General features: G+C 73.7%; 54 protein-coding genes (2 of these 54 cut by a window edge). 31 read left to right on the forward strand and 23 right to left on the reverse strand.

Annotated features, from left to right (window positions below):
- Positions 1–1149: the 5' portion of a polyprenyl synthetase family protein gene (locus JN535_RS05215; protein ID WP_205203299.1), read on the reverse strand. The gene continues 30 nt to the left of window position 1, outside the view; 1149 of the gene's 1179 nt are visible here — the first part of the coding sequence; its start codon is at positions 1147–1149; the stop codon falls past the left edge of the window.
- A gap of 55 nt (positions 1150–1204) precedes the next feature.
- Positions 1205–1777 carry a hypothetical protein gene (locus tag JN535_RS05220; RefSeq protein WP_205203301.1) on the reverse strand — a complete coding sequence of 191 codons (573 nt, stop codon included), beginning with the start codon at positions 1775–1777 and terminating at the stop codon, positions 1205–1207.
- A 151-nt stretch (positions 1778–1928) separates the two neighbouring features.
- On the opposite strand from JN535_RS05220, the gene JN535_RS05225 reads away from it, so the two are divergent.
- The 3 genes from JN535_RS05225 to JN535_RS05235 all read left to right on the forward strand — a co-directional run bounded on the left by JN535_RS05225 (position 1929) and on the right by JN535_RS05235 (position 5445).
- Positions 1929–3110: a DUF4192 domain-containing protein gene (locus tag JN535_RS05225; protein WP_205203303.1), complete on the forward strand. Its 1182-nt coding sequence runs from the start codon at positions 1929–1931 to the stop codon at positions 3108–3110.
- Between the two features lie 95 nt (positions 3111–3205).
- Complete coding sequence (locus JN535_RS05230) at positions 3206–3607, forward strand: universal stress protein (RefSeq protein ID WP_205203305.1); 402 nt, start codon at positions 3206–3208, stop codon at positions 3605–3607.
- A gap of 269 nt (positions 3608–3876) precedes the next feature.
- The gene (locus tag JN535_RS05235; protein WP_307868253.1) at positions 3877–5445 is read left to right on the forward strand and encodes an RNA polymerase sigma factor; all 1569 of its coding nucleotides are present in this window, start codon (positions 3877–3879) and stop codon (positions 5443–5445) included.
- A gap of 180 nt (positions 5446–5625) precedes the next feature.
- Here the strand turns inward: JN535_RS05235 and JN535_RS05240 are convergent, their stop codons facing one another.
- Positions 5626–5838 carry a DUF7455 domain-containing protein gene (locus JN535_RS05240; protein WP_021479923.1) on the reverse strand — a complete coding sequence of 71 codons (213 nt, stop codon included), beginning with the start codon at positions 5836–5838 and terminating at the stop codon, positions 5626–5628.
- 170 nt (positions 5839–6008) lie between these two features.
- On the opposite strand from JN535_RS05240, the gene JN535_RS05245 reads away from it, so the two are divergent.
- The 5 genes from JN535_RS05245 (at position 6009) to JN535_RS05265 (ending at position 10348) form a co-directional block, all read left to right on the forward strand.
- On the forward strand, positions 6009–8138 hold the full coding sequence (locus JN535_RS05245; RefSeq protein WP_205203307.1) for a DNA gyrase/topoisomerase IV subunit B: 2130 nt from the start codon (positions 6009–6011) through the stop codon (positions 8136–8138).
- A gap of 255 nt (positions 8139–8393) precedes the next feature.
- Positions 8394–8789, forward strand: a complete 396-nt coding sequence (locus JN535_RS20600) for a cation transporter (protein ID WP_240200663.1) — start codon at positions 8394–8396, stop codon at positions 8787–8789.
- Positions 8790–8853: 64 nt separating this feature from the next.
- On the forward strand, positions 8854–9321 hold the full coding sequence (locus JN535_RS21180) for a DUF4430 domain-containing protein (RefSeq protein ID WP_205203309.1): 468 nt from the start codon (positions 8854–8856) through the stop codon (positions 9319–9321).
- Positions 9318–9896, forward strand: a complete 579-nt coding sequence (locus tag JN535_RS05260) for a DUF6580 family putative transport protein (RefSeq protein WP_205203311.1) — start codon at positions 9318–9320, stop codon at positions 9894–9896. The genes JN535_RS21180 and JN535_RS05260 overlap by 4 nt, the downstream gene beginning before the upstream one ends.
- 83 nt (positions 9897–9979) lie before the next feature.
- A complete protein-coding gene (locus tag JN535_RS05265) occupies positions 9980–10348 on the forward strand; it encodes a DUF2200 domain-containing protein (protein WP_205203318.1) in 369 nt (122 codons plus the stop codon).
- A gap of 13 nt (positions 10349–10361) precedes the next feature.
- Here the strand turns inward: JN535_RS05265 and JN535_RS05270 are convergent, their stop codons facing one another.
- Positions 10362–10802, reverse strand: coding sequence for a VOC family protein (locus JN535_RS05270; protein WP_205203320.1), 441 nt, complete (start codon positions 10800–10802; stop codon positions 10362–10364).
- Between the two features lie 80 nt (positions 10803–10882).
- The gene (locus tag JN535_RS05275; protein WP_205203322.1) at positions 10883–11530 is read right to left on the reverse strand and encodes a dihydrofolate reductase family protein; all 648 of its coding nucleotides are present in this window, start codon (positions 11528–11530) and stop codon (positions 10883–10885) included.
- 345 nt (positions 11531–11875) lie between these two features.
- Here JN535_RS05275 and JN535_RS05280 point away from each other — a divergent pair, with 345 nt between their 5' ends.
- The 4 genes from JN535_RS05280 (at position 11876) to JN535_RS05295 (ending at position 17769) form a co-directional block, all read left to right on the forward strand.
- Positions 11876–12898 (forward strand): 3-oxoacyl-ACP synthase III, encoded by a 1023-nt coding sequence (locus JN535_RS05280; RefSeq protein ID WP_205203331.1) that lies wholly within the window; start codon positions 11876–11878, stop codon positions 12896–12898.
- A gap of 14 nt (positions 12899–12912) precedes the next feature.
- Entirely contained in the window at positions 12913–15555 is a 2643-nt protein-coding gene (locus JN535_RS05285) for an alpha/beta fold hydrolase (RefSeq protein ID WP_205204587.1), read from the forward strand.
- Positions 15552–16556, forward strand: a complete 1005-nt coding sequence (locus JN535_RS05290) for an NAD-dependent epimerase/dehydratase family protein (protein ID WP_205203342.1) — start codon at positions 15552–15554, stop codon at positions 16554–16556. The genes JN535_RS05285 and JN535_RS05290 overlap by 4 nt, the downstream gene beginning before the upstream one ends.
- A 757-nt stretch (positions 16557–17313) precedes the next feature.
- Entirely contained in the window at positions 17314–17769 is a 456-nt protein-coding gene (locus JN535_RS05295) for a hypothetical protein (protein WP_205203344.1), read from the forward strand.
- 38 nt (positions 17770–17807) lie between these two features.
- On the opposite strand, the gene metH is transcribed toward JN535_RS05295, so the two are convergent.
- Positions 17808–21401, reverse strand: coding sequence for a methionine synthase (metH, locus tag JN535_RS05300; RefSeq protein ID WP_205203352.1), 3594 nt, complete (start codon positions 21399–21401; stop codon positions 17808–17810).
- Positions 21402–21523: 122 nt separating this feature from the next.
- Here metH and JN535_RS05305 point away from each other — a divergent pair, with 122 nt between their 5' ends.
- Positions 21524–22660: a GNAT family N-acetyltransferase gene (locus tag JN535_RS05305; RefSeq protein WP_205203353.1), complete on the forward strand. Its 1137-nt coding sequence runs from the start codon at positions 21524–21526 to the stop codon at positions 22658–22660.
- Positions 22661–22716: 56 nt separating this feature from the next.
- Here the strand turns inward: JN535_RS05305 and JN535_RS05310 are convergent, their stop codons facing one another.
- The 4 genes from JN535_RS05310 to JN535_RS05325 are packed head-to-tail and all read right to left on the reverse strand — an operon-like array spanning position 22717 to position 25250.
- A complete protein-coding gene (locus JN535_RS05310; protein WP_205203355.1) occupies positions 22717–23367 on the reverse strand; it encodes a hypothetical protein in 651 nt (216 codons plus the stop codon).
- The gene (ypfJ, locus tag JN535_RS05315; protein WP_205203357.1) at positions 23364–24269 is read right to left on the reverse strand and encodes a KPN_02809 family neutral zinc metallopeptidase; all 906 of its coding nucleotides are present in this window, start codon (positions 24267–24269) and stop codon (positions 23364–23366) included. The genes JN535_RS05310 and ypfJ overlap by 4 nt, the downstream gene beginning before the upstream one ends.
- Before the next feature lie 39 nt (positions 24270–24308).
- The gene (locus JN535_RS05320) at positions 24309–24827 is read right to left on the reverse strand and encodes a hypothetical protein (RefSeq protein ID WP_205203359.1); all 519 of its coding nucleotides are present in this window, start codon (positions 24825–24827) and stop codon (positions 24309–24311) included.
- A gap of 54 nt (positions 24828–24881) precedes the next feature.
- Positions 24882–25250 (reverse strand): hypothetical protein, encoded by a 369-nt coding sequence (locus tag JN535_RS05325; protein WP_205203361.1) that lies wholly within the window; start codon positions 25248–25250, stop codon positions 24882–24884.
- Positions 25251–25562: 312 nt separating this feature from the next.
- On the opposite strand from JN535_RS05325, the gene JN535_RS05330 reads away from it, so the two are divergent.
- Positions 25563–27161: an ABC-F family ATP-binding cassette domain-containing protein gene (locus JN535_RS05330; protein WP_205203363.1), complete on the forward strand. Its 1599-nt coding sequence runs from the start codon at positions 25563–25565 to the stop codon at positions 27159–27161.
- Positions 27162–27185: 24 nt separating this feature from the next.
- On the opposite strand, the gene JN535_RS05335 is transcribed toward JN535_RS05330, so the two are convergent.
- From JN535_RS05335 to JN535_RS05345, 3 genes are read right to left on the reverse strand one after another with little or no spacing between them, the layout of a single operon-like run.
- On the reverse strand, positions 27186–28187 hold the full coding sequence (locus JN535_RS05335; protein ID WP_205203365.1) for an SURF1 family cytochrome oxidase biogenesis protein: 1002 nt from the start codon (positions 28185–28187) through the stop codon (positions 27186–27188).
- Positions 28184–28432, reverse strand: coding sequence for a hypothetical protein (locus tag JN535_RS05340; RefSeq protein ID WP_205203368.1), 249 nt, complete (start codon positions 28430–28432; stop codon positions 28184–28186). The genes JN535_RS05335 and JN535_RS05340 overlap by 4 nt, the downstream gene beginning before the upstream one ends.
- Positions 28429–28797 carry a DUF3099 domain-containing protein gene (locus JN535_RS05345; RefSeq protein WP_205203371.1) on the reverse strand — a complete coding sequence of 123 codons (369 nt, stop codon included), beginning with the start codon at positions 28795–28797 and terminating at the stop codon, positions 28429–28431. Before JN535_RS05345 ends, JN535_RS05340 begins: the two co-directional genes overlap by 4 nt.
- A gap of 200 nt (positions 28798–28997) precedes the next feature.
- Between JN535_RS05345 and fabG the strand changes: the two genes are divergently transcribed.
- From fabG to JN535_RS05360, 3 genes are all read left to right on the forward strand, one after another.
- Positions 28998–29723, forward strand: a complete 726-nt coding sequence (gene fabG / locus JN535_RS05350; RefSeq protein ID WP_205203373.1) for a 3-oxoacyl-ACP reductase FabG — start codon at positions 28998–29000, stop codon at positions 29721–29723.
- A 131-nt stretch (positions 29724–29854) separates the two neighbouring features.
- Positions 29855–30622, forward strand: coding sequence for an enoyl-ACP reductase FabI (gene fabI / locus JN535_RS05355; protein ID WP_205203375.1), 768 nt, complete (start codon positions 29855–29857; stop codon positions 30620–30622).
- A 14-nt stretch (positions 30623–30636) separates the two neighbouring features.
- Positions 30637–31173, forward strand: a complete 537-nt coding sequence (locus tag JN535_RS05360) for a SixA phosphatase family protein (RefSeq protein WP_205203378.1) — start codon at positions 30637–30639, stop codon at positions 31171–31173.
- A 73-nt stretch (positions 31174–31246) separates the two neighbouring features.
- On the opposite strand, the gene serB is transcribed toward JN535_RS05360, so the two are convergent.
- Both serB and glgC read right to left on the reverse strand, forming a co-directional pair.
- Positions 31247–31915, reverse strand: coding sequence for a phosphoserine phosphatase SerB (serB, locus tag JN535_RS05365; RefSeq protein ID WP_307868396.1), 669 nt, complete (start codon positions 31913–31915; stop codon positions 31247–31249).
- A gap of 116 nt (positions 31916–32031) precedes the next feature.
- Positions 32032–33273, reverse strand: a complete 1242-nt coding sequence (gene glgC / locus JN535_RS05370) for a glucose-1-phosphate adenylyltransferase (protein WP_047233139.1) — start codon at positions 33271–33273, stop codon at positions 32032–32034.
- 129 nt (positions 33274–33402) lie between these two features.
- On the opposite strand from glgC, the gene glgA reads away from it, so the two are divergent.
- Complete coding sequence (glgA, locus tag JN535_RS05375; protein ID WP_205203388.1) at positions 33403–34614, forward strand: glycogen synthase; 1212 nt, start codon at positions 33403–33405, stop codon at positions 34612–34614.
- A gap of 195 nt (positions 34615–34809) precedes the next feature.
- Here glgA and JN535_RS05380 read toward each other — a convergent pair whose 3' ends face one another.
- On the reverse strand, positions 34810–35634 hold the full coding sequence (locus tag JN535_RS05380) for a hypothetical protein (RefSeq protein ID WP_307868258.1): 825 nt from the start codon (positions 35632–35634) through the stop codon (positions 34810–34812).
- Positions 35635–35661: 27 nt separating this feature from the next.
- On the opposite strand from JN535_RS05380, the gene JN535_RS05385 reads away from it, so the two are divergent.
- The 6 genes from JN535_RS05385 (at position 35662) to JN535_RS05410 (ending at position 43341) form a co-directional block, all read left to right on the forward strand.
- A complete protein-coding gene (locus tag JN535_RS05385) occupies positions 35662–36450 on the forward strand; it encodes an ABC transporter ATP-binding protein (RefSeq protein ID WP_205203391.1) in 789 nt (262 codons plus the stop codon).
- 79 nt (positions 36451–36529) lie between these two features.
- Positions 36530–37000: an NfeD family protein gene (locus tag JN535_RS05390; protein ID WP_307868259.1), complete on the forward strand. Its 471-nt coding sequence runs from the start codon at positions 36530–36532 to the stop codon at positions 36998–37000.
- Between the two features lie 65 nt (positions 37001–37065).
- Entirely contained in the window at positions 37066–38379 is a 1314-nt protein-coding gene (locus tag JN535_RS05395) for an SPFH domain-containing protein (protein WP_205203393.1), read from the forward strand.
- A 217-nt stretch (positions 38380–38596) separates the two neighbouring features.
- On the forward strand, positions 38597–39364 hold the full coding sequence (locus tag JN535_RS20610) for a TetR/AcrR family transcriptional regulator (RefSeq protein ID WP_307868260.1): 768 nt from the start codon (positions 38597–38599) through the stop codon (positions 39362–39364).
- A 123-nt stretch (positions 39365–39487) separates the two neighbouring features.
- Complete coding sequence (locus tag JN535_RS05405) at positions 39488–41221, forward strand: ABC transporter ATP-binding protein (RefSeq protein ID WP_205203395.1); 1734 nt, start codon at positions 39488–39490, stop codon at positions 41219–41221.
- The gene (locus tag JN535_RS05410; RefSeq protein WP_205203397.1) at positions 41218–43341 is read left to right on the forward strand and encodes an ABC transporter ATP-binding protein; all 2124 of its coding nucleotides are present in this window, start codon (positions 41218–41220) and stop codon (positions 43339–43341) included. The genes JN535_RS05405 and JN535_RS05410 overlap by 4 nt, the downstream gene beginning before the upstream one ends.
- A gap of 212 nt (positions 43342–43553) precedes the next feature.
- On the opposite strand, the gene JN535_RS05415 is transcribed toward JN535_RS05410, so the two are convergent.
- The 3 genes from JN535_RS05415 to JN535_RS05425 all read right to left on the reverse strand — a co-directional run bounded on the left by JN535_RS05415 (position 43554) and on the right by JN535_RS05425 (position 47113).
- The gene (locus tag JN535_RS05415; RefSeq protein ID WP_205203400.1) at positions 43554–46379 is read right to left on the reverse strand and encodes a cation-translocating P-type ATPase; all 2826 of its coding nucleotides are present in this window, start codon (positions 46377–46379) and stop codon (positions 43554–43556) included.
- A gap of 72 nt (positions 46380–46451) precedes the next feature.
- Complete coding sequence (locus JN535_RS05420) at positions 46452–46865, reverse strand: type II toxin-antitoxin system VapC family toxin (RefSeq protein WP_205203403.1); 414 nt, start codon at positions 46863–46865, stop codon at positions 46452–46454.
- On the reverse strand, positions 46862–47113 hold the full coding sequence (locus JN535_RS05425) for a type II toxin-antitoxin system Phd/YefM family antitoxin (protein WP_205203405.1): 252 nt from the start codon (positions 47111–47113) through the stop codon (positions 46862–46864). Before JN535_RS05425 ends, JN535_RS05420 begins: the two co-directional genes overlap by 4 nt.
- A 90-nt stretch (positions 47114–47203) precedes the next feature.
- Here JN535_RS05425 and JN535_RS05430 point away from each other — a divergent pair, with 90 nt between their 5' ends.
- From JN535_RS05430 to JN535_RS05440, 3 genes are all read left to right on the forward strand, one after another.
- Positions 47204–48085, forward strand: coding sequence for a TrmH family RNA methyltransferase (locus JN535_RS05430; protein WP_205203407.1), 882 nt, complete (start codon positions 47204–47206; stop codon positions 48083–48085).
- Positions 48086–48313: 228 nt separating this feature from the next.
- Positions 48314–49654 (forward strand): UvrD-helicase domain-containing protein, encoded by a 1341-nt coding sequence (locus JN535_RS05435; RefSeq protein WP_205203410.1) that lies wholly within the window; start codon positions 48314–48316, stop codon positions 49652–49654.
- Positions 49563–50342 (forward strand): ATP-binding domain-containing protein, encoded by a 780-nt coding sequence (locus tag JN535_RS05440; RefSeq protein WP_205203419.1) that lies wholly within the window; start codon positions 49563–49565, stop codon positions 50340–50342. Before JN535_RS05435 ends, JN535_RS05440 begins: the two co-directional genes overlap by 92 nt.
- Before the next feature lie 9 nt (positions 50343–50351).
- Here the strand turns inward: JN535_RS05440 and JN535_RS05445 are convergent, their stop codons facing one another.
- The 4 genes from JN535_RS05445 to JN535_RS05460 form a co-directional block, all read right to left on the reverse strand.
- Positions 50352–51056 (reverse strand): esterase/lipase family protein, encoded by a 705-nt coding sequence (locus tag JN535_RS05445; RefSeq protein ID WP_205203421.1) that lies wholly within the window; start codon positions 51054–51056, stop codon positions 50352–50354.
- Positions 51053–51865 carry an alpha/beta fold hydrolase gene (locus tag JN535_RS05450; RefSeq protein WP_205203423.1) on the reverse strand — a complete coding sequence of 271 codons (813 nt, stop codon included), beginning with the start codon at positions 51863–51865 and terminating at the stop codon, positions 51053–51055. The genes JN535_RS05445 and JN535_RS05450 overlap by 4 nt, the downstream gene beginning before the upstream one ends.
- Before the next feature lie 122 nt (positions 51866–51987).
- Positions 51988–52437 (reverse strand): SRPBCC family protein, encoded by a 450-nt coding sequence (locus JN535_RS05455; RefSeq protein WP_205203426.1) that lies wholly within the window; start codon positions 52435–52437, stop codon positions 51988–51990.
- A gap of 82 nt (positions 52438–52519) precedes the next feature.
- Positions 52520–53152, reverse strand: a complete 633-nt coding sequence (locus JN535_RS05460) for a nucleotidyltransferase family protein (protein WP_205203428.1) — start codon at positions 53150–53152, stop codon at positions 52520–52522.
- 130 nt (positions 53153–53282) lie between these two features.
- Between JN535_RS05460 and JN535_RS05465 the strand changes: the two genes are divergently transcribed.
- From JN535_RS05465 to JN535_RS05480, 4 genes are all read left to right on the forward strand, one after another.
- The gene (locus JN535_RS05465) at positions 53283–54167 is read left to right on the forward strand and encodes an endonuclease/exonuclease/phosphatase family protein (RefSeq protein WP_205203438.1); all 885 of its coding nucleotides are present in this window, start codon (positions 53283–53285) and stop codon (positions 54165–54167) included.
- An 82-nt stretch (positions 54168–54249) separates the two neighbouring features.
- Positions 54250–55110 (forward strand): ABC transporter ATP-binding protein, encoded by an 861-nt coding sequence (locus tag JN535_RS05470; RefSeq protein ID WP_205203440.1) that lies wholly within the window; start codon positions 54250–54252, stop codon positions 55108–55110.
- Positions 55111–55257: 147 nt separating this feature from the next.
- Positions 55258–56256, forward strand: coding sequence for an ABC transporter substrate-binding protein (locus JN535_RS05475; RefSeq protein WP_205203442.1), 999 nt, complete (start codon positions 55258–55260; stop codon positions 56254–56256).
- Between the two features lie 211 nt (positions 56257–56467).
- Positions 56468–57671, forward strand: the 5' portion of a protein-coding gene (locus JN535_RS05480; protein WP_374100485.1) for an iron ABC transporter permease. Its footprint extends 869 nt past the window's final position; the window shows 1204 of its 2073 coding nt (coding positions 1–1204); it begins with the start codon at positions 56468–56470; its stop codon lies off the right edge, out of view.

The raw sequence follows: 57671 nt of genomic DNA on the forward strand, positions 1-57671 counted from the left end.
GAGCAGCCCGAGCATCGCGGACCCGGGCTCGGCGAGCCCGGCGCGGGTGAGCGCCGCCGACGCGCGGTCGGTGAGCTCGGCGATGAGCGCCTCCACCGCGTCGCGCGCCCCGGTCTCGACGAGCACGGCGCGCAGCTGCTCGACCGTGCGTGCGTCGAGGTCGGGGTCGCCCAGGTGCGTGAGCAGGAGGTCGCGCTGCGCGGGCGTCGCCGCGGCGAGCGCGCGCACGACGAGCACCGTGCGCTTGCCCTCGCGCAGGTCGTCGCCGGCGGGCTTGCCGGTGACCTGCGCGTCGCCGAACACGCCGAGCACGTCGTCACGCAGCTGGAACGCCTCGCCCACGGGCAGCCCGAACGCGCTCGTCGCGGCGACCGCGGCGTCGTCCGCCCCGGCGAGCGCGGCCCCGAGCGCGATGGGGTGCTCGACGCTGTAGCGCGCGGACTTCGACCGGATCACGGCCCGCGCGCGCTCCTCGTCGGCCGCGGGGTCGTCGCCCCACGGCAGCACCTGCGCCTGCACGTCGAGGTACTGGCCGACGATCACCTCGGTCTGCATGCGCCCGAACACGACGCGCGACCGCGTCGCGACGTCGGCGGGAAGGGCGTCGAGCGCCTCGCCCAGCTCACGGTGGCTCGCGATGAGCGCGAGATCGCCGAGCAGGATCGCCGTGTTCTCGCCGTACCGGTCGGCGTCGCCCGACCAGCCGAGCGCGCGGTGCCGCGCGCCGAACGCACGGTGCGCGGTCGGGTGCCCGCGCCGCGTGTCGGAGGAGTCCATGACGTCGTCGTGGAAGAGCGCCGCGGCCTGGAACAGCTCGAGCGCCGCACCCGCGCGGAGCACGACGTCCCGGTGCGGCCCGTCCGGGTCGCCGCCGTGCGCACGCCAGGACCAGTAGCAGAACGCGGCGCGCAGGCGCTTGCCCCCGGCGACCAGCTCGTCCGTCGCGTCGGCGAGCGGGTCGGCGTCGGGGTGCGTGGCGGAGAGCTCGTCACGCAGCGCGGCGGTCGAGACGTGCAGGGCCTCGTCGACCCCGGCGCGTACGCCCTCCCGGTCGACGAGCGCGCCCGGGCTCGGGTCGGTGGCGCTCCGGGCGGCCTGCGGGTCGAGGGGCTCGGGCGAGGAGGAGGTCGGCGGCGACGGGTTCGGCACGGGGGCAGCCTATGCGGTGCGGCCGCCCCGGGGCGTCGTACCACGGTCGGACGGCTCAGCCGGCCGCGACCTGCCCGCTGATCGTCACCAGCCGCTCGGTCTCGTCGTCGAACACGCCGACGGCCAGCGACTCGGTGGGGGACTCGGGGGCCGGCGTCCGCACGAACGTCGTGAGGGACGTGAGCGCGCTCGGGACGCTCGAGGGCGACACCTCGAACCCGGCGGCGCCGAGCGTGTCGGTGTAGTAGGTGGTGAGAGCGTCCACGGGCTCGTCCGAGCGCAGGTTGAGGGTGACGTCGACGAGCGTGCCGTCCTCGGACGGTCGGGCCGAGCTCGCGAGCACCTGGGCGCCCGGGGGGACCGTGACGAGCTCCGCCGGGAAGCCCTCCACGAGGTCGCCGACCGCCGACGCGGCGTCGTAGTCGGGCAGCGGCGTGCTCGGGGCTCCGGCCGCCTCCGCCGTGGGGGATCCCTGCGCGCCTCGGGGGCCGGCCGCCCCCTGGACGTCGTCCGGGTCGGACCGGCAGCCCGCGAGCGTCGTGCCGACCAGCGCCACGACGAGGACGAGGGCGGCAGCGTGGGCGGACGGGTCCGCTCGCCGCGCGCGGGCTCGGGTTCGGGGTGGCACGCGCACACCGTAGTCATCGAGACGTCCGCGAGCCACCACCGGCCCCGACGGTGGACCACAGGGCGCGTTCCGGGGCGGCGCCCGACGCGGGGCGTCCACAGACGTCCGCCCGCTCTCCCCGCGCGACCCCCGGACGGGCTGGGATGGGCGCATGACCACCCTGATACGGGCCCAGGGCCCGCGCGAGCTGCTCGCCTACGTCCCCTACAGGCTCGGCTACCGGCCGCAGGACAGCGTCGTCCTCGTCGGGCTGCGCCCGCCGCGCGGTCGGATCGGCCTCGTCGTCCGGGTCGACGTCCCCGACGTCGCGGACCTCGAGCACGGTCCGCAGCTCGCGCGGTCCGTCGTCGGGCACCTCGCCGCGGACGGCGCCGAACGTGTCGTCCTCGTGGTCTACACCGACGCCCCGCTGCGGTCCGGCGGCGTCGGGGCCGCGGTCGCGAGGGCTGCCGTCGAGCACTGCCGGGAGGCCGTCGAGCCGCACCACGGCCCGGTGGAGGTCTGGGTGGTCGCGCCGAGCGGCTGGTACGCGCTCGACTGCGCCGAGGACGAGTGCTGCCCGCCGGGCGGGCGCCCGCTACGCGAGCTGGAGTCGAGCGAGGTGGGAGCGCACATGGTCCTCGCGGGGGCCGCGCTCGCGGACTCACGCGAGGAGGCCCTACGGATACCGCGCGCGAGTGCGGACGAACGCCGTCGCGCGGCGCGCGCCGCGCGGCGGGTACGCGACCGCGCCCGCGGGGGTGGCGCGGCCGACCGCCGGGCCGACCCGGAGGCCGTCGCCGTCGCGTGCCGGATCGAGAGCCTGGCCGAATGGCGCACGGCGGTCGCCCGAGTGGCCCAGGACGAGCGGGACCGCACGGGGGACGAGGCGCTCGACGCGCGGACCGCGGCGCGCCTGCCTCCGGCCACGGTCCTGGGCCGGCTCGCGGCCGGGCTCGAGGCGGTCCCGGTGCGCGACGCCGTGCTCGTCTCGCTCGTGCCCGGGACGGGCGACCTCCCGGACCGCACGGTGCGCGGCGGTGACGTCGACGCGGGGACGGCGCGCGCGATCGCGTCGATCGTCGACCCGGCGGCGGGACTGGCGCCCGACCCGGTCGTCACGGGTCCGGCCCGCACCGTGCTGGAGGCGGTCGTGGCACACGCGCCGCGCGGGAGCACCGCGCCGGCGCTCACGCTCCTGGCGCTGGTCGCGTGGTGGCACGGGGACGGCGGCCGGGCGGGACGCCGCCTCGACGAGGCGCTCGCGGAGGACCCGACGTACCGGCTCGCGCTCCTCCTGTCGAGCGCGCTCGATGCCGGGGTGCCGCCGGGCTGGATCCGCGCCGACGTGTGAGCCGTGGCGTGCGGGTTCGGGTAGGTTCGACGGCAACACGACCTGCGGTCGCCGCCCACGGCCGGCCGCGCCCACGAGCTGTTCCCGGAGGACACATGAGCGTCGTCGTCGCGCACCTGAGCACGCCCGAGGGTCGCGAGGCTCTCGACAGCGCGGCCACCGAGGCCGTCCGCCGCGGCACCGAGCTCGTGGTCGTGGTCACGGAGGGCTCGACGTCGACGCCCGAGCTGGTCGCCGCGCACGAGGACGACCTGCGCCGGGTCGAGGAGCGGCTCGAGGGGACGGGGACGACGCTGCGGCGCGAGCAGGGGACGTCCGACCTCGCCGACGACCTCGTGAGCGCGGCCGAGCGCGCCTCGGCGGACCTCATCGTCATCGGTCTGCGCCGCCGCAGCCCGGTGGGCAAGCTCATCCTCGGGTCGAACGCGCAGCGCATCCTGCTCGACGCGCCCTGCCCGGTGCTCGCCGTCAAGCCCGAGCGCCCCGCGGGGGCCTGAGCAGGGAATCTTCGCGGGTGCCCGGCCGTTGTACAGGCCAGGACCCGGTGACGGACGTCGCCGAGACTGGTGTGCGGGACCGCCGAGCGGCGGTCCGGTCCGACATCACCTCGTGTCGCGGCGTCCGGTGCACGGATCGCCGGTACAATATAGGTATCCGCTAGAGCCCGACGACTCACCGTGAGAGTCCACGAGAAGCCCGCACTTCACGGTTCACGTCCCCGCTCCGGCGGCCCTACCGCCCCCCATGATTGCCGAAAGGTCGGTTTGTGGCGCCCTCAACCCCGATTTCCGCACTCCCGCGAGAGTTCGAGCACCCCGCCCTGCAGGAGCTCCTGCGGCGCGGCAGCGCGAACGGTCGCGTCGACGCCGAGAGCTTCCGCACCGCGTGCGAGCAGGCCGCCGTCAACGACGCCAAGCGGCTGAAGGCGGTCTTCCGCGCGCTCGCGGGCGCCGGCGTCGAGGTCGACATCCCGACCACGACGAAGGTCGCGGCGGCGGCGTCGCCGCGCAGCACGACGACGGCGCGCACCAAGACCGCGGCGGCCAAGACGACGTCGACGACGAAGCGCACGACCACGAAGGCCGCTCCCGCGCCCGAGAGCGACCCGGCCGAGGCGTCGCCGTCCACGGGTCCCGCGAAGCCCGCTGCCCGCAAGACCGCGGCGAAGGCCCCGGCCAAGGCGAAGGCGGCCCCGGCGCGTGCCAAGAAGAAGGACGACGACGAGGACGACGCCGAGGTCGAGATCGAGGACCTCGAGATCGACGTGACCGAGGACGAGCCGGAGGACGACGCGGCCGCGGAGGCGGGCGCCAAGAAGTCCGCTGCCGGTGCCGCGGCCACCGACGAGCCCGAGGAGACGGGCTTCGTCGTGTCGGACGCCGACGAGGACGACGCTCCGGTGCAGCAGGTCGTGACCGCGGGCGCGACGGCCGACCCGGTCAAGGACTATCTCAAGCAGATCGGCAAGGTCGCGCTGCTGAACGCGGAGCAGGAGGTCGAGCTCGCGAAGCGGATCGAGGCCGGTCTGTTCGCGGAGGAGAAGCTCGCGGCCGAGGGCGACGACCTGGACCGCAAGCTCAAGCGTGAGCTGCAGTGGATCGCGCACGACGGCAAGCGGGCGAAGAACCACCTGCTGGAGGCGAACCTGCGTCTGGTGGTGTCGCTGGCCAAGCGGTACACGGGTCGCGGCATGCTGTTCCTGGACCTCATCCAGGAGGGCAACCTCGGTCTGATCCGTGCGGTCGAGAAGTTCGACTACACCAAGGGCTACAAGTTCTCGACGTACGCGACGTGGTGGATCCGTCAGGCGATCACGCGCGCGATGGCCGACCAGGCGCGCACCATCCGTATCCCGGTGCACATGGTCGAGGTCATCAACAAGCTCGCGCGCGTGCAGCGCCAGATGCTGCAGGACCTGGGTCGTGAGCCCACCCCGGAGGAGCTCGCCAAGGAGCTCGACATGACCCCGGAGAAGGTCGTCGAGGTCCAGAAGTACGGCCGCGAGCCCATCTCGCTGCACACGCCCCTCGGCGAGGACGGCGACAGCGAGTTCGGCGACCTCATCGAGGACTCCGAGGCGATCGTCCCGGCCGACGCGGTGAGCTTCACCCTCCTCCAGGAGCAGCTGCACCAGGTGCTCGACACGCTCAGCGAGCGCGAGGCGGGCGTCGTCTCGATGCGGTTCGGCCTGTCCGACGGGCAGCCGAAGACGCTCGACGAGATCGGCAAGGTCTACGGCGTGACGCGCGAGCGCATCCGGCAGATCGAGTCGAAGACCATGTCGAAGCTGCGCCACCCGAGCCGCTCGCAGGTCCTGCGCGACTACCTGGACTGACGCGGAGGGCGGGCGTCCACGGAGCGCCCGCCCCGTCCCGCGACGTCGGCCACGACGCACGAAGGCCCCGAGGAGATCTCCTCGGGGCCTTCGTCGTGTCCTGGTCGGTTCTGCCGCCGTTCCGGGCGGTGGAGCCGGTCCGGCGGTCTCGCGCCCTGGGGCGCGTGGGCGGGCGGCGCGTCAGCGCGCGCCGTGCTCCGCGAGCAGCTTGTCGGTCTCGTCCTGGATGGACGTCGCGAGGTCGGTGTAGGCATCCGCGTGCGCCCGCGCGTGGTGGCCGCAGAACAGCAGCTCGCCGCTCGGCAGGACCACACGGACGTACGCCTGGGCCCCGCAGCGGTCGCAGCGGTCGGCCGCGGTCAGCGGTTCGGTGGTGGTCGTCGTAGCAGTCACGTGAACATCAAACCACCTGCTCCCCAGGATTCGTCCCGCGGGGGCCGCGGGTTCGCTACCCGCGAAGCGCCGCGAGCCGGTGCCGGCGCGTGCCGGGCTCGCTCCGGGGCCGGCGCCGCCCGCGGCGGGGGAGCGCAACGGTGTGGGCGCGCTCGTCTAGGCTTGCCGCCGTGACGACCACCTCCGCTGAGTCCAGCTACACCGCTCGGCACCTGTCCGTGCTCGAGGGCCTCGAGGCCGTGCGCAAGCGCCCGGGCATGTACATCGGGACCACCGACTCGCGCGGCCTCATGCACTGCCTGTGGGAGATCATCGACAACGCCGTCGACGAGGCGCTCGCCGGGAACTGCTCGAGGATCCGCGTCGTGCTGCACGCCGACTCGTCCGTGACGGTCGAGGACGACGGGCGTGGCATCCCCGTGGACATCGAGCCCAAGACCGGTCTCTCCGGCGTCGAGGTCGTCTTCACCAAGCTGCACGCGGGCGGCAAGTTCGGCGGCGGGTCGTACACCGCGTCGGGCGGCCTGCACGGCGTCGGAGCGTCCGTCGTCAACGCGCTGTCCTCGCGCCTCGACGTCGAGGTCGACCGCGGCGGCAAGACGCACCGCATGACCTTCCACCGCGGCGAGCCCGGCGTCTTCACGGACCCGAAGACGGGCCCGACGCCGGACGCCCCGTTCGAGCCGTTCGTGTCCGGGTCGGAGCTCGCGGTCGTGGGGAAGACGAAGCGCGGCGTGACCGGCACCCGGGTCCGCTACTGGGCGGACCGCCAGATCTTCCTCAAGACCGCCGTGTTCTCCTACGACGAGCTCGTGACGCGCGTGCGCCAGACGACGTTCCTCGTCCCCGGCCTCGAGATCACGGTGCGCGACGAGCGCGGCGTGCCCGGGACGCCGGGGGAGTCCGGGCCGCACGAGGAGACCTTCGTGCACACGGGCGGGTCGGTCGACTTCGTCGACTTCCTCGCCCCGGACACGCCCGTCACCGCGACGTGGCACCTCACCGGCTCCGGGTCGTTCACGGAGACCGTCCCGGTGCTCGACGAGCGCGGCCACATGACCCCGCAGGCCGTGCAGCGCGACTGCGAGGTGGACGTCGCGCTGCGCTGGGGCACGGGGTACGAGACCGAGGTCCGCAGCTTCGTCAACATCATCGCCACACCCAAGGGCGGATCCCACCTCAGCGGGTTCGAGCAGGGCCTGCTCAAGGTGCTGCGCAAGGCCGTCGAGACGAACGCGCGCCGCCTCAAGGTCTCGACCAAGGACGCGTCCGAGCGCATCGAGAAGGACGACGTCCTGGCGGGCCTCACCGCCGTCGTCACCGTCCGCCTCGCCGAGCCGCAGTTCGAGGGCCAGACCAAGGAGGTCCTCGGCACCGCACCCGTGCGTGGCATCGTGTCGCGCGTGGTGGAGAAGGAGCTGAACGCGCTCCTCACGTCGACCAAGCGCGACGAGAAGACGCAGGCCGCGCTGCTGCTCGACAAGGTCGTGGCGGAGATGCGGGCGCGCATCACCGCGCGCAAGCAGAAGGAGATCTCGCGCCGCAAGAACGCGCTCGAGACGTCGTCCCTGCCGGCCAAGCTCGTCGACTGCCGCAGCGACGACGTCGAGCGCAGCGAGCTGTTCATCGTCGAGGGCGACAGCGCGCTCGGCACCGCGCGCCTCGCGCGCAGCTCCGACTTCCAGGCGCTCCTGCCCATCCGCGGCAAGATCCTCAACGTGCAGAAGGCGTCCGTGAGCGACATGCTCCGCAACGCCGAGTGCACCGCGATCATCCAGGTGCTCGGCGCCGGGTCCGGGCGATCGTTCGACCTCGAGGCCGCGCGCTACGGCAAGATCGTGCTCATGACGGACGCCGACGTCGACGGCGCCCACATCCGCACCCTGCTGCTCACGCTCTTCTACCGGTACATGAAGCCTCTCGTCGAGGCCGGGCGTGTGTTCGCCGCCGTGCCGCCGCTGCACCGCATCGAGGTCATCGGCTCGGGCCGCCGCAAGAACGAGTACATCTACACGTACTCCGAGGCCGAGCTCGCGGCGACGCTCAAGAAGCTCGACAAGGCCGGGCGCCGCTACAAGGACGACATCCAGCGGTACAAGGGCCTGGGCGAGATGGACGCCGACCAGCTCGCCGAGACGACGATGGACCCACGACACCGCACCCTGCGCCGCGTCACGGCCGAGCACGCCGAGGCGGCGGAGCGCGTGTTCGAGCTGCTCATGGGCAGCGACGTCGCGCCGCGCAAGGAGTTCATCGTCGCAGGCGCGGCCGAGCTGGACCACGCACGCATCGACGTCTGACGGTGACCACCGGCCAGGACGCGGAAGGGCCCGCCGAGGCGGACGTCGCGCGCCGTCTGCGTCGTGTGGTCCTCGTCGTCGCGGCGCTCAACCTCGCGTACTTCGTCGTCGAGCTCTCCGTCGCGCTCGCGGCAGGGTCGGTGTCGCTGCTCGCCGGCAGCGTGGACTTCCTCGAGGACACGGCGATCAACCTGCTCATCGCGGTCGCCCGCCCTGGGTCTTCCGCTCGCGCGGCGCGCCGCGCTGGGCAAGGCGATGGCGCTGCTCATCCTCGGCCCCGCCCTGTTCGCGGCCTGGGAGGCCGTGCAGCGCTTCGGCGACCCGACGGCGCCCCAGGTCGTGCCGCTCGTCCTCGCCTCGCTCGGGGCGATCGTCGTCAACGGCGTGTGCGCGTGGCTCCTGGTGCGCGTGCGACACCACGGCGGGTCGCTGAGCCGGGCTGCGTTCCTGTCGGCCCGCAACGACGTCCTCGTGAACGTCGCCGTCATCGCGATGGGCCTCGTGACCGCGTGGACCGGGTCCGGCTGGCCGGACCTCGTCCTCGGGTGCGGGATCATCCTCCTCGCGTTCCACTCCGCCTACGAGGTCTGGGAGGTCAGCGAGGAGGAACGGCTCGCCGCCAAGGCCGTCGCCGGGGAGCAGATCGGGTGACGGCGCCTCGTCCGACAGGCGGGCGTCCGGGCGCGCCGCGGCGGGCGCTCCGTACGCTGGCGTCGTGACCCTCCGAACCTTCCGCGGCACCCCTGCGCGCCCGCTCACCGCCCTGACCGCCGTCCTGCTCGCCGCGGGCCTGCTGGCCGGGTGCTCGTCCACCGACGAGCCCGCCACCGACGCCACGTCGTCCACGTCGACCGCGAGCGAGGAGACCAGCGCCCCGGCCGACGACGCGACGGACGAGGCGTCCGACGAGTCCGGCGACGCCGAGGACGCTCCCGAGTTCTCGTACGAGGGACGTACCGGCACGACGGCGCTCGACCTCCTGCTCGAGGCGGACCCGTCCGCACAGGTGACCGGCGAGGGCGAGAACGCGTTCGTCACCGCGATCGACGGCGTCGCGGCCGACCCGGACAGCGAGTTCTGGGCGCTGTACGTCAACGGCGAGATGGCTACCGTGGGAGCAGGATCCCTCGAGACGAAGGACGGGGACGAGATCACGTGGAAGCTCGAGACATTCACCTCGTGACGGGCGCGCAGACCTCGCCGGCGACCCGCTGGTGGCGCCCGGCGCTCGTCGTGGCGCTCGCGGCGCTCGCCGTGGTCTGGCGCCTCGTGCGCGCCGACCTGGGGGCGCCCGCGAACCTGGAGCTCGTCACCGCCGCCACGTTCGCCGCGACGCTCCTGCTGCGCTCGCGCTGGGCGTTCGTCGTGCCGCTCGCCGTGACGGTCGTGTCGGACGTCGTGCTCGGCAACACCGCGATCGCGCTGTTCACGTGGAGCGCGTGGCTCGTCGTCGGGCTGGGCTCGCTGCTCGCGCGGAACACGACCGGCTGGCGCCGCGTCGGCGCGGGCGCGGCGTTCGGGGTCGCGGGCTCGCTGTGGTTCTTCGCGTGGACCAACTTCGGCGTCTGGCTCCAGGGTCGCGGCGTCTGGTACCCGGCGGGAGCGGAAGGTCTCGTCGCGAGCTACGCCGCGGGCCTGCCCTTCCTGCGCACCATGCTGGTGGGCAACCTCGTGCTCGTGCCGCTCGTCGCGGCGGGCACCCTCCTCGTCGACCGGCTCGAGGCGTCGCACGGGACGGTCGCCGCGCGTCCGGCGTGAGAGTCGCGCGGTAGCGTGATCCGTGCAGGACGGCCGCCCGGGCGAGCCGGGGACGGGCTCGGCGGGGCAGGAGGAGGAACCCCATGGCGGGACATCGGATCTTCGGGACGAGCTTCGCGAGCATCTACCCGCTCTACGTGACCAAGGTGGAGCGCAAGGGGCGGACGAAGGACGAGCTGGACCAGGTGATCCGGTGGCTCACCGGCTACGACGACGCCGGCCTGGCGCAGGTGATCGGGGACGAGGTCACGCTCGAGGAGTTCTTCGACCGGGCGCCCGCGTGGAACCCGAACGCCTCGCTCATCACCGGGGTCATCTGCGGCGTCCGCGTCGAGGACATCGAGGACCCCCTCATGCAGAAGATTCGCTACCTCGACAAGCTCGTCGACGAGGTCGCGCGCGGCAAGAAGATGTCGTCGATCCTGCGCGGCGAGGCCGCCACCGCCTCCTAGCGGCGCCCGCGGCTCACCCGAGCTCTTCCGCGAGCCCGACGATGATGCCGCCGGGTCCCCGCAGGTAGCAGAGCCGGTACGCGTCCTCGAAGCGCACGATCTCACGCAGCACTGCCCCGCCGTGGCGGGCGAGGCGCTCGACCGTGTCGTCGAGGTCGTCCACGGCGAACATCACCCGGTGCAGGCCCAGCACGTTGGGCGGCGCCGTGCTCAGGCCCAGGTCGAGCGGTGCTGGCACGTGGTACCGCGTGAGCTCCAGCCGCCCGGGGCCGCCGGGGACGCGCATCATCGCGATCTCCGAACGGAGGTCGTCGAGCCCGACGACGCGCTCCGCCCACCGGCCTTCGATCGTCATCCGGCTCTCGAGCTCCATACCGAGCTCGGCGAAGAACGCGACGGCCGCGTCGAGGTCGTCGACGACGACGGCCACGTTGTCGAGACGCTGGATCGCCACGGATGCCTCCTGAGGGGTTTGGTGTCGGTGGGTCGTCCGGGGTGCCGACGGGCTCCCGCGCCGAGCAGCGCGCTCCGGCGTCAGGCGTCGTGCCCGACGCCGCGTCCCGGCTCGCTCATGTCGCCCGTGCCCGGCGTGCCGTCCGCGAGGCCGTAGCGCAGCAGGACCGTGCCCGTCGGGCTCGGTGCGGGTGGGTCGAGGAGCGTGAGGTTGGTGGGGACGGCGCCGCCGTCGAACACGGTCTTGCCCGTGCCGAGCACGATGGGGTGCACCCACAGGTCGAGGCGGTCGAACAGCCTCTCGCGCAGCAGCGTCTGCACCAGGTCGAGGCTGCCCACGACCTTGACGTGCTCGTGCCGCTCGCGTACCTCGCGCACCGCGGCGGGCAGGTCCGGGCCGAGCAGCGTCGACCCGGCCCACGGCAGGTCCGGGGTGCCGCGCGACGCGACGTACTTGGGGATGCGGTTGAACAGGGCCGCGAAGTCGTCGTCCTGCCCGCCCTTCTGGAACGGCCAGTACGCCGCGAAGATGTCGTACGTGCGGCGCCCGAGCAGCAGCGCGTCCGTGCCCTCGTACGCCGCGGCGATCTGCTCGCCTGCGACGTCGTCGAGCAGCGGCGCCTGCCAACCGCCGAACGCGAACCCGTTCTCCGGGTCCTCCTCCGGCCCGCCGGGCGCCTGCCCGACGAGGTCGAGGGTCGTGAACAGCTCGATCTCGATGGATCCCATGGTCGCCTCCAGGTCGGCTCGCCGTCTCGGTCCAGGGGTAGACCGCGCGGCGCCGGGGAACTCATCGAGCCGGGGAACGGACACGTCCCGTCCACTCCGCGACGGCCGGTGAGGCGCAGGCCGCGGCCGAACAGGAGCGACGGCCGCGCCGACGTGGCGCACCCCACAGCGCACGGTTGGAACGGCGGGCGTCCGCCGAGCGTCCTACGCTCGAGGACGCGGGAGTGGGCGGCACCAGCCGTCGCCGCCGCCCGGCGCGGTCGCGTGGCCGCACCGGCGGTCACGCGCCCCCGGCCGTCTCGTCGTTGAGCCGGGCGCTCGTGCGTCCGGCCGTCTGGAGCTCGTGTGTCAGGTAACGCCACCGCCAGGTTCACCAACGTCGCGCTGCTGTCCGTCACCAGTCGGCTCCCCGCCGGCGTGCGGACGTCTGCCGAGGTGCAGGAGCGTCTCGCTCCGGCGCTGCGGCGGTTGCGCCTCCCGTCCACGCTGCTGCAACGCGTGGCGGGCGTGCACGAGCGGCGTGCCTGGACCGCCCAGGAGGACGTCGACGCCGCCACGGTCGCCGCGGGGCAGGAGGCGCTCCACGCCGCGGGGGTGGACGCGAGCGACGTCGGGCTCCTGATCAACACCTCGGTCACGCGCAAGCACCTCGAGCCGTCGGTCGCGGTGCGGCTGCACCACGGGCTCGACCTGCCGTCGTCCGCCACGAACTTCGACGTCGCCAACGCGTGCCTCGGCTTCATCAACGGCATGAGCCTCGCCGCGGGCATGATCGAGTCCGGCCAGGTCCGCTACGCGGTCGTCGTGGACGGCGAGGACGCCGACGTCATCCACGACCGCACGATCGACCGGCTGCTGCGCGAGGACCGCGACCGCGACGACTTCATGCAGGAGTTCGCCTCGCTCACGCTCGGCTCCGGCTCGGCCGCCGCAGTGCTGGGCCGCGTGGACGAGCACCCGCGCGCCCACCGCGTGCTCGGCGGCGTCACGCGCGCCGCCACGCGGTTCCACGACCTGTGCGTGGGCAGCACCGAGGGCATGTTCACCGATGCCAGGGCGCTGCTCGAGGGCGGCCTCGAGCTCGTCGTGGACGCCTGGAAGGACGCCGTCGCCGACTGGGACTGGTCGTCCATGGACCGGTACGTCACGCACCAGGTCTCGCGCGTGCACACCGACGCGATCGTCGAGGCGGTGGGCCTGGACCGCTCGCGCGTGCCCACCACGTACGAGCGGCTCGGCAACGTGGGGCCGGCGTCCGTGCCGATCACGCTCGTCGAGGAGCAGGACACGCTGAGCGCGGGCGACCGCGTGCTGCTCATGGGCGTGGGCTCGGGCATCAACACGGCGATGCTGGAGCTGGCCTGGTGAACGGGCCCGCCCTCATGCCCGCGACCGATTCCCTCCCGCGCCCCGCCAGCACCGTCCCGCACGGGCTGCCGGGCCTGGACCCGCGGTACAGCCACGTGCTACGTGACACTCGGGGCGCGACCTGGCACTACCTCGACACGAGGCCCGAGCTCGAGCGGCGCGGTGTCGCGCCCGTCGGCACCGTGCTGGCCGTGCACGGCAACCCCACGTGGTCCTACCTGTGGCGGAGGCTCGTGACCGACTCCGTCGCCGCCGCCCGGGGTGGCGGCGCGGCGTGGCGCGTCGTCGCCGTGGACCAGCTCGAGATGGGGCTCTCCGCCCGCACGGGCGAGCACCGCCCGCTCGCCCGCCGCGTCGCCGACCTGGGCGCGTTCACCGACGCCCTCGGTCTCGCCGGGCCCGTCGTCACCCTCGGCCACGACTGGGGCGGCGTCGTCTCCCTCGGCTGGGCCGTCGACCACCCCGACCTCCTCGCCGGCGTCGCGCTGCTCAACACGGCCGTGCACCAGCCCGACGGCGCCCCGGTGCCCGCGCCGCTGCGCCTCGCGCTCGCCGGTCCCGTGCACCGGCTCGGCACCCGCACGACGCCCGCCTTCCTCCACACGACGCTCGCCCTGGCGCGCCCGCGCCTGCCTGCCGACGTCGCGAGCGCCTACCGGCTGCCCTACCGCGCCGCGGACGACCGCGCCGGGATCGAGGGCTTCGTCGCCGACATCCCCGTGGACGGGGCTCACCCCAGCGCGCCCGAGCTCGACCGCATCGCCGCCGGCGTCGCGCGGCTGCGCGTGCCCGCCGTGCTGCTGTGGGGACCGCACGACCCGGTGTTCTCCGACCGCTACCTCGACGACCTGGTGCGCCGGCTGCCGCACGCGCACGTGCACCGGTACGCGGACGCTGGCCACCTGGTCGCCGAGGACGCCGACTGGACGCCCGCCGTCCTCGGGTGGCTCGAGGGGGAGGTGCTGCCCCGGGGCGGTGCCGGGTCGACGGGTGCTGACGAGGATGCCGCCGCGCCGTTCGTGCCGCTGTGGGCGGGACTGGACGCGCAGGCGGGGGACGACGCTCCCGCGGTGCTGGACATGGCGGCGACCCGTGCCGACGGGTCTGCCCGGGCCGTGAGCTGGCGCGCGCTGCACCGGCAGGTGCGACGGGTGGCCGCGGGGCTGCACGCGATCGGGGTGCGCCGGGGTGACCGGGTGTCGCTGCTCGTGGAGCCCGGTCCCACGCTGACCGCGCTGGTCTACGCGTGCCTGCGGATCGGGGCCGTCGTGGTGGTCGCCGACGCCGGGCTGGGGGTGCGCGGGCTCACCCGCGCCCAGCGCGGGGCGTGGCCGCGGTTCGTCGTCGCGCAGACCAAGGGCCTGACCGCGGCGCGCGCGCTCGGCTGGCCCGGCGTGCGGATCTCGGCCGACCCGCTCGCGCCCGCGGTCCGTCGTGCGCTGGGCGTGGCGCACGAGCTCGTCGACGTCGCGCGCGCCGGGGAGGGCGCCGCGCTGCCGCCCGAGCCCGGACCCGACGACGCGGCCGCCGTGCTGTTCACGTCCGGGTCCACGGGTCCGGCCAAGGGCGTCGTGTACTCGCACGCGCACCTCTCCGCGCTGCGGGACACGCTCGCCGAGCACTTCGACGTCGGCCCCGACACCGGGCTCGTCACGGGCTTCGCCCCGTTCGCGCTGCTCGGTCCGGCGCTCGGCACCCGGTCGGTGACGCCGCGCATGGACGTCTCCTCGCCGCGCACGCTCACCGCCCGGGCCGTCGCCGACGCCGTGCGCGCGTCGGACGCGCGTATCGTGTTCCTCTCGCCCGCCGCGATCCTCAACGTGGTCGCGACCTCCGACGCGCTCGACGCCGCCGACCGCACCGCTCTCGCGCGCGTGCGCACGTTCCTCTCCACGGGCGCGCCGATCTCGGCCGAGCTGCTCGGCTCGGCCGCCGAGCTCATGCCCGCGGCCACGGCGCACACCCCGTACGGGATGACGGAGTGCCTGCTGGTCACGGACGTCACGCTCGACGGCATCCGCGACGCCGCCGCGGCCCCCGACGCCGGCGTGTGCGTGGGCCGCCCCGTGCCCGGTGCGGAGGTGCTCGTCAGCGCGCTCGACGACGACGGCGCCGCGACCGGCACGCCGTCGGCCGCCCCCGGCGTGCTCGGCGAGGTCCTCGTGCGCGCCGGGCACCTCAAGGAGCGCTACGACCGGCTCTGGCTCACCGACCTGGCCGCCGAGCGCGGCACCCCGCCCGGGCGCTGGCACCGCACCGGCGACGTCGGGCACCTCGACGCGCAGGGCCGCCTGTGGATCGAGGGGCGGCTCGGGCACGTGCTCCGCACCGCCGACGGCCCGCTGGCGCCCGTGGGTCCGGAGCAGCACGTGGAGCGGGTGGAGCAGGTGCGGCGGGCCGCCGTTGTCGGCGTCGGCCCCGCGGGACTGCAGCAGGCGGTCGCGGTGGTCGAGACCATACCTGGCGTCCGGCGCCCCGGGCTGGCGCCCGAGGCGCTGACCGCCGCCGTGCGCGCCGCGTCGCCCGTGGCGCTCGCGGCCGTGCTCGTGGTGCCGCGCATGCCCACCGACGTGCGGCACAACTCCAAGATCGACCGGGCGCGCCTCGCCGCCTGGGCGGACGGCGTCCTCGCCGGCGGGCGGGTGGGGCAGCCGTGACCGTGCTCGTGACGGGGGCGTCGGGGCTGCTCGGGGGCGCCGTCGCCCGTGCGCTCGCGGCACGCGGCGACGAGGTCCGCACGCTCCAGCGCCGCGCCTCCGGCATGCCCGGCACCGAGGACGTCCGAGGGTCCGTGACCGACCCGGCGGCCGTCGCGCGCGCCGTCGAGGGCGTCGACGCGGTCGTGCACCTCGCGGCCAAGGTGTCGCTCGCGGGCGACCCCGCGGAGTTCCGCGCCGTGAACGTCGAGGGCACGGGTGCGCTCCTCGACGCGGCCGAGCGCGCGGGGGTCGAGCGGTTTGTGCAGGTGTCCTCGCCGTCCGTGGCACACCTGGGCTCGTCCCTGGTGGGGGCGGGCACGACGCCGGCCGACCCCCGGCACGCGCGCGGCGAGTACGCGCGCACCAAGGCGGCGGGCGAGCTGCTCGCCCTGGGTCGCGACCGCCGTTGGCGGCCGGACGGGTCGGGGGAGACCGGACCGAGCGTCGTCGCCGTGCGTCCGCACCTCGTGTGGGGGCCGGGCGACACCCAGCTCGTCGAGCGGGTGCTCGAGCGCGCGGCGGGCGGGCGTCTGCCCCTGCTGGGGCACGGCGCGGCGCTCATCGACACGCTCTACGTGGACAACGCCGCGGACGGCATCCTCGCCGCGCTCGACCGCGCCCACGACGTGCACGGCCGCGCGTACGTGCTGACCAACGGCGAGCCGCGCACCGTCGCCGACCTGCTCACGGGCATCTGCCGGGCGGGCGGCGTCGAGCCACCGCGGTGGCGCGTGCCGGCGGGGGTCGCGCGGGCGGCGGGCAGCCTGGTCGAAGCCGTCTGGCGTGTGCGCCCGGGAGCCGACGAGCCGCCGATGACACGGTTCCTCGCTGAGCAGCTGTCGACCGCGCACTGGTTCGACCAGCGGGCCACGCGCCGCGACCTGCGCTGGCGTCCCGCCGTGAGCGTCGACGAGGGGTTGCGGCGCCTGGCAGCGCACTACGGCGGCACGGCCGCCTGACACTGGTCCGCGTGACAGTCCGCCTCGCCGGGCTCCTGCGCGCCTGCCTGGCTCGGTCACGCACTGAGAGACCGACAGGCCCTGGTCCCACCAGAGTCGGAGCCGTCCAGTGGCCGCTACCTCGCGGGTCGCGTGCAGGGAGAGCGAGGCCAGCGGCTCCGGATAGAGCCCGTCCGGTGCGCCTTCATGGCCGAGCCCCAGCTCCTCATGCATGGAGCGGAGGAGGTCCGCGCCTTCGCACCCATCCCGGCGGACCTCGTCGTCGTCACGGCCCCATGGCTCGAACTGGCTCGGTCCCGACGAGATGCCTCGGATCGGTCGATCGGTCGGACGCCGTGTGCTGGGCGAGGGCCGTGCGGGTCGGAGCCTGTGGATAACTCCGTGCTGCGGACTCGGGTCGTCTAGCGTTCGGAGCCAGACGCCCACGGCCAGGAGGATCATCTTGCTCGACTCGTACGTGCCCCGGACCACGTGGCGCATGACACAGGGCGGCCCTGGCTGGTGTGCGGCGCCCCGTCGCCGGACGCCCACCAGCCGCAGGATCACGGGCCTCGCCATCGCCGGCATCCTTGCCGCGCTGAGCGGCTGCACGTTTCCACGCGACATCGCGACGGATGACGAATCGGGGGCTGCGGCCACGTCACAGAGCGAGCGCGCGCCAGCAACCCTCGCAGCGCCCCCGCAGGGAGACTTCTCGATCGTCTCCGGCCAGCCGATCGAGACGCCGTGCTGGTCCTACGAGGGTCCGCAGAACTTCGTGAACAACATCTCGTCCGACGACGAGACGTTGTGCCTGGGCGCCCTCGAGCTCTGGGGCGAGGTCATCGACGGCGTGGTGGTGCCGACGGGAGTCGGAGCGGTCTACGGCCAGGTGAAGGTCGAACCAGTGCGCGTCTCGACGTCCGACGCCTGGGGGGCCGGGCGCGACCTCGACGGCGCCGTCGACGCCCTCGCGGACTCGTACTTCGCGGAGAACGGCACGATCATCAGTCTGCACGAGCAGACCGTCCTCGACGGTGTCCCGGCGAACATCACCCGGGTCGAAGGAGGCATCAAGGAGACGCGGACGAAGGCCTTCATCACCGCCTTCGCGCCGGAGCCGTTCACGCCGGGCGACAGTGCTGTCCAGTTCTTCGTGATCGGGATCGTCACCCCCTACGAGAACGGCGACGAGCTCATCGAGCAGGTCGTCAGTACCTGGAGGTGGGTCTGACGCTCCTGCCCGCGAGGCTCCGGAACTGCCCGAGAAGGTCAGACGCTGAAGTACTTGGCCTCGGGGTGGTGGAACACGAACGCGTCGGTCGACTGCTCGGGGTGGAGCTGGAGCTCCGCGGAGAGCTCGACGCCCACGCGTTCGGGGCGCAGGAGTTCGACGACCTTGGTGCGGTCCTCCATGTCGGGGCAGGCGGGGTAGCCGAGTGAGAAGCGGGCGCCTCGGTACTCGAGCTTGAACATGCCCTCGACCTCCGTGGGGTCCTCGTCGGCGAACCCGAGCTCGGCGCGCACGCGCGAGTGCCACATCTCCGCCAGCGCCTCGGTGAGCTGCACGGACAGGCCGTGCAGCTCCATGTACTCGCGGTAGTGGTTCCCGGCGAACAGCTTCGCGGTGTGCTGGTCGACGCTCGCGCCCATGGTGACGAGCTGGACGGGCAGCACGTCGTACCGGCCGGTCTCCTCGACCCACGACCGCGGCTTGACGAAGTCGGCGAGGCACAGGTGCCGGTCGCGGCGCTGGCGCGGGAACGTGAAGCGCAGCCGCTCGGTCCCCGGCTCGCCGCCCGATCCGCCGTCGGGCGCGCCGATCCCCGCGAGCCCGGCACCGTGGTGCGCGACGACGACGTCGTCGCCCTCCGACCACACCGGGAAGTACCCGTACACGACCGACGGGTCCACGACGCCCTCGGTGCGGATCCGGTCGTACCAGGCGTTGAGCCGCGGGCGGCCCTCGGTCTCGACGAGCTCCTCGTACGACGCCCCGTCGTCACCCCGGCCCGGCTTGAGTCCCCACTGACCCATGAACGTCGCGCGCTCGTCGAGGAACGCCGCGTACTCGGCGAGCTGGACGCCCTTGACGAGGCGCGTGCCCCAGAACGGAGGAGCGGGCACCGGGTTGTCGGCCGCGACGTCGGACCGCGCGGGCAGGTCCTCGACGGGCGTCTCCGTCACGGTGACCACCGCGTGCCGGCGCTTCTTCAGCGCGGGCAGCCCGACGGCGTCGGGCGACTCGCCGCGCGCGACGCGCACGAGCGGTTCCATGAGACGCAGGCCCTCGAACGCGTCGCGCGCGTACCGGACGACGCCGGGGAACTGACCCGCGAGGTCGTCCTCGACGTACGTGCGCGTGAGCGCCGCGCCGCCGAGCAGCACGGGCCAGCGCCCGGCGAGCCCACGCGAGGTGAGCTCCGCGAGGTTCTCCTTCATGACCACGGTGGACTTCACGAGCAACCCGGACATGCCGATGACGTCGGCGTCGTGCTCCTCGGCGGCCTCGATCATCGCGGAGATCGGCTGCTTGATGCCGATGTTCACGACCGTGTAGCCGTTGTTGGTGAGGATGATGTCGACGAGGTTCTTGCCGATGTCGTGCACGTCGCCGCGCACGGTCGCGAGGACGATCGTGCCCTTGGACCCGGTCGATCCCTCGATCTTCTCCATGTGCGGCTCGAGGTAGGCGACCGCGGTCTTCATGACCTCGGCGGACTGGAGCACGAACGGGAGCTGCATCTCGCCGCGCCCGAACAGGTCGCCCACGACCTTCATGCCCTCGAGCAGGTGCTCGTTGACGATGTCGAGGGCCTTGAGCCCGGACGCCATCGCGGCGTCGAGGTCCTCCTCGAGGCCCTTGCGCGCGCCGTCGACGATCCGCCGCTCGAGCCGCTCACCCACCGGCAGCGCCGCGAGCTCCGCCGCGCGCTGGTCCTTGAGCGCGGCCGAGTCCACGCCCTCGAACAGCTCGAGCAGCCGCGCGAGCGGGTCGTGCACGAGGTTCCCCTCGCCGTCGTACCGCCGCCGGTCCCACACGAGGTCGAGCGCGGCCTCGCGCTGCTCGTCGGGGATCTGCGCGAGCGGGAGGATCTTCGCGGCGTGCACGATCGCGGAGTCCAGCCCGGCCTCGACCGCCTCGTGGAGGAAGACGGAGTTGAGCACCGTGCGCGCCGCGGGGTTGAGGCCGAACGACACGTTCGACACCCCGAGCGTCGTGTGGATGCCGGGGTAGCGGCGCGTGATCTCGCGGATCGCCTCGATCGTCTCGATCGCGTCGCGCCGCGTCTCCTCCTGGCCCGTGGCGATCGGGAACGTCAGGGCGTCGACGATGATGTCGTCGACCCGCATGCCCCAGTCGCGCGTGAGCGTCTCGACGAGCCGCGTCGCGATCTCCACCTTGCCCGACGCGGTGCGCGCCTGGCCCTCCTCGTCGATCGTCAGCGCGACGACGGCGGCCCCGTGCTCCACGACGTGCGGCATGATCCGCGCGAACCGCGACGTCGGGCCGTCGCCGTCCTCGAAGTTCACCGAGTTCACGACGGCGCGCCCGCCCACGAGCTCGAGGCCCGCGGCGATGACCTCCGGCTCGGTCGAGTCGATGACGAGGGGCAGCGTGGACGCGCTGGCGAGGCGCGACACGACCTCGCGCACGTCCGCGACGCCGTCGCGCCCCACGTAGTCGACGCACACGTCGAGCAGGTGCGCGCCGTCACGCGTCTGGGCGCGCGCGATCTCGACGCACTCGTCCCAATTCTCCGCGAGCATCGCCTCGCGGAACGCCTTGGACCCGTTGGCGTTGGTGCGCTCCCCGATCGCGAGGAACGACGCGTCCTGGTGCAGGTCCGTGTGCGAGTACAGGCTCGCGACGCCGTTCTCGCGCTCCGGGTGCCGCTCGACGACCGGCCGCGCGCGCACCGCCTCGACGACGCGCCGCAGGTGCTCGGGCGTCGTGCCGCAGCAGCCGCCCACCAGACCGAGGCCGAACTCGGTGACGAACTGCGTGTGCGCGGCGGCGAGCTCGTCGGGAGTGAGCGGATAGGTCGCGCCGTTCGGACCGAGCACGGGCAGCCCCGCGTTCGGCATACACGTCACGGGGATCTCGGCGTGGCGGGAAAGGTGCCGCAGGTGCTCGCTCATCTCCGCCGGGCCCGTCGCGCAGTTCAGGCCGATCGCGTCGACGTCGAGCGCCTGGAGCGTCGTGAGCGCAGCCCCGATCTCGGAGCCCATGAGCATCGTGCCCGTGGTCTCGACCGTCACCTGGACGATCACGGGGACCTCGCGTCCGACGTCGTGCATCGCGTTCCGCGACCCCGTCACCGCGGCCTTGGCCTGCAGCAGGTCCTGGCTCGTCTCGACGAGGATCGCGTCGACCCCGCCCTCCAGGAGACCCGCCGCCTGCTCCGCGAACGTGTCGCGCAGGTGCGCGTACGTCGTGTGGCCGAGGCTCGGCAGCTTGGTCCCCGGGCCCATCGACCCGAGCACCCAGCGCGGGTGGTCCGCCGTCGCGAACGCGTCCGCGCGCTCGCGCGCGATCCGCGCCCCGGCCGCGGCGAGCTCGCGGATCCTGTCGTCGATGTCGTAGTCCGACAGGTTGGACCAGTTGGCGCCGAACGTGTTCGTCTCGATCGCGTCGACACCGACCTCGAGGTACGCGTCGTGCACGGCCGCGATGATGTCCGGGCGCGAGACGTTGAGGATCTCGTTGCAGCCCTCGAGACCCTCGTAGTCCTCCAGCGTCGGGTCCTGCGCCTGGATCATCGTGCCCATCGCGCCGTCGGCCACGACGACGCGCGTGCGCAGCGCGTCCGCGAGGGCCCGGGAGCGGGCGTCGGCGAGGTCCTGGGCAACGACGGTCGGCATGCCGCCAGCGTAGATCGCGCGCGGCACCGCGCGGTGAGCCGTCTCAGGGGACCGGCGTGCCGGTCGGAACGGGCGCGGAAAAGCGCGTGCCCGACGGCGCGGGCCCCCCTACCGTGGTCGCCATGGCTACTCCCTCGACGACGACAGACCGTGCCGAGGCGTCACCTCCGACGCTCGCCCCCATCGCCGAGCGTGCCGCCGCGCCGTCGACCCTGCCGCCGGTGACGGCGGGCGGACTCACGTGGCGTCCCGCCACGCCCGCCGACGCGCCCGCCCTGCTCACGCTGCGCAACGAGATCGCGGAGGTCGACGACGAGCCGTACCGCGAGACGCTCGCGGAGATCGAGGAGATCTTCACCGCGCCGTGGCGCGACGTCGCGGCCGACTCGATCGTCGGCGCCGACGCCGACGGGACGCTGCGCGCCTACGGGATGGTCGACACCAATCCCGGGGACGAGCGCACCGTGCGAGCGTTCCTCGGGGGCGGCGTCCACCCCAGCCACCGGAGGCGGGGCGTCGGGCGCGAGGTGCTCGCCTGGCAGGTCGCCCGCGCGCGGCAGGTGCTCGCCGCGAGCGGCAAGGAGCTGCCCGCGCGGCTCGCCGTCTTCGGGGAGGACACCGACCCGCCCGAGAAGGCACGGCTCTACGCGCGGTTCGGGTTCGTCGCCCGCCGCTTCTACTCCGACCTGCGCCGCGACCTCGCGACCCCCGTCCCCGACGTCCCGCTCGAGGGGTCCCTGCGAGTCGTGCCGTGGTCCGCCGAGCTCGACGAGGCGACGCGCCTCGCGCACAACGACGCGTTCCGCGACCACTGGGGGAGCGAGCCTCGTACCGCCGAGGCGTGGACTCACGGGCGCAGCGAGTTCGCGCCGCAGTGGTCGTTCCTCGTGGTCGACGACGCGCCCGACGTCGACGCGCTCCTCGCCGACCCGGCGACGGACCCCGAGACCGCGGCGGCGCTCCGCGCGGGCGAGCCGCTCGTCGTCGGCTACGAGATGGCGGGCCGGTACGACGAGGACTTCCCGGTGCGCGGGTACACGTTCGGGTACACCGAGCTCCTCGGTGTCCGGCGTGCGTACCGGGGCCGCCGCGTCGCCGTCGCGGCGCTCGCGGCCGCGATGCGGGCGTTCGCCGCGGACGGCATGCAGTACGCCGCGCTCGACGTCGACACCGAGAACCCCTCCGGCGCGCACGGCCTCTACGCGAGCCTCGGCTACGAGAAGGTGACGGGCTCGCGCATGTACTCGATCGAGCTCTGAGCGAGGGGACCGGAGCGCGCCGAGCCACGAGGCAGTGGCGGAGTGCCGACGGTTCGTCAGACCGCCATGCCGCACCAGCGTTCGATCTCGGCGACGGCGGCCCGCTCGTCGTCCCGCGAACCTCGCCACCAGGCGGACAGCATGAAGGAGCCGCCGGAAAGCTCGTACCGCCAGTCGTCCCGGCACGCGTGACGGTGGCGAGAGGCGTGATCGCTCGTCCGGGCTTCACGGTCCAGGACGTCGAGCCAGGGCCGGACCTTCCCGGTCGCGACGACGCAGGCCTCGAAGACTCCCGCCACGCGGACCAGGCCCGCCTCCCGGCGCAGCGTCGCAGTCCACCATGCGTCGAGAAACGCTCTGATCGACGACGACTGCGGGGCCGGCCAGGTCGACCACCCCGCGGCCGCGAGACCGCGCGCTATCAGGTACGGCTCGGGCTCCCCGTCGGCGAGGGCGCGGACGGCGGTGGGAAGCACGCGGCGGATCATCGCGGGCTGGTCGTCCCAGTGGAACGGGTCCTTCCCTGCGGCCCGGACCGCGAGCTCTCGCGGCACCGCGACGCCTGGCGTACGGAGCAGCAACAGCTCGGCCTCGGAGAAGCAGCGCCCGCAGCCGTCCTCGTCGGTCGCGGCCGAAGCGTCACGGAAGACCTGCTCGACGCGCTCCGTCGCGGCGGCGAGGGCGGCGTCCGCCCTGCTGCCGGTCACAGCGACGACGCGGACAGGGCGTCGCAGTCCTGGAGCGTGCCGCCGTCGTAGCCGATGGTGAACCAGCGCTGGCGCTGCTCGCTCGAGCCGTGGGTCCACGCCTCGGGGTTGACCTGGCCGGTCGCGGCCTCCTGGATGCGGTCGTCGCCGACGGCGGACGCGGCGGACAGCGCGTCGTCCAGCTCCTGCTCGGTGATGTCACGCAGGAACGTCACGCCGGTGTCCGGGTCGACGGTGCTCGCGGCGTGGCCTGCCCACATGCCGGCGAGGCAGTCGGCCATGAGCTCGATGCGCACGGAGTCGGACTCGGGGCCGGTGCCCTGCCGGTCGGCCGCGTCCATCGCCCCGACGAGCTGCTCGATGTGGTGCCCGAACTCGTGCGCCACGACGTACATCTCCGCGAGCCCTCCGTCGTTCGCGCCGAAACGCGACGACAGGTCGTCGTAGAAGCCGAGGTCGATGTACACCGTCCGGTCCGGCGGACAATAGAACGGACCGACCGCGCTCGTGGCGGCCCCGCACCCGGTGGACACCTGTCCAGTGAAGCTGACCACCTCGGGCTGCGTGTACTCCACGCCCGCCTGTCGGGGGAGGGCCTCCGTCCAGTACGCGTCGAGCGACTGCACCGTGCCGTTGAGACGGCACTCGCGCGTCGTGTTCGCCTCCTCGGCCGTGCATGTGTCGATGTACTCCTGCTGCCCCTCGCCGTAGGCGCCGGAGTCTGAGCCGTCGCCGCCCGTGAGCGCGCTGAGGTCGACACCGGTCTGGTTGCCGACGAACGCGATGAGCAGCGCGACGAGCACGGCCCCGATCCCGCCACCTGCGATCATCGTGCCGCGGCCGCGGCCCCCACCCTTGCGGACGCGTCCGCCCTCGAACGAGCCACCCTCCTGAAACGTCACGCGGCCAACGCTACCGTCGGGGCGGTCGCCACACCCGGTCTAGAGCTCGACCAGGGCCTTGAGGACGCGCGAGAGGAGGGCGTAGTCGCCCGACGGCGACGACGCGCGCGAGCGCCTGTCCCGCCGACTCTCCACCCGGGATTCCGTCGCGCCCTGCTGGTCCCCGGGGCGTCGCGGCAATTCCACGGCGTCCTTTCCCGGGGCCTTCGTGGCAATTTCCTCGAGGTAGGCGTCGACGAATTCCACGAGTAGTTGCTCGGTGCGCCGACCGGTCAGTGCGATATTCCAGTCGGACGGCCCGACAAGAATGACGGAGAGGTCTTTTCCGAGCTGATACACGAAGACGCAGCTCTCCGACGTGTTCAGAACGCAGCGCGCGGAGTCGCCGGGTACCTCCGGGCCCGCGGCAGCGAGCGCGGCAGCGATCGACCGCGCGATCGCGACCACGGGCGGGGCGTCGAGGCCGGAGCTCCCGATGGTCTCGCCGCCCGGGCCCAGGGCGAGGACGTGGGCGACGTTCTCGAGCGCGTCGTCGATGCGCCCGAGGACGTCGCCCACGCTGCGCGGAGCGTCCACGGCGGTGCTACCGCCACGTGGGCTCGCAGTCATGCGTCAGAGCGTGATCGTCTCGTCGAGCACGGCCAGCGCCCTGCGGGCGAGCGCCAGGTTCGCGCGGCCGCGCTCGAGGACGAGGTAGGTGAAGGTCCCCTGGAGGGACTCGCGCTGGGAGAGCCGGATGAGGTGGTACTGGTTGCCCAGCGTGATGAGGATGTCCTCGATCCGGTCGTTCAGGCCGAGCTGCTCGATCGCGCGGAGCTTCGCGCGGATGACCTCGGTGTTCGCGGCCGCTGCCAGCTCGAGGTCGAACATCACGAGCTGCTTCTGCACGAGCGCGAGCCCGCTGCCGTAGTCCACGACGGCGACGGCCATCGCGCCGTCGAGCTCCAGGATCTTGCTGAGCGCCTCGTCGGCAGTGGTCATCGTCATTTCCTTTCCTGGCCCCTGCAGCGGTCGACGGGGACCGTATCACGGCACCCGAGAATCGCCGGGTCGCGGTCCGTCGGGCATTCAGGGAACTCTGGTAGGGGCGCGCGGAGAGATTTATCGAGAATGCATGAGCGGGTGAAGCGACGGCAAACTCCGGTTCGTCCTCGGGGGTTCGCGGGCCGCACCCCGGTGCGGACCCGTAGAATCGACGTCGGCCCGTACCGGGTCGGTCCGGCCCCGGGGCGTCAGCGCACCGTGCGGCGACCGGCCGAGGCGGGCACCCGCACCACCCGAGAGGACCCTCCCGTGATCACCGCTCACGGCGTCGAGCTGCGCGTCGGCGCCCGCGTCCTGCTGCACGAGGCGACCTTCCAGATCGCCTCGGGCGACCGGATCGGCCTCGTCGGGCGCAACGGCGCCGGCAAGACGACCCTGACCAAGACGCTCGCGGGGGAGACCCAGCCGACGGCCGGGAAGATCACGCGCGGCAACGACATCGGCTACCTGCCGCAGGACCCGCGCACGGGCGACCTCGACGTCATCGCCATGGACCGCGTGCTCTCGGCCCGCAGCCTCGACAAGATCGTGCGCCAGATGCGCGAGACGGAGGGCGCGATGGCGAGCGCCGACGCCGAGACGCACGAGGCCGCGATGGAGCGCTACCCCAAGCTCGAGGCGCGCTTCCTCGCCGCGGGCGGGTACGCGGCGGAGAGCGAGGCGCACCGCATCACGAGCAACCTCGGTCTCGACGACCGCGTGCTCGGCCAGCCGCTCAGCACGTTGTCGGGTGGCCAGCGGCGTCGCATCGAGCTCGCGCGCATCCTGTTCTCCGGGGTCGAGACGCTGCTCCTCGACGAGCCGACGAACCACCTCGACGCCGACTCGATCGTCTGGCTGCGCGACTACCTCAAGTCCTACAGCGGCGGGTTCGTCGTGATCTCCCACGACGTGGAGCTGCTGCGCGCGACCGTCAACAAGGTGTTCCACCTCGACGCGAACCGCGGCGAGCTCGACCAGTACAACCTCGGCTGGGACGCCTACCTCGCGCAGCGTGAGTCGGACGAGCGTCGCCGCCGGCGCGAGCGGCAGAACGCGGAGAAGAAGGCCGGGGCGCTGCTCGCCCAGGGCGAGAAGATGCGCGCCAAGGCCACCAAGGCCGTGGCCGCGCAGCAGATGATGCGTCGTGCGGAGAAGATGCTCGCGGGCATCGAGGGCGAGCGCCAGACCGACAAGGTCGCCAAGCTGCGGTTCCCCAAGCCCGCGCCGTGCGGGCGCACGCCGCTCACCGCGAGCGGCCTGTCCAAGGCGTACGGGTCGCAGGAGGTCTTTGCGGGCGTCGACCTCGCGATCGACCGCGGCAGCCGCGTCGTCGTGCTGGGCCTCAACGGTGCGGGCAAGACGACGCTCCTGCGCATCCTCGGCGGCGTCGAGCAGCCCGACACGGGCGAGGTGCACCCCGGTCACGGCCTGAAGATCGGCTACTACGCCCAGGAGCACGACACGCTCGACATGGACGCGACGGTCGTCGAGAACCTGCGCCACGCCGCGCCCGACCTCACCGACACCCAGGTGCGCTCCGTGCTCGGGTCCTTCCTGTTCTCCGGCGACGACGCGGAGAAGCCGACGCACGTGCTCTCCGGCGGGGAGAAGACGCGCCTCGCGCTCGCGACGCTCGTCGTGTCGTCCGCGAACGTGCTGCTCCTCGACGAGCCGACGAACAACCTCGACCCGGCCTCGCGCGCCGAGATCCTCGGGGCGCTCAAGACGTACGAGGGCGCCGTCGTCATGGTCACGCACGACGACGGCGCGGTCGAGGCGCTCGAGCCCGAGCGCGTCCTGCTGCTGCCCGACGGCGACGAGGACCTGTGGAGCGACGAGTACGCGGAGCTCGTCTCGCTGGCCTGACCGGACCGCCCGGGCCTCCCCGGCCTACCGTGCAGTGGGCTCCTGCCGGGCGTCGAGCTGGGCGTCGATGAGGGCGTCCTCCTCGTCCTCGGCGCTCGGCCGGCGGCTGCGCGGCTCGCGACGCGTGCGTGCGGCGGCGGGGTCCTGGGCGGCGAGCAGGTCGCCCGCGGTGAGCGTCGTCTCCTCGCCGCGCGCGTCGCGCCGGTCGCGGCGGACCAGGAGCCAGAAGCCCGCGACCGCGCCGATCGCGAACACGCACCACTGGAACGCGTACGACAGGTGCGACCCGGGGTCGGTGTCGGGCTTGGGCAGGGCCTCGAGCGCCTCGTCGGCCGGCGGTACCTCGGTGCGGAGCTGCCCGTACGCGCCGACCGTGCGGTCGTCGGCCCAGGCGGCACCGTCGCGGCCGGCGGCGAGCACCTGGTCGGTGGAGATCGCCTGGACCTGCCCGTCGGGAGCGTCGCGGCCCGACGGCGGCTCGTCGCCCCGGAGCGTCACGGTCGCCCGGACCTCGCCGTCCGGGGGCGCCGGGACGTCGCCCGGCGTGACGGCGTCGGTGCCGAGCGGGACGAACCCGCGGTCGACGACCACGACGAGGCCGTCGGGCGCGGAGGGCGTGGGGTTCGTCACGAACGGGACGAGCACGTGGAAGCCGGGGCTGCCCCCCACGGGGCGGTTGCGCAGGAGGACGGTCGCGTCGGGCTCGTAGCGGCCGACGAGCGTCACGGGGCGCCAGACGTCCGCCTCGTCCAGGGTGGCGTCCGGGCCGTCGAGGACCTCGTCGACCGGGACGGGCTCGGACGTGTAGTTCGTCTCGATGCGCTCGATCTCCGCCTCGCGCGCGACGTACCGGTTCCACTGCCAGCGCCCCGCCACGAGGCACAGGGCGACGAGGACGAGGACACCGACCGCGAGGGTGACCCACTGCCGTGGCGTGCGCGGCTGGTGGGCGTCAGCGGTGGCGCGCTCGGGCGTCGGTCCCGCGGGGGCGCCCGGCGCCGGGCCCGACGGTGCGGTCTGCGTCACGGGGCCGCCCGGCGCTCGAGCTCGTCGACGGGCACGGTCGAGCGCCAGAACGAGCGAGCGCCGAGGAACGTCTCCAGGTGCTCGCGGTGCGCGTCGCACGCGAGCCAGACCTTGCGCCGCTCGGGCGTGTGGATCTTGGGGTTGTTCCACAGCAGGCCCCACACGGCCGGCTCGCGGCAGCCCTTGGCGCTGCACACCAGCTCCTCCTCGCCGACGGGGTCGGCGAGCCCCAGGACGTCGGTCACCGGTGGTCCTCCTCGTGCTCCTGCGGGTCGGGCGACTGTCCGCCGGCGATCCCGTGGGATCCCGGCACCCCGGCGGCGGGCAGCGCGCGGTGCTCCATCGGCGAGGTGTCGTAGTGGGCCTGGTCGCGCCCGGCGTTGGCGATGAGCACCGCGCTGTAGGGCAGGACGATCGCCGCGGCGGCGAACACCCAGGTCAACCAGCTCGGCGCGACGAGGATCGCGGCCACGAAGCACACGATGCGGATGCCCATCTGGACGAGGTATCGGCGCTCGCGCCGCGACTGGTCCGCGGCGAGCGGTTCCGGTGCCGACGTGATGCTCGGGACCGCCTCGGCCGACCTGCGGGCCGTGCGTCGTGTGCTCACCCATCCAGTCTACGTTTGTCGGGACCCCACAAAGTGTGGGGGAGCGGTGTGACCTCGGCGTACCGCGCACGGCGGAGCCCGCGCACGGTACGGTCGGTGCGGCGCCATCGCGCCGGGCCCAGCAGGGCTCACCCGGCACCGGCCGTGCGGGACCCGTCCCCGGCCTGCCGACCGACCCGACCGTCCCGAGGAGCCGCACCGTGTCCGAAGCCACCGCACCCGCCCCGCGCACCGTCGTCGTCACCGGCGCGAACCGGGGGATCGGCCGCGCGATCGCCGAGCGGTTCGTGGCGAACGGCGACCGCGTCGCGACCGTCTACCGGGGCGGTGACCTGCCCGAGGGTGTCTTCGGCGCCGTGGCGGACATCACGGACACCGCGGCCGTGGACGCCGCGTTCACCGAGATCGAGAACGAGCTCGGACCGGTCGAGGTGCTCGTCGCGAACGCCGGCGTGACGCACGACCAGCTCCTGCTGCGCATGACCGACGAGGACTTCGAGTCCGTGATCGACGTCAACCTCACCGGCACGTTCCGCTGCGTGCGCCGCGTGAGCAAGGGCATGATCCGCCTGCGCCGCGGCCGCATCGTGCTCGTGTCGTCCGTCATCGGCCTCTACGGCGGCGCCGGCCAGGTCAACTACGCGTCCTCCAAGGCCGCGCTCATCGGCATGGCGCGGTCGATCACGCGCGAGCTGGGGTCGCGCAACATCACGGCGAACGTCGTGGCGCCCGGGTTCATCGACACCGCCATGACCGCCGAGCTGCCCGAGGAGCGCCAGGCCGCGTACAAGGCCGCGATCCCCGCCGGACGCTTCGCCCAGGCGGACGAGGTGGCCGGGGTCGTGCAGTTCCTCGCGTCCGACGACGCCGCCTACGTCTCCGGGGCCGTCGTCCCCGTGGACGGCGGCCTCGGCATGGGGCACTGAACGGACCTGCGACCCGGCCCCACGCGTGGGCCTCGTCACGGGCACGGTCACCGGCGCACCCGCGCCCCCTCTCTTTCAGTACGCTCAGCCTCAGCGCGCCCGCACGGCGGGTGCACGACGGAAGGAAACCGATGGGTCTGCTCGACGGCAAGAAGCTCCTCATCACGGGAGTGCTCACCGACTCCTCGATCGCGTTCCACGCGGCGCGTCTCGCGCAGGAGGAGGGGGCCGAGGTCGTGCTCTCCTCGTTCGGCCGCCAGATGAAGCTCACGCAGGCCTTCGCCAAGCGCCTGCCCGTCGAGGCGCCGGTCGTGCAGCTCGACGTGACGAACGACGACGACCTCGCCGGCCTGGCCGATGCCCTCCGCGAGCACACCGACCGCCTCGACGGCGTCGTGCACTCGATCGGGTTCGCCCCGCAGAGCGTCATGGGGGGCAACTTCCTCTCCGGCACCTGGGAGGACGTGGCCACCGCGCTCCAGGTCTCGACGTTCTCCTACAAGTCGCTCGCGGTCGCCGCGAAGCCGCTCATGACGGAGGGCGGGGCCGTGGTGGGCCTCACGTTCGACGCGCAGTTCGCGTGGCCGGTCTACGACTGGATGGGCGTGGCGAAGGCCGGCCTCGAGTCCGCGAACCGCTACCTCGCGCGCGACCTCGGCCCCGACGGCATCCGTGCCAACCTCGTCTCCGCGGGCCCGATCCGCACGACGGCCGCCAAGTCCATCCCCGGCTTCGAGCAGATGGAGGACGGCTGGCCCAAGCGCGCGCCCCTCGGCTGGGACCAGACGACGGCGGAGCCCGCCGCGCGCGCGGTCGTCGCGCTCCTGTCCGACTGGTTCCCGGCGACGACCGGTGAGATCGTGCACGTCGACGGCGGCGTGCACGCCATGGGGCAGTGACTCAGGAGGAGAGCATGGGCGCGGAGACCACCGACGGCGGCGTGCGCCGCCTCGTCCTCCTGCGCCACGCAAAGGCGGAACCCGGCGGCGGGAGCGTCGACGACGTGCTGCGGCCCCTCGCGCTCAACGGGCGCCGGCAGGCGGTCCGCGTCGGCGGCGCCCTGCGCGAGACGGGGCTCGTCCCCGAGCGCGTGCTGTGCTCGTCGGCGCTCCGCACGCGCCAGACCTGGGAGCTGCTGTCGGCGCACCTGGGCGACGTGGAGCCCGACGTCCTCGTGAGCGACGACCTCTACGCGGCCGACGTGACCGACGTGCTGGACCTCGTCCGCGCGACGGACTCGCGCGTGCGGACGCTGCTCGTCGTCGGGCACGAGCCCACAATGGCGGCGACGGCGTCGCACCTGGCCGATCCGTCGTCCGACGGCGGCGCGCTCGCCCAGGTGCGCGTCGGCGTGCCGACCGCGACGTACTCCGTCCTGGAGTCGGCGACGGCCTGGGACTCCTGGGCGCCTCGCGGCGCCCTGCTCACGTACGTGGGCCGCCCGTCCTGACCGTCGCGTCCGGCTCATGACGCGAGAGAGCCCTGGTCCCCACGGACCAGGGCTCTCTCGCGTGCAGGGCGGCTCAGCGGGCGGAGTCGACCTGGTCGACCACCTCGAGGACAGCGTCGATGCGCGGGCCGTCGACGCCGTAGGGCGCCTGGGCCCGGACGACCGGCTTCGCGGCGAACGCGACGCCGATGCCCGCGGCGCCGATCATGTCCAGGTCGTTCGCGCCGTCGCCCACGGCGATCGTCGCGCTCATCGGCAGGCCGAGCTCGGCCGCGAACTCGCGCAGCGCGACCTCCTTCGCGGCGCGGTCCACCACCGGGCCGGTCGTGCGACCGGTGAGCCGGCCGCCCGCCACCTCCAGCCGGTTCGCGCGGAAGCGGGTGATCCCCAGCTCGGCCGCGAGGTCGGCCACGATCTCCTCGAAGCCGCCCGAGACGAGCGCGACCTCCCAGCCGCGGCGGTGCGCCTCGGCGACGAGCTCGCGCACCCCGGGCGTGAACGTCGCGCGCGCCCGCACGTCGGCGAACGCCTCGACGGGCACGCCGGCAAGGGTCGCGACGCGCTCGCGCAAGGACGCGCCGAAGTCGATCTCGCCGCGCATCGCGCGCTCGGTCACCTCGGTGACCTCGGCTCGCGTGCCCGCGTGGTCGGCGAGGAGCTCGATGACCTCCTGCTCGATCAGCGTCGAGTCCACGTCCATGACGAGGAGCCGCACCGGGCTGCTCGTGGGGTCGGGGGTCACGCGGGGGCTCCTCGCGGTGTCGGTCTCGTCGGCGCCCGGGCCGGGCACCTCGGTGGGTGCGCCGACGGGCAGCGTGGCACGGACGGCGTCGGGCACGACGCCGACGGGCGTGGGCGTCACTCGACGACCGTCCCCTTGGGGACCACCGTGATGCCGGACTCGGTGACCGTGAATCCGCGCGCGCGGTCCTGCTCCGGGTCGAGCCCGATGCGGGCCTGCTCGCCCACGACGACGTTCTTGTCGATGATCGCGCGGTGGACCTGCGCGTGGCGGTGCACCTGGACCCCGTCCATGAGCACGGAGTCCGACACCGACGACCACGAGTGCAGGTAGGTGCCGGGTGAGAGGACCGAGCCGACCGCCGTCGCGCCCGAGATGATCACTCCCGGGGAGACGATCGAGTCCGCGGCGTGACCGAGGCGACCGCGGCCCGCGTGCACGAACTTCGCGGGCGGCAGGCCCGTGTAGCCGGTGTGCAGCGGCCATTCCTCGTTGTAGAGGTTGAAGACCGGCGTGACCGCGATGAGGTCCTTGTTCGCGTCGTAGTACGAGTCGATCGTCCCCACGTCGCGCCAGTAGTCGCGGTCGCGGTCCGTCGAGCCGGGGACGTCGTTGCGGATGAAGTCGTAGACCGCCGCCGTGCCCTTCTCGACGAACGCGGGCACGATGTCGCCGCCCATGTCGTGGCGCGAGTCCGCGTTCGCGGCGTCCGAGGTCACTGCGTCGATCAGCGCGTCGGTGTCGATGACGTAGTTGCCCATCGACGCGAGCACCTCGTCGGGCGAGTCGGCGAGCCCGACCGGGTCCTTGGGCTTCTCGCGGAATGCCGCGATCTTCGTCGGGTCCTTCGGGTCGGTCTCGATGACGCCGAACTGGTCCGCCATGGAGATCGGCTGGCGGATGCCCGCGACGGTGAGCTGCGCGCCGGACTCGACGTGCGCGTCGACCATCTGGGAGAAGTCCATGCGGTACACGTGGTCGGCACCGACCACGACGACGATGTCCGGCCGCTCGTCGTCGATGATGTTGAGGCACTGGTAGATCGCGTCCGCGCTGCCGAGGTACCAGTGCTTGCCGACGCGCTGCTGCGCGGGCACCGGTGCCACGTAGTTGCCGAGGAGCGAGGACATCCGCCACGTCTTGGTGATGTGCCGGTCGAGGCTGTGCGACTTGTACTGCGTGAGCACGATGATGTGCAGGTAGTGCGAGTTCACCAGGTTGGACAGCGCGAAGTCCACGAGGCGGTAGATGCCCCCGAACGGCACCGCGGGCTTGGCCCGGGAGGCGGTGAGCGGCATGAGGCGCTTGCCCTCGCCCCCGGCGAGGACGATGGCGAGGACTCGTGGTGCGGCGGCCATGCCCAGACCGTAGCCCCTCGGGGCGGCACCACGCAGCAGGGACCCGCATCCTGGGCGCGGCGCGTCCGCCCGGCTCGCGCCGGCGGTCATCGGGGGACCGTGGCGGGCGACTCGGCTACCGTGTGGCGCGTGAGAGTGGACCTGCTGACCCGTGAGTACCCGCCGCACGTCTACGGCGGCGCCGGCGTGCACGTCGCCGAGCTGTCCGCGGTCCTGCGCCGCCACGTCGACGTACGCGTGCGCTGCTTCGACGGCCCGCGCGGCGAGGACGGCGTGACGGGCTACTCGGTCCCGGGCGTCCTCTCGGGAGCGAACGCCGCGCTCGGCACGTTCGGCGTCGACCTGCAGATGGCCGACGACGTCGCGGGCGCCGACCTCGTCCACTCCCACACCTGGTACGCCAACCTCGGCGGCCACCTGGCCGGACTGCTGCACGGCGTCCCGCACGTGCTGTCGGCGCACTCGCTCGAACCGCTGCGCCCGTGGAAGGCCGAGCAGCTCGGCGGCGGGTACGCGCTGTCGTCGTGGGCCGAGCGCACCGCGTACGAGGGCGCGGCCGGGATCATCGCGGTGTCCGGTGGGATGCGCGACGACATCCTGCGGGTCTACCCGCAGGTCGACCCGGCGAAGGTGCACGTGGTGCACAACGGGATCGACCTGGAGGGGTGGCGGCGTCCGGAGTCGGAGACGCAGCGCGGCGGCGCCGACGGGGTCGTCCGCGGCCTCGGGATCGATCCCGACCGTCCGACCGTCGTGTTCGTCGGCCGGATCACGCGCCAGAAGGGCCTGCCCTACCTCCTGCGCGCCGCGCGCTCCCTGCCCGACGACGTCCAGCTCGTGCTGTGCGCCGGCGCGCCCGACACCCCGGAGATCGCCGCCGAGGTGAGCGGCGCCGTCGCCGAGCTCCAGGCCGAGCGCAGCGGCGTCGTCTGGATCGAGCAGATGCTCCCGCGCGCCGAGCTCGTCGCCGTGCTCGCCGCGTCCACCGTGTTCGTGTGCCCGTCGGTGTACGAGCCGCTGGGCATCGTCAACCTCGAGGCGATGGCCGTCGGCCTGCCCGTCGTCGGGACCGCGACCGGCGGCATCCCCGAGGTCGTGGACGACGGCGTCACCGGCCTCCTCGTGCCGATCGACCAGGCGGACGACGGCACGGGCACCCCGCTCGACCCCGACCGGTTCGTCGCGGACCTCGCGGCCGCCCTCACGCAGCTCGTGAGCGACCCCGAGCGCGCCGCGGAGATGGGCCGCGCCGCGCGGCAGCGGGTCGAGGACCACTTCGCGTGGGACGCGATCGGCGACCGCACGCTCGAGGTCTACCGGACGGTGCTGGAGCAGTCGTGACCGCCGCGGGGCCAGCCCGGGTCGACGAGGCGTCGCGCCTCGTCGCCGCCGCGACGTCTACCGGGCCCTCGTCCTTCGGGACGCGCTCGTCGCCTGGCTCCCGCCCGACGGCACGACCGGTCGCTCCGAGCGGTTCGACCTGCGCCCCGGCGGCGGCTACCGATCACCGGTCGACCTCCCGGGTGGCAGGACTGGTCAGGACGGGGCGATCCAGAGCGTCGCGGCGCCGACGGCGTGGCGGGAGGCGCGGTCGACCTCGCGCAGGGCGGTCGAGCGCTGGTCGGCCTGCCAGAGGTTGACGGACCCGCCGTCGTCGGCGGTCGCGAGGTCGACGATGGCGCGCAGCCGCACCGCCTGCGTCAGCACCTGGACGGCGCGCGGCGGCACGGACGCGGGGAGCTGCCAGGCGGGTGCTCCGCCCGAGCGGAGGTCCGCGATGGCCCCGGCGGCGTCGTCGCGCCAGCGCGCGACGTCGAGCTCGTCGAGGGCGCGCGTCGCGAGGAGCAGCGCGGTGCGCAGGTCGCGCTCGGCCTCCGCGAGCGACCCGACCGCGCCGAGCGCACGCGTGCTCCAGGGCCCTACCGAGGTCACGTGCCACGTGACGAGGTGGCCCGGCTCGAGGTCGCTCCCGAACTCCATGACCTCCGGTACGAGCGCCCACGACCCGGACGACGTCGTGACGACGACGCACTCGCCCGCGTCGGTCGCGCGCGCCGCGGCCTCGGGCGGGACGCCGGCGACGTCGCCGGGGACCGGGGCGAGCGCGACGACTTCACGCACGTCGCCGGCCCACGCACCGGCCAGGTCCTCCAGGCGGAGGTCGCCCAGCGCACCGGACACGACGTGCGGCTCGTCGTCGCGCTGCACCGCCCGGAGCAGGCGGGCCAGACCGTCGTCGTCGGCCAGGCGCGCGGCGCGCAGCCAGAGCGCGAGGAGCGCGCTGCGGGGGAGGGCGCCGGCGCTCGAGGCGGAGCCGGGGCCGGAGGCGCTGTGCGAGCCCTCGGGCGAGTGTGAGACCACGACGGCCAACCTATAGGGTCGGTGACCATGAGCGCGGTTCTCGACCTGAAGGGCGTCACCGTCCGACGTCACCCCAAGACCATCCTCGACGCGGTGGACTGGCAGGTGAACGAGGGCGAGCGGTGGGTCGTGCTGGGCCGCAACGGCGCCGGCAAGACGACGCTGCTGCAGGTCGCGTCCGCGCGGATGCACCCCACGGCGGGCACCGCGGACATCCTGGGCGAGCGGCTGGGCCGCGTCGACGTCTTCGAGCTCCGGCCGCGCATCGGGCTCGCGTCCGCGGCGCTCGCCGAGCAGATCCCGGGCGACGAGACGGTGCGCGACGTCGTCCTCACGGCCGCCTACGGCGTCACGGGACGCTGGCGCGAGGAGTACGAGGAGTTCGACGCGGAGCGCGCGCGCGACCTGCTCGCCGCGTTCGGCGTCGACCACCTGGCGGACCGCCTGTTCGGCACCCTCTCGGAGGGCGAGCGCAAGCGCACCCAGATCGCGCGCTCCCTCATGACGGACCCGGAGCTCCTGCTCCTCGACGAGCCGGCCGCCGGACTGGACCTCGGTGGACGCGAGGAGCTCGTCGGTGCGCTGTCCGAGCTCGCGGGCGACCCGGCGTCCCCCGTGCTCGTGCTCGTCACCCACCACGTCGAGGAGATCCCGCCGGGGTTCACGCACCTGCTGCTGCTCAAGGACGGGGTGGTGCACAGTGCCGGGCCGGTCGAGGAGGTCCTCACGGCCGAGAACCTCAGCGACGCGTTCGGCATGCCGCTCCTCGTCGCGCACGGCGGTGGGCGCTGGATGGCGCGCGCCGCGCGCGTGTGACGCACCCGACCTCGAGCCGGTCCGCCGACAGGCGTGCACCGCGGGCGGAAATTCGGTAAAGTACACGTAAAGCGCGCACGTGGGATCGGGGGTCGAGATGGACTGGCTGTGGTGGGTCGGAGCGGCGCTGCTCCTCGGTCTCGTGGAGATCATCTCGCTCGACCTCGTGCTCATCATGCTGGCCGGCGGCTCGCTCGCCGCGGCGGGCGTGAACGCGGCCGGAGGGCCGCTCTGGCTCCAGATCGTCACGTTCGCGGTCGTGAGCGTCATCCTGCTCCTCACGCTGCGGCCGTGGCTCCTGCGGCACCTGCGCTCGCGGGTCCCGCTCACCGAGACGAACGTCGCGGCCCACGTCGGGCGGACGGCGCTCGCCGTGGACCGCGTGAGCGAGTTCGGGGGCCGCGTGAAGCTCGTCGGCGAGGTCTGGACCGCCCGGACCGAGCCCGACGCTCCCCAGATCCCCGTGGGGACGGAGGTGCGCGTCGTGCGGATCGACGGCGCGACCGCCGTCGTCGCGCCGCTGCCCGCGCAGCACCCGACCGGGTCGTGACCGACCGGCACGACCCGCACCGCGCCGCCGGGCGACCGGTCGCGCCGACGACCAGGAGGTAGTCGATGAACGACCCCAGTCCCGGAACGATCCTCGCGTACATCGTCCTCGCGCTGATCCTGATCTTCGTGGTGGTCGCGCTCGTCAAGGCGGTGCGCATCGTGCCGCAGGCGGTCGCGATCATCGTCGAGCGCCTGGGCCGGTACTCGCGCACGCTCGAGCCGGGCCTGCACCTGCTGGTGCCGTTCATCGACCGCGTCCGCGCGTCGGTCGACCTGCGCGAGCAGGTCGTCTCGTTCCCGCCGCAACCGGTGATCACGTCGGACAACCTCGTCGTCAGCATCGACACGGTGATCTACTTCCAGGTCACGGAGCCCAAGTCGGCGGTCTACGAGATCGCGAACTACATCACGGCGATCGAGCAGCTCACCGTCACGACGCTTCGTAACGTCATCGGCTCGATGGACCTCGAGCAGACGCTCACGAGCCGCGACCAGATCAACGGCCAGCTCCGCGGCGTCCTCGACGAGGCGACCGGTCGCTGGGGCATCCGCGTCAACCGGGTGGAGCTCAAGTCGATCGACCCGCCGCCCAGCGTGCAGGGCTCGATGGAGCAGCAGATGCGCGCCGAGCGTGACCGCCGTGCGGCCATCCTCACCGCGGAGGGCGTCAAGCAGTCGCAGATCCTCACGGCCGAGGGTGAGAAGCAGGCCGCGATCCTCCGGGCTGAGGGTGACGCACAGTCGAAGATCCTCACGGCGGAGGGCGAGGCGCGCGCGATCCTCCAGGTGTTCGACGCCATCCACGAGGGCGACGCCGACCCGAAGCTGCTCGCGTACCAGTACCTGCAGATGCTCCCGCAGATCGCGAACGGCAGCGCCAGCAAGCTGTGGGTCGTGCCGACGGAGTTCACCGCCGCGCTCGGGTCCATCGCCAAGGGGTTCGGCGGCGTGCCGGGGATCGACGGCGGGGGAGTGCCGGGCGCGACGCCCGCCCAGGACGCGGAGGCGGCCGAGGCGAGCGCCGAGGCGCGGCGCGAGCGTGAGCGCGACCGTGTGAAGTTCGGCGTGCCGTCGCTCACCGACCCGTCGGAGGCGCTGGCCGAGGCGCGGCGGCAGGCCGAGGCGGCCACCGCGGACGCGACGAGCGCGGGGACGCGCTCGGGCCTTCCCTTCGATCCGCAGACCGAGCGCGGCCAGCACCCCGGCGGCGCCGGCGAGCACCGCGCAGGACCTCCGGAGCCAGGCGCGGCCACGCCGCGTCCGCTGGGCGGCCCGTCGCAGTACGCGCCGCCCCCGCAGCCGATCGTGGAGGACGTCCCGGCGACGGACGAGCCGCCCGCCGACGAGCCGCCGCCGTCGTTCCCGCCGCAGCGCTGACACGGGCGGCCGGCACCGCCCGCTCGGCGCCACCGCGCTGGCGCCTACGTCGTCATCACGGTGCGCGCCCTCGCGTCCGATGCCCGACCGCCTCCGCAGAGCCCCGCCCCGTCCCGGGAGCGGGGCTCTCGCGCGTCATGGATCGGGCGTCCCGGGTTCGTTCGCCGTGAGCGGACCGCCTATGCGAGTGAGTGCTCACTCATTTAGCATCGAGGTCGTGACCCCGGTCTCCGTCCCGCCCGACGCGCCGCCCGACGCCGCCTCCGGCGCGCCCGCTTCCGAACGCACACGCGCGCGCCCCTTGTCGCGCGAGGAACGTCGCGACGCGATCGCCGCCGCGACGATCCCTCTGCTCGTCGAGCACGGCGCGGCCGTGACGACTCGCCAGATCGCCGATGCCGCGGGCGTCGCGGAGGGCACGCTGTTCCGCGCGTTCGCGGACAAGGACGAGATCCTGCACGCCGCCGTCGTGCGCTCGCTCGACCCTGCGCCTGCGGTCGCGGCGATCGGCCTGCTCCCGGACGACGACGGGCTGCGCCCGCTCGTGGTGAGCATCGTCGAGTTCCTGCTCGAGGCGCAGCGGGTCGGGATGCGGATCTTCGCCGCAGCGCACCAGGTGCTCGATCCGCACCGCCACACCGGCGGGCGGGGTCCGGGTCCGCACGACGTGGGACCCGACCGCGCGGCGGGCGACGGCGCCGAGACCGTGCGTCGGATGCGGGCCGGCCCGGACGCACGCCGGACGGGCCTCGACGCGCGCGAGCGCTCCGCGCGCGAGATCGTCGGCGCGATCGAGCGCAAGCTCACCGCGCACGGCGAGGAGCTGCGCGTGGAGCCCGGACTCGCGGCCCGCGCCGTCTTCTCGCTCGTCTTCGGAAACGCCTTGCCGCACCTCGCGGGCGGTGACAGGCTCGACGCCGTGCAGCTCGCCGACCTGATCCTGGGCGGCATCGGAGCGGACGTCACGACCGACCCCTCGCCCTGACGGGCCCCCACCACGTCCCGCGGCAGCCCTCGCCCGGCTCCGTCCCCGGGTCGAGCCCTGCCCTACCCGGAGCGTCCACGGCCCGACCGCCCGACCCACAGCCCCCACCCGGACAGGAACCCCATGCTCGTCAGCCTCTTGCGGACGCGGTTGCGTCCCTACCTGACACCGATCCTCATCCTTCTCGTGCTCCAGCTCCTCGCGACGCTCGCGTCGCTGTATCTGCCGAGCCTCAACGCCGACATCATCGACCAGGGCGTCACGCAGGGCGACACCGCCTACATCATGCGCACGGGCGGGCTCATGCTCCTCGTGAGCCTCGGGCAGGTCGTGTGCGCGGTCGCCGCCGTCTACTTCGGCGCGCGGGTCGCCATGTCGTTCGGCCGCGACGTCCGCGCCGGGCTGTTCACCAACGTGCAGCGCTTCTCGGCGCAGGAGATGGGCCAGTTCGGCGCGCCGTCCCTCATCACGCGCACGACGAACGACGTGCAGCAGGTGCAGATGCTCGTGCTGCTGTCGCTGACCATCATGGTCATGGCGCCGATCATGCTCGTCGGCGGCGTGGTGATGGCGCTCCAGGAGAACGTCGAGCTCTCCGCCCTGCTGCTCGTCATCGTCCCGGTGCTCGGCGTGAGCGTCGGGCTCATCATCTGGCGGATGGTCCCGTACTTCCGGCAGATGCAGAAGAAGATCGACGGCATCAACGCCGTCCTGCGCGAGCAGATCACCGGCATCCGCGTCATCCGGGCCTTCGTGCGCGAGCGCCGCGAGGCCGAGCGGTTCGACGTCGCGAACGACGCGCTGTTCGACGTCTCGCTCAAGGCGGGCAAGCTCATGGCGCTCATGTTCCCGACCGTGATGCTCGTCATGAACGCGTCGAGCATCGCGGTGCTCTGGTTCGGCGGGCGTCAGATCGACGCGGGCGACATGGAGGTCGGCGCGCTCACGGCGTTCCTGTCCTACCTCATGTACATCCTCATGGCCGTGATGATGTCGACGATGATGTTCATGATGGTGCCGCGCGCCGCGGTCTCCGCCGAGCGCATCACGGACGTCCTGCGCACGTCCGCCACGGTCGTCGAGCCGGAGCGGCCCGTGGCGCTCACCTCGCGCACCGGGCGCGTCGAGCTCGACGGCGTCGAGTTCCGTTACCCGGGCGCCGAGGACCCGGTGCTCCACGACGTGTCGTTCGTGGCCGAGCCCGGGCGGACGACGGCGATCATCGGCTCGACCGGCGCCGGCAAGACGACGCTGCTCAACCTGGTGCCGCGGCTGTTCGACGTCACGGGCGGGTCCGTGCGCATCGACGGGACCGACGTGCGCGACCTCACGGGCGCGGACCTCGGCTCGCTCCTGGGCCTCGTGCCCCAGAAGGCGTACCTGTTCTCGGGGACCGTCGCGGACAACCTGCGCTACGGCCGGCCCGACGCGACCGAGGAGCAGATGTGGGAGGCGCTCGACGTCGCGCAGGCGCGCGACTTCGTCGAGGCGCTCGACGGCGGGCTCGACGCGCCCGTCGCGCAGGGCGGGACGAACTTCTCCGGCGGCCAGCGGCAGCGGCTCGCCATCGCCCGGGCGATCGTCCGCGACCCCGCGGTCTACCTGTTCGACGACTCGTTCTCCGCGCTCGACTACGCGACCGACGCGCGCCTGCGCGCGGCGCTCGCGCCCCGCACCCGGCACTCCACGGTGATCGTCGTCGCGCAGCGCGTCGCGACGATCCGCGGGGCCGACCAGATCCTCGTGCTCGACCACGGCCGCATCGTCGGTCGCGGCACGCACGCCGAGCTCCTCGAGTCCAACGAGACCTACCAGGAGATCGTCTACTCCCAGCTCTCGATCGAGGAGGCAGCATGAGCGGCGAGCAGGACGCCCCGCGCACGCCCGCGCCGTCGGGCCCGGTCGGCCCCGCAGCCGATTCCGCACCCGGCGCCGGCGCGCCCGTCGCGAAGAGCGACGTGGCGTCGACGCGCCTGGCCGGCCGGCCCCGTGGCGGTGGCCCCGGCCCCATGGGCGGCATGGGCGTGCCCGGCGAGAAGGCGCTCGACTTCAAGGGCTCGCTGCGCCGGTTCGCCGCGTCGCTGCGGCCCGAGCGGGTGCCGATCGTCGCCGTCGTGATCCTCGGCGTGGTGTCCGTGGCGCTCGCGGTCGCCGGCCCCAAGCTCCTGGGCAACGCGACGAACATCATCTTCGCGGGCGTGGTCGGCTCGCAGCTCCCGGCGGGTGTCACGCAGGCGCAGGCCGTCGACGCGCTCCGGGCGCAGGGCCAGGACCAGATCGCGGACCTCGTCTCGGGTGTCCCCGGCCTGGTCCCGGGCGAGGGCATCGACTTCACGGCGCTCGCGACCGTGCTCGCGTGGGTGCTCGCGGTCTACGTCGGCTCGTTCCTGTTCGGGTGGCTGCAGGGGCGTATCACGGCGATCGTCGTGCAGCGCACCGTCTACCGGCTGCGCGGTGAGGTGCAGGCCAAGCTCGGGCGCCTCCCGCTGTCGTACTTCGACCGCAACCAGCGCGGCGAGATCCTCTCGCGCGTGACGAACGACATCGACAACATCTCCCAGACGCTCACCCAGACGCTCTCCCAGCTCGTGACGTCGGTGCTCACCGTCGTCGGCGTGCTCGGGGTCATGTTCTGGATCTCGCCGCTGCTCGCGGTCGTCGCGCTCGTGACGGTGCCGCTGTCCGTGCTCGTCACGGCGCAGATCGCCAAGCGCTCCCAGCCGCAGTTCATCCAGCAGTGGGCGGCCACGGGACGCCTCAACGCCCACATCGAGGAGATGTACACCGGGCATACGCTGGTCAAGGTCTACGGCCACCAGCAGGCCGCGATCGACGACTTCGAGCGCGAGAACGCGGCCCTGTACGACGCGAGCTTCAAGGCGCAGTTCATCTCCGGCACCATCCAGCCGGCGATGGGCTTCATCGCGAACCTCAACTACGTGATCGTCGCGGTCGTCGGCGGTCTGCGCGTGGCGTCGGGCACCATGACGCTCGGCGACGTGCAGGCGTTCATCCAGTACTCGCGCCAGTTCACGCAGCCCATCACGCAGATCGCCTCGATGATGAACCTGCTCCAGTCGGGCGTCGCGTCGGCCGAGCGCGTCTACGACCTGCTCGACGCCGAGGAGCAGACGCCCGACCCGTCGCCCGCCGCGACGGTCGAGCCCGTGCGCGGGCGCGTCGCGTTCGAGGACGTCTCGTTCTCCTACAGCCCCGACACCCCGCTCATCGAGCACCTCGACCTCGTCGTCGAGCCCGGCCAGACGATCGCGATCGTCGGGCCGACGGGCGCGGGCAAGACCACGCTCGTCAACCTGCTCATGCGGTTCTACGACGTCGACTCGGGCCGGATCACGCTCGACGGCGTGGACACGCGCGACATGACGCGCGACGACCTGCGCTCCGACATCGGGATGGTCCTGCAGGACACGTGGCTGTTCCAGGGCACGATCGAGGAGAACCTGCGCTACGGCGTGCGCGACGGGCGCGACGTGGGCGAGGAGGAGTTCCTGGCGGCGACGCGCGCGACCCACGTCGACCCGTTCGTGCGCACCCTGCCCGACGGGTACGCGACCGTGATCGACGACGAGGGTTCGAGCGTGAGCGCGGGGGAGAAGCAGCTCCTCACGATCGCGCGCGCGTTCCTCGCCGACCCGGCGATCCTCGTGCTCGACGAGGCGACGAGCTCGGTCGACACGCGTACCGAGGTGCTGGTCCAGCAGGCGATGAACGCGCTGCGCGAGGGGCGCACGTCGTTCGTCATCGCGCACCGCCTGTCGACGATCCGCGACGCCGACACGATCCTCGTCATGGAGCACGGCTCGATCGTCGAGCAGGGCTCGCACGACGAGCTGCTCGCGGCGGGAGGCGCGTACGCGCGGCTGTACGAGAGCCAGTTCGCGGCACCCGTCGGTGCCGAGGCGCAGGACCCGGTGGACGCCGCCGCGGCGCCTGCGGAGCGGCCGGTGGGCCGCTGACACGGCTCGGCCTGCGCCGGTCCACCGAGGGTGGACCGGCGCGGGCGAGCTGGGTGGTCGTCGTCAGCCGCAGGTGCAGCGTCGCTCGGGCGGCACCTCGGCCATGACCTCGTCGGCGTGCATGCCGCAGCCGGTCCAGGTCTCTTGCCGCACGTGCGGCACGGTGCGGGACTGCACATGGTGTCTCTCCTCGGGTGCTGGCTGCTCGGGCGTCAGGCGCCGTGGCGCTCGACCAGGGCGGGCACGTGGTCTCGCGCCGTCCAGCGCCGCCCGACCCATTTGATCACCTCGACGAGCAGGAAGACGACGAGCGCGAGCCCGAACGTCTTGCCCCACTCCGCCAGGGCGATGGGCGCCGAGTCGAACCAGGAGTGCATGAACGGCGTGTAGACGAACACGGCCTGCAGCGCGAGGAGCGTGACGGCCGAGACCCAGATGACGCGGTTGCCGCGCAGCACGTCGAGCGTGAGGCTCGACCGGTCGAGGAAACGGCAGTTGAACAGGTAGGCGAGCTGGCCGAGAGCGAGCATCGTCACAGCGGTCGTCTGCGCCTCGGCGAGCGGGACGCCCTGCGCCCGCTCGACGTAGAACAGCAGGATGGTCGCGCCGCCGATGAGGAGCGAGACGAGCAGGATGCGGCGCACGTACGCGCCGTCGAGGATCGACGCCCGGGGGTCGCGCGGGGCGCGGCGCATGACGTCGGGCTCCGCCTTCTCGTACGCGAGCGCGAGGGACAGCGTGACGGCGGTGATCATGTTGATCCACAGCACCTGGACCGGTTGGAGCGGCAGCGTCAGGCCGAACAGGACCGCGACGAGGATGACGAGCGACTGCGCGCCGTTGGTCGGCAGGAGAAAGAGCACGGACTTGCGGATGTTGTCGTAGATCCGCCGTCCCTCCTTCACGGCCCGCTCGATGGTCGCGAAGTTGTCGTCCGCGAGCACGACCTCCGCGGCCTCCTTGGTCGCCTCCGTGCCCTTGATGCCCATCGCGACGCCGACGTCCGCCTGGGTGAGGGCCGGGGCGTCGTTCACGCCGTCGCCCGTCATGGCGACGACCTCGCCGTGCGACTGCAGGGCGGAGACGATCCGGATCTTGTGCTCGGGGCTCGTGCGCGCGTACACGTCGACGTCGCGCACCACCTGGCGCAGCCGCTCCGTGCTCATCTCCTCGAGCTCAGGGCCGGTGAGCACGGCGGGCGTGACGTTCCCGCCGGTCCCGCCGTGGGGGTCCACGATGCCCATCTCGCGGCCGATCGCGAGCGCCGTGCCCGCGTGGTCGCCCGTGATCATCTTGACGCGGATGCCCGCGTCGCGGCACTCGGCGATGGCCTCGATCGCCTCGGGCCGCGGTGGGTCGACGATGCCGACGAGCCCGCACAGCTCGAGCCCGTCCGCGACGTCGTCGACGTCGAGGTCGTCCGTGCCCGCGGCCGCGGTCCGCCGGGCGGCCGCGAGCACGCGCAGCCCCCGCCCGCCGAGCGCGTCGATCTGCGCGTCCCAGAACGCGCGGTCGAGCGGCTCGGTGCGGCCGTCGTCGCCCACTTGGGTCGCGCAGCGGTCGAGCACGCGGTCCGGTGCGCCCTTGACGTGCACGTGCAGGCCGCCGTCGGGGTCGGCGTCGAGCGTCGCCATGAACTTGTTCTCGGACTCGAACGGCACGACGGCGACGCGCCGCCACCCCGTCGGGTCGACGCCGGCCTTCATACCGAGCGTGCGCAGCGCGCCCTCGGTCGGCTCTCCCACGAGCCGCCAGCCGTCGGCGTCCGACTCGTCGGGCACGATCCGCGCGTCGTTGCAGAGCATCATGACGGTCGCCAGGGCTGCGAGGTCCTGGTCGTCGCCGAGGTCCGCGTGCCGCTCGCCGGCCTCGTCGAGCGTGACGTCGCCGACCGGGGCGTACCCCGCGCCCCCGACCGCGAACGTGCGTCCGCTCGTGCGGACCGTGCGCGCCGTCATCTCGTTCTTGGTGAGCGTGCCCGTCTTGTCCGAGCAGATCGTCGTGACGGACCCGAGCGTCTCGACCGCGGGCAGCTTGCGCGTGATCGCGCGGCGGCGGGCCATCTGCTGCACGCCGAGCGCGAGCGTGATCGTCACGAGCGCGGGCAGGCCCTCCGGCACCGCGGCGACCGCGAAGCCGATCGACGCCGAGATCAGCTCCGGGACGGTGAAGTCGTGGAAGACGCGGCCGATGATCACCATGACCACGGCCATCGCGAGGATGAGCACCGCGAGCAGCTTGCCGAACCGGTCGAGCTGGCGCGTGAGCGGCGTCGCGAGGCTGCGGACCTCGGAGATCATGGTCTGGATCCGGCCGATCTCGGTCGCCGTGCCCGTCGCGGTGACGACCCCGACCCCCTGGCCCGCCGCCACGAGCGTGCTCGAGAAGAGCATGCTCGACCGGTCGCCCACGCCGGCGTCCACGGCGACGGCGTCGACCCTCTTGGCCGCCGCGACGGACTCGCCCGTGAGCGCCGACTCCTCGACGCGCAGGTTCGTCGCCTGGATCAGCCGCACGTCCGCGGGGACGCGGTCGCCCGAGCGCACCCGGACGACGTCGCCCGGCACGACGTCGTCGGCGTCCACGCGCGCCCACGCGCCGTCGCGCCGCACCTCGGCGTTGACCGAGAGCATGTTGCGGATGCCCTCCAGGGCGCTCTCCGCGCGACCCTCCTGGACGAAGCCGATCGCCGCGTTGACGACGGCGACCGCGAGGATCACCGTGAAGTCGACCCAGTCGCCGAGGATCGCCTTGAGCACGGCCGAGACGAGCAGGATGTAGATGAGGATGTCGTCGAAGTGGACGAGGATCCGCTTCCACAGCGGGTCACGCTGCGGCGGGGGCAGCCGGTTGGGCCCCACTTCCGCGAGCCGTGCCGCGGCGTCGGCGTTCGAGAGCCCGCCCGCGTCCGAGCCCAGCTCGGCGAGGACGTCGTCGGGCGGGCGCGACCACGGCACGTCGAGCGGGCGCCCGGCGGTGCCTACGGAGGTCGACGAGGCCGTCGTGGGGGTCGATGCAGCGTCCGGCGCGGATCCCATGACCCTATTCGACTCCCGATGCCCGGATCGCGCGAGAGACGAAGGACCGTGAGCCGCGCCACGCACTCCCGGTCAGTGTGACGAGAACGGGTTCACGACGGGAGCGCCGCTGTCGACGAAGTCCTTGGTGTTCCGCGTCGCCACCGTGAGCCCATGGGCGAGCGCGGTCGCCGCGAGCAGCGAGTCGACGACGGGTAGCGGGCGTGCCGCGTGCACGGCAGGCCATCGCTGCGCGATCTCGAGCGTCACGGGGAGGATGCGGTCCCCGTACGTCTCCTCGAGACCATGGACCCACGTCTCGAGTGCGGCTGCCCGCGCGGCATCGCGGGGGACGAGGCGCTGGACACCTGTGCGGATCTCGCCGATGGTCAGCACCGAGAGGTAGATCTGATGGGTCCGGAGCCCGCGGAGCCAGGCGACGACGTGCTCGTCCGCGCGGGGTCGTACGAGCTCGGAGACGACGTTCGTGTCGAGCAGGTACCTCACGCGTCGATCCCGAGATCGAGCTCACGCAGCGGAGTCCGGTCACGGACGATCTCGAGGTCGTCCGTCGTGGGCGCCTTGAGGAGGTAATCGGCGAGTTCCACGCGGACCCCGGCGAGTTCGTGGTAGAGGTCGATTCCGACGACGACGGCGATTTCCTTTCCGTGCCGTGTGATGACCTGCGGGCCGTTCTCGGCCTCTCGCAAGACTTCGCTGAGGCGTTGCTTCGCGTCTTGCACCTGCCAGCTCATGTGAACCTCCACATCGTGTCCCGTCTGGACAGTCTAGACGGGACGTCTCGGCGGAGCCACGGCCCGTTGCGGTGCTGGAAGAATCGACGCGTGAGCGACGCCAGCACCCGGGCCGACCTGCGGGTCGTGCACGTCACCGACCCCGCCGACGACCGCCTCGCGGACTACAACCGACTGACCGACGTGGCGTTGCGGTCCAAGCACGAGCCCGAGAAGGGCCTCTACATCGCGGAGAGCTCAACCGTCATCCGGCGTGCGCTCGCCGCGGGGCACCGGCCGCGGTCGTTCCTCATGGCCGAGCGCTGGCTCGACGACCTCGCCGACGCCATCGTGGCACTGCCCATCGACGACGCGCCCGGCGGCACGGGCGAGCAGGTGCCGGTCTACGTCGGCGCCCCCGACGTGCTCGAGGCGATCACCGGGTTCCACCTGCACCGCGGGGCGCTCGCGGCGATGCACCGCCCGCCCCTCGCGAGCGTGCACGACCTTCTCTCGGCGGCCCGCGGTGGCACCGGCGCACGCCGTGTCGCGGTGCTGGAGGACATCGTCGACCACACCAACGTCGGCGCGATCTTCCGCTCCGCCGCCGCGCTGGGCGTGGACGCCGTGCTCGTCTCGCCGCGCTGCGCGGACCCGCTCTACCGCCGCTCGGTGCGCGTGAGCATGGGCACGGTGTTCCAGGTGCCGTGGACGCGGTTCGCCACGTGGCCGGGTGGGCTGGACGCGCTGCGCGAGGAGGGCTTCGTCGTCGCCGCGCTCGCGCTCGCCGACGACGCCGTGAGCCTCGACGACGTGGTCGCCGACCCGCCCGAGCGGCTCGCGCTCGTGCTCGGCACCGAGGGCGACGGTCTGTCGCACGGGGCGATCGAGGCGGCCGACCGGGTCGTGACGATCCCCATGGCCGGGGGAGTGGACTCGCTCAACGTCGCCGCGGCGTCGGCGGTCGCCTTCTGGGCGACGCGCGTGCCCTGAACCGGACCGACCCCTCGCGGAGAACACTGGCCCGTCGACGGGAACAATCGAGCGGGACGGCGCGTTGGCCCCGTGTCCGTACGTCGTACGAGAAGAGGTTCCGTGCCGGTCCAGCCCTCCCCGTCCCTGCCTGACACCGATCACCGTGATCACCGTGATCACCGTGATCACCCCGATCCCGCGAAGCACGCCGTCGCGGAGGAGCAGCAGCATCTCGACGCCGCGCTCGTGCGACGCACCCAGCTCCTCGCGGAGCTCGACGCGCAGCTCGCCGTGCCGACCGACCCGGACGGTCCCGGCGCCGAGGACGTCGTCGAGCGCTCCCGGCGCGCGGGGCTGCGCCGTCGGCGCGCCGAGCTCGAGCGTGCGGAGAGCGGGCTCGTGTTCGGCCGCGTCGACACGGTCGAGGGCGTGACGCGCCACATCGGGCGGGTGGGCATCGCCGCGTCCGACGACGACGCGGACCCGCTCGTGCTCGACTGGCGTGCCGACGGCGCCCGCGCCTTCTACACCGCGACGGCGCGCGAGCCGCAGGGCCTCGCGCGGCGCCGGCACGTACGGACGGCGGGGGACCTGGTCACCGGCGTGGACGACGAGCCGCTCGACGGCTCGGCGACCGGGCCGGAGGGCGAGGGCGGCCTCGTCGGCGAGGGTGCGCTGCTCGCCGCGCTGTCGGAGCGCCGGACCGGCCGCATGGGCACCGCGGTCGCGACCCTCCAGGTCGAGCAGGACGCGATCGTGCGCGCCCCGGCCGAGCAGACGCTCGTCGTGCAGGGCGGCCCGGGGACGGGCAAGACCGTCGTCGCGCTGCACCGCGTCGCGTACCTGCTGTTCACCCACCCGCACCTGGCCCAGCGCGGCGTGCTCCTGCTCGGACCGTCGACGCGCTTCCTCGAGTACGTGGCCCAGGTGCTGCCCGCGCTCGGCGAGACGGCCGTCGTGTCGGCCACGTGCGACACGCTCGTCCCCGGCGTCGTGCCGGAGCGTGACGAGCCGCGGGACGTGGCCGAGCTCAAGGGCCGCGCGCTGTGGCAGGACGTCGTCGCCCGGTACGTCGACTCCCTCGTCCCGGACGCGCGGGCGCTGACGGTGCGGCTCGACGGCGAACCGCTCACGCTCGGGACGGACCGGGTCGCCCAGGACCTGCGGGCCGCCCGGGCGGGCGGCCGCAGCATGCTGGCCGCGCGGCGCCGGGCCGTGGACCTGCTGCTCGACGCGCTCGTCGACGAGGCCGCGGCCCGTTACGCCGAGATGCTCGAACGCGTCGAGGAGGGGTTCGAGGACGTGCTCGGGCGAGCTGACCGACGACGATCTCGAGCGGCTCCGCGGCGAGCTCGCGCGCGAGGCGGGGTTCACGGCCGCCGTCGACGCCTGGTGGCCGGTCGCGGACGCGCGCACGGCGCTCGCGGACCTGCTGGGCGACGCCGCGCTGCTCGCACGCCACGCGCCCGAGCTCTCGGCCTCGGAGGTCCGCCGGGTGACGGGCGAGCCCGCCGCGCTCGCGCCGAGCGACGTCCCGCTCCTCGACGCGCTCGCCGACGCGCTGGGGGCTCCGGACGCCCTCGGTGAGCAGGGCGAGTTCCTCGCGCAGCGCGCGGCGACTCGCCGCGACTGGGTCTACGGGCACGTCGTGGTCGACGAGGCGCAGGAGCTCTCACCCATGCAGTGGCACATGGTGCTGCGCCGCTGCCCGACCCGGTCGGTGACCGCCGTCGGGGACGTCGACCAGACCGAGGCGCCGCACCGCCACACCGACTGGGCGGACGTCGTCGGCCCGGTCTTCGGCGAACGCTGGCACCGCGCGGACCTGACGATCTGCTACCGCACGCCGCGCGAGGTCATGGAGGTCGTCGGGCCGGTGCTGCGCGCGGCGGGCAGCCGCAACGCGCCGCCCCGCGCCGTGCGCGAGACCGGCGTGACGCCGCGCGACGTCGTCCTGCCCGCCGGAACCCGGGACGCGGCGCTGGGCGCGGCGGTGGCCGCGGAGGTCGCGCGCCTCGCCGAGCGGTACGACGGCGGTTCCGTCGGCGTCGTCGCGCCGCGCGACCGGCTGGAGCGCCTGGGGGCCACCGTGAGCGGGGTCCCCGTCCTCAGCACCTCGGAAGCGAAGGGGCTGGAGTGGGACGCGGTGGTCGTCGTCGACCCGGACGGCATCGCGGCGGAGCCGCGCGGGTGGAACGGGCTGTACGTCGCGATGACCCGGTGCACGCAGGAGCTCGCGCGCGTCGCCGTCGACGCGGCGACCGGCGCCGTCTGACGCCCGTGCTCAGCCGCGGGAGGTCGAATCGGCGAATCGGTCGACCTCCCGCACCACGACCTCGACGAGGGACGGGTCGCCGAGCGGGAGGAAGTGGCCCGCGAGGGGCAGCTCGACGTTCCGCCCGCCCTCGAGTCGGCCCGTCTCGGGGATGTGCGGGTCGAAGCGCGGGTAGACGGCCGTGATCCGGGCGTCGACGCCGCGCTCGGCGGCGAGCGCGAGCAGCGCCGCGTCCCGCGGCGAGAACGCGCGCAGCGTGCGGCCCAGGAGGTAGCGCGCGTAGCTCGAGCCGCTGAACGGTGTCGCGACGGCGACCATGCCGGCCACGCGCGACCCGGCGGACGACAGCATGACGCGCTTGCCGACGAGTCCGCCCTTGCTGTGCGCGACGAGGACGACGTCGTGCAGGTCCGCCTCCGCGAGGAAGGCCGCGGTGCGGTCGGCCGCCTCGGCGAAGGGCCGCCGGTTGTAGCCGAGGCCCGGCACCGCGTGCACCGGGTGCCCGGCCCGCGCGAGCGCTGTCGCCACCGGCGCGAGCAGCTGCCACGTCTCGTAGACGCCGGGCAGCAGCACGACGGGGTCGCGGCCGCCCGGCCCGCGCGGGACGGGTCGCCGCGCCCTCACCACTCCCGCGACCTGACGCGCCGCGACGTACGCGTAGTCCGCCACGCGGTCGCGCAGCCGCAGCGTCCCCGCCCACCGTGGCGCCCTCACGCGAGCCCGCCCGCGTCGAGGACGGTCGCGACGACGCCCTCCGGGTCGGCGTCCATCGCATGGTGCCGGCCGCGGACCTCCCGGGGCGTGCCGTGCGGTGCGGCGGCGGCGAGCTCACGGACCCACGCGCGCGGCGCGACGGGGTCGTGCGCTCCGCGCAGCACGACGACGCGGCCCGGCACGCGCGGCAGCACCTCCTCGAGGCGGTGCGCGAGCATGGTCCGCACCTGGCGCGCGTAGTACGGGAGCGAGCTCCGCAGCACGTAGTCGACGGCGAGCGTCGCGAGCGCGCGCGGCCGTTCGCCGAGCGCGTCGTGCGCGAGCCGCAGCGCCTGGCGGGGCGCGGAGCGGGCGCGCCGGTCCGCCGTCGGGCCGATCAGCACGCCGGCGGGCGCCTCGCGCGGGTGGTCGGCCATGGCCTGTCCCACGACCTGGGCGCCCATCGAGTGGCCGACGAGCACGACCGGGGGAGGCGGGCCGGCCGAGGAGTCGAGGACGTGGCGGCGCACGTAGTCCGCGACGACGGCGGCGTGCTCCTCGATCGGCACGTTCCGCCGCGCGCGGGGCGCGGCGCCGAACCCGGGGAGGTCGATCGCGTGCACGGCGACGGCCGGCCCTGCGCCGGGGCGCAGCAGCGCCGTCCGCACCGGGTCGAACGCGCGGGACGACGACCCGACGCCGTGCACGAGCACCACGGCGAGCCCCGGCACCTCTGCGCCCGACACGTGCGCGACGGCCGTGAGGTCGCCGGCCGGGAAGCGCACGTCGACGGTGTCCGGTCCCGAGCGGTCGGGGGCGTCCGCGGTCATCGCACCAGGATGGCGTGCGGGGTCCGCCTCGCGCGCGACGGGCGGCGCCGGACGTGACGGAGCGGGCCCGGCGACCCGGACCCGCTCCGTCGCGTCGCCGGCGGCCGGCGGGCGTCGAGGCGTCAGCTGACGTCTCCGCGCCAGGCGCCCGTCTCGGTCCCGCGGGACTCGATGAACTCCTTGAACCGCGCGAGGTCGCCCTTGACACGGCGCTCGTCGAGGTGGAGGGCGTCGCCGACCTTCTCCACGACGCCCTCGGGCGACCAGTCGAGCTGGACGGTCACGCGGGTCTGCGTGTCGTTCAGCCGGTGGAACGTGACGACGCCCGCGTGGTCCGGACCGGAGGTGCTGTTCCACGCGACGCGCTCGTCCGGGTGCTGCTCGGTGATCTCCGCGTCGAACTCGCGCTCGACGCCACCGATCTTCGTCCTCCAGTGCGTGTGCGTCGCGTCGAGCTGACGGATCTCCTCCACGCCCTCCATGAAGCGCGGGAACTCCTCGAACTGCGTCCACTGGTCGTAGGCCGTGCGGACGGGGACGTCGACGTCGATCGACTGGGTGACCGTGCTCATCGGTGTGACCTCCTGGGGTAGCGGGCGGTACCTCTTCACCCTGACCGGGGTCACGTTCGCTCGCGCGTCGAACGCGCCCCGCTCAGTCCAGGGCGTTCGACGGGTCCCCGGACGCCGGTTCCGCCGACGCGCGGCGCCCGCCGAGCGAGTCGTCCTCCATCTGCTCCGCGTCCACGACCCCGAGCTCGTCGAGGAGGAAGAGGAACGCGCGCGCGTACGGGTTGTCGTCGACCCGTACCCGGACCTCGGGCCAGTCGATCTGCTCGCGCATCGCGCGCGCGACCGGCAGCAGCCGCGAGAAGTCGCAGTAGTGCTCGCCGACGACGCGCAGCTTGGACGTCATGATCTCGGTCGCCGACAGCACGGGCATGCGGACCGCGAGCACCTCGAGCTCGTCGGTGCGGGCGAGCAGGTCGTCGTCGATCGGCTCGCCGACCATCCGGTAGAGGACGTCGATGAGCTCGCCGCCGTGGTACGCCTTGAAGAGCCAGTTCTCCGTGGGCTCCGTGATCTCGAGCCCGGCCGCCCGCAGCACCTCGCGCGCGCGGTCGACGTCGACCTCGCGGATCGCGAAGTCGGCGTCGTGGCTCGGCTCCGGGGCGCCCCGCGCCCACGCGGCGTACCCGCCGACGAGAGCGTGCGGGATCTCGGCCTCGGCGAGCGCCGCGGCGGTCATGCGGAGGCCGTCGTGCAGCGCGTCCCTGTCGTCCACCATGCCCAGGGTCTACACCACCCCCGGTGCGCTGGCACGTCACGCGGGTCTCCGGGGCGCGCCACACGGGGCGCGCTCCCGGGCCGCACCCGAGCGCGTGCGACCCGGCGCCGCCGTGCCCAGAATCGGGAGGGTGCGCCTCGCGACGTTCAACATCCTGCACGGGCGGTCGCTCGTCGACGACCGGGTCGACGTCGACCGCTTCGCCGGCGCCGTCCGCGACCTCGACGCGGACGTGCTCGCGCTCCAGGAGGTGGACCGGGACCAGCCGCGCTCGCACCGCGCCGACCTCACGGCGGTCGCGGCGGAGGCCGCGGGCGCCGTCGCGCACCGGTTCGTCGCGACGCTCGTCGGTGAGCCCGGCGTGTGGACAGCGCCGACGGGGGAGCACCAGCCGGGCCGGGCGGCCTACGGGATCGCGGTCGTGAGCCGGTTCCCCGTCACGGCGTGGCGCACGGTCCTGCTGCCCCCGCCGCGCACCCGCGTCCCGGTCCGGTTCCCCGGCAGCCGCCTGCCGACGCTCGTGCGTGACGAGCCGCGCGCGGCGCTCGTGGCGCGCGTCGAGGCCCCCGGCGGTCCGCTGACCGTCGCGTGCACGCACCTGACCTTCGTGCCCGGGCGCAACCTCACCCAGCTGGTGCGGCTCACCCGGTCGCTCGCCGCGGAGGCCCCCGACGGCGAGCCGGTCGTGCTCCTGGGCGACCTCAACATCGACGCCCCGCAGGCGGCCCGCACGAGCGGGTGGCGACCGCTGGCCTCGGCCGCGACGTTCCCGGTCGGCGAGCCCGCACGCCAGCTCGACCACGTGCTCGCCCACGGCGCGGTGCGCGCGACGGAGTCCGGCCTCGCGGTCGACACAGGCCTGTCCGACCACCGCGCGCTCGTCGTCCGCGTCGCCCTGGGTGGGGAGCACCACGTGTCCCCGACCCGCGCCCACGCGGCCGACGAGGACCACGCGCCGCCGACGGCCGGCGCGGCAGAGCCGCGCCGCCGCGCCGCACGGACCGTCTTGGACTGACGACGCCGCGTCGCTCGTGAACCGCGTCACACGAGCCGCAGGGGCTGGTTCCGACCCGGCGGCATAGATTAGCCTCACCTATGTGAGTGCACCCTCAGTTGCCCCGAGCCCGGCCGGAGCGCCCGGCGCCCCGGCGCTCGCCGGGCACGACCTGCGGCTGTCCTACGACGCGCGGACCGTCGTCCACGGCGCCGCGCTCGAGCTCGCCTCGGGCGCCGTCACGGCGTTGATCGGGCCGAACGGCTCGGGCAAGTCGACGCTCCTGCGCTCGCTCGCGCGCCTGCACCGACCCGACGCCGGGACGGTCGCGCTCGACGACGCGCCCGACGCGCTCGCCCTGCACCCCAAGGACTTCGCCCGGCGGGTGACGCTCCTGTCGCAGAGCCGGCCCACGCCGTCGGGCGTGAGCGTGCGCGACGTCGTCGCCTACGGGCGCCACCCCTACCGCGGCCGGTTCCGCTCGAACGACCCCGACGGCCCGCGCGCGATCGCGCACGCCATGGACGTCACGGGCATCGCGGCGATGGCCGACCGGGGCGTCGACGAGCTGTCCGGCGGCGAGCTCCAGCGCGTGTGGCTCGCGACGTGCCTCGCGCAGGACACGCAGGTGCTCCTGCTCGACGAGCCGACGACCTACCTCGACCTGCGCTACCAGGTCGAGCTGCTCGACCTGGTCCGCGACCTGGCGAGCGAGCACGGCGTGGCCGTGGGCGTCGTCCTGCACGACCTCAACCAGGCGGCGGCCGTCGCCGACCACGTCGTCCTGCTCCACTCGGGCGTCGTCCGCGCCACGGGGCCCGCCGAGGCGGTCCTGACGTCCGAGCTCCTCACCGAGGTGTACGGCATCCACGTCGACGTCTACACCCACCCCCTCACGGGGCGCACGTGCTGCGAGCCGCTCGGGCGGCACGCCGCGCGCCTCGACGCGGCCGTCCTCGTCTGACCTGCACCACCTTCCGACCGCCGCACCTGCGCCTCCTCGTCCCGCTCCGCACCGACCCACCACCCGGCCCGCCGTCCCGGCCCGCCGCGAGCCGCCACCGGCCCGCGCCGTCGGACGCGGCCCGGGCACCGACCCCGAAGGACACCCATGCGCTCGACCACCCGTTCCCTCGCCGCGGGCGCCCTCGCGCTCGCCACGGCGCTCGCGCTCACCGCGTGCGGCACGACCGAGGACCCCGCGGCCGACGACGCCGCCGACGCGACGACCGACGCGGCGTCCGGCCCCGTCACCGTCACCGACGAGCGCGGCGAGGTCACCCTCGACGCCCCGGCGACCGACATCGTCTCGCTCGAGTGGGGCCTCACGGAGAACCTCGTCGCGCTGGGCGTCGAGCCCGTCGGTCAGGCCGACGTCGAGGGCTACAACACGTGGGACACGGTCGCGCCGATCGACGCGAGCACGCCCGACGTCGGCACGCGCGGCGAGCCCAGCCTCGACGCGATCTCCGCGCTCGAGCCGGACCTCGTCGTCACGACGACGGACCTGCCCGAGAACGTCATCGCCCAGATCGAGGAGGTCGCGCCGGTGCTCACGCTGCGCGGTTCCGACGGCGAGGACCCGATCGGCTACATGCGCTCCACGGTCGAGACGCTCGGCACCGTGACGGGCCGCGAGGACGAGGCCGCCGCGGCGCTGGAGACCTACGACGCGAAGATCGCCGAGGCCGCCGCGGCGCTCGAGGAGGCCGGGGTCGGCGGCGTCGACTTCGTCATGGCCGACGGCTGGATCACGAACGGCGCCGTCTCGATCCGCATGTACACGCCGGGCTCGTTCTTCGGCGCGATCGGCGAGGAGCTCGGGCTCGTCAACGCGTGGACCGAGGGCGGAGACCCGGACTACGGCCTCGCGCAGACCGACGTCGAGGGCCTGACCCAGCTCGGCGACGTGCAGTTCCTCTACGTCGCGAGCGAGTCCGAGGCCAACCCGTTCGAGGAGGGCCTGGCCGGCAACGCCGTGTGGGAGCAGCTCCCGTTCGTCACGGCCGGGAACGTGCACCGTCTGCCCGACGGCATCTGGATGTTCGGCGGCCCGTTGTCCGCGGCGGCCTACGCCGACGCGGTCGTGGACGCGCTGACGGCCGCCTGAGACCGGTCCGCACCACCACCGGGCGCGGGCGCGCCCGGACGACGAGAAGGCTGACGAGGACCACCGTGCTGACGAGGACACCGTGACGCGCCGCGAGCAGCGCACGACGGCGGAGCCGGACACCCTCCTCCTGGAGGACCCGGCTCCGGCCGTCGTCCCGGGCACCGACGGGACCGCCGACGGCGGTGGCGCGAGCAGCGGCCCCGACCCGGTGACGACCGTGCCCCGCCCGAGGACGTCGCGCCTGGGGATCGCGGGGGCTTTCGTCGTGGCGGTCGTGGTCGCGGCGGTGCTCGCCGCCGTGCACCTCACGCAGGGCACGGCGGACGTCGGTCCGCTCGACCTGCTGCGCCTGGCGACCGGGGGCGACGGTGTCGACCAGACGGTCGCCGTCCTCGTCGCCTCGCGCGTGCCACGGCTCCTCGCAGGCCTGCTGCTGGGCGTCGCGCTCGGCGTCGCCGGGGCCGTGCTCCAGTCGGTCGCGCGCAACCCGCTCGCGTCCCCGGACACGCTCGCGGTCAACGCGGGCGCGTACCTCACGGTCGTCGTGGTCGCCGCGTTCGGCATCTCGATCCCGTTCTACCTCCAGGGCGGACTGGCGTTCCTCGGCGGGCTCGCCGCGGCCGGGCTCGTGCTCGTCCTCGCGCGCGGCGGAGCCGACGGGCCGACCCGGCTCGTGCTCGCCGGGTCGGCGATCATGCTCGCGCTGCACTCCCTGACGATGGTCCTCCTCGTGCTGTTCGAGCAGGAGACGATGGGCCTGTTCGCGTGGGGGAGCGGGTCGATCGTCCAGTCGGGCACGCGCACGGTCTCGATGGCGACGCCCGTCGTCGTGGTCGGCGTCCTCGCCGCGCTCCTCCTCTCGCGCCGCCTCGACCTCCTCGGTCTCGGGGACGACGCCGCGACCGTCCTTGGCGTCGACGTGCGCCGCACGCGCGTGCTGTCCGTCCTCGTCGCGGTCCTCCTCGCCTCGATCGCGGTCACGGTCGCGGGCCCGGTCGGGTTCGTCGGCCTCGCCGCACCCGTCGTGGCACGGCTCGTCGCGCGCCGCGTGCCCGGTCTCGGACGCCACGTGCTGCTCCTGCCGTTCGCGGCGGTCGTCGGCGTGGTCGTCGTCCTCGGCGCCGACGTCCTGCTCCGCCTGCTGCTGCCGGGCACGCTGTCCATCGCCGTGCCGACCGGCATCGTGACGACCGTCCTCGGCGCGGTCCTGCTCATCTGGCTCGCGCGGCGCCTGCGCGACTCCGGGCCGGCGTCGTCGCGCGGCGCGCACGGCTCCCTGTCCCGCCCGCGCTCGCGGCGGGCGGTGCTCGGGGTCGTCGTCGTCCTGTCGCTCGCCGTCGCCGCGGCGGCGGTCGCGGGCCTGCTGCTCGGCGACCGGGTCGTGCTGCTGGGCGACGTCGCCAACTGGTGGA

Source organism: Cellulosimicrobium cellulans, assembly GCF_016921195.1.
Lineage (GTDB): Bacteria > Actinomycetota > Actinomycetes > Actinomycetales > Cellulomonadaceae > Cellulosimicrobium > Cellulosimicrobium cellulans_F.

Excerpts from the sequence above, each read along its gene's own strand:
- JN535_RS05225 (WP_205203303.1), top strand. The coding sequence starts at position 1,929 with ATGACCACCCTGATACGGGCCCAGGGCCCGCGCGAGCTGCTCGCCTAC.
- JN535_RS05230 (WP_205203305.1), top strand. The coding sequence starts at position 3,206 with ATGAGCGTCGTCGTCGCGCACCTGAGCACGCCCGAGGGTCGCGAGGCT.
- JN535_RS20600 (WP_240200663.1), top strand. The coding sequence starts at position 8,394 with ATGGCGCTGCTCATCCTCGGCCCCGCCCTGTTCGCGGCCTGGGAGGCC.
- JN535_RS05265 (WP_205203318.1), top strand. The coding sequence starts at position 9,980 with ATGGCGGGACATCGGATCTTCGGGACGAGCTTCGCGAGCATCTACCCG.
- JN535_RS05275 (WP_205203322.1), bottom strand. The coding sequence starts at position 11,530 with ATGGGATCCATCGAGATCGAGCTGTTCACGACCCTCGACCTCGTCGGG.
- JN535_RS05285 (WP_205204587.1), top strand. The coding sequence starts at position 12,913 with ATGCCCGCGACCGATTCCCTCCCGCGCCCCGCCAGCACCGTCCCGCAC.
- metH (WP_205203352.1), bottom strand. The coding sequence starts at position 21,401 with ATGCCGACCGTCGTTGCCCAGGACCTCGCCGACGCCCGCTCCCGGGCC.
- JN535_RS05305 (WP_205203353.1), top strand. The coding sequence starts at position 21,524 with ATGGCTACTCCCTCGACGACGACAGACCGTGCCGAGGCGTCACCTCCG.
- JN535_RS05325 (WP_205203361.1), bottom strand. The coding sequence starts at position 25,250 with ATGACCACTGCCGACGAGGCGCTCAGCAAGATCCTGGAGCTCGACGGC.
- fabI (WP_205203375.1), top strand. The coding sequence starts at position 29,855 with ATGGGTCTGCTCGACGGCAAGAAGCTCCTCATCACGGGAGTGCTCACC.
- JN535_RS05360 (WP_205203378.1), top strand. The coding sequence starts at position 30,637 with ATGGGCGCGGAGACCACCGACGGCGGCGTGCGCCGCCTCGTCCTCCTG.
- glgC (WP_047233139.1), bottom strand. The coding sequence starts at position 33,273 with ATGGCCGCCGCACCACGAGTCCTCGCCATCGTCCTCGCCGGGGGCGAG.
- JN535_RS05385 (WP_205203391.1), top strand. The coding sequence starts at position 35,662 with ATGAGCGCGGTTCTCGACCTGAAGGGCGTCACCGTCCGACGTCACCCC.
- JN535_RS05395 (WP_205203393.1), top strand. The coding sequence starts at position 37,066 with ATGAACGACCCCAGTCCCGGAACGATCCTCGCGTACATCGTCCTCGCG.
- JN535_RS05405 (WP_205203395.1), top strand. The coding sequence starts at position 39,488 with ATGCTCGTCAGCCTCTTGCGGACGCGGTTGCGTCCCTACCTGACACCG.
- JN535_RS05410 (WP_205203397.1), top strand. The coding sequence starts at position 41,218 with ATGAGCGGCGAGCAGGACGCCCCGCGCACGCCCGCGCCGTCGGGCCCG.
- JN535_RS05415 (WP_205203400.1), bottom strand. The coding sequence starts at position 46,379 with ATGGGATCCGCGCCGGACGCTGCATCGACCCCCACGACGGCCTCGTCG.
- JN535_RS05425 (WP_205203405.1), bottom strand. The coding sequence starts at position 47,113 with ATGAGCTGGCAGGTGCAAGACGCGAAGCAACGCCTCAGCGAAGTCTTG.
- JN535_RS05450 (WP_205203423.1), bottom strand. The coding sequence starts at position 51,865 with ATGACCGCGGACGCCCCCGACCGCTCGGGACCGGACACCGTCGACGTG.
- JN535_RS05455 (WP_205203426.1), bottom strand. The coding sequence starts at position 52,437 with ATGAGCACGGTCACCCAGTCGATCGACGTCGACGTCCCCGTCCGCACG.
- JN535_RS05460 (WP_205203428.1), bottom strand. The coding sequence starts at position 53,152 with ATGGTGGACGACAGGGACGCGCTGCACGACGGCCTCCGCATGACCGCC.
- JN535_RS05475 (WP_205203442.1), top strand. The coding sequence starts at position 55,258 with ATGCGCTCGACCACCCGTTCCCTCGCCGCGGGCGCCCTCGCGCTCGCC.